Source organism: Arthrobacter sp. ISL-5 (genome assembly GCF_018613835.1).
GTDB lineage: Bacteria > Actinomycetota > Actinomycetes > Actinomycetales > Micrococcaceae > Arthrobacter.
In genome coordinates this window covers 1-55,704 of sequence record NZ_JAGGPM010000024.1, presented here as the reverse complement: position 1 = coordinate 55,704, position 55,704 = coordinate 1, and the positions used below count along the sequence as shown (strand labels likewise).

General features: G+C 66.2%; 56 protein-coding genes and 1 pseudogene (1 of these 57 only partly in view). 19 read left to right on the top strand and 38 right to left on the bottom strand.

The window, feature by feature from the left end; translation table 11 throughout:
* The 4 genes from J7I89_RS12840 to ribA all read left to right on the top strand — a co-directional run.
* On the top strand, positions 1–452 hold the final stretch of the coding sequence (locus tag J7I89_RS12840; protein WP_214971034.1) for an FAD-dependent oxidoreductase. Its footprint begins 805 nt before the window's first position; the window shows 452 of its 1,257 coding nt (coding positions 806–1,257); the start codon falls outside the window, past its left edge; the stop codon is at positions 450–452.
* 285 nt (positions 453–737) lie between these two features.
* Positions 738–1,157, top strand: a complete 420-nt coding sequence (locus tag J7I89_RS12835; RefSeq protein ID WP_214970804.1) for a YciI family protein — start codon at positions 738–740, stop codon at positions 1,155–1,157.
* A 36-nt stretch (positions 1,158–1,193) separates the two neighbouring features.
* Positions 1,194–2,447 (top strand): RNA polymerase sigma factor, encoded by a 1,254-nt coding sequence (locus J7I89_RS12830; protein WP_214970802.1) that lies wholly within the window; start codon positions 1,194–1,196, stop codon positions 2,445–2,447.
* Positions 2,448–2,645: 198 nt separating this feature from the next.
* Positions 2,646–4,520 carry a GTP cyclohydrolase II RibA gene (gene ribA, locus J7I89_RS25615; RefSeq protein WP_214970800.1) on the top strand — a complete coding sequence of 625 codons (1,875 nt, stop codon included), beginning with the start codon at positions 2,646–2,648 and terminating at the stop codon, positions 4,518–4,520.
* A 45-nt stretch (positions 4,521–4,565) separates the two neighbouring features.
* Here the strand turns inward: ribA and J7I89_RS12820 are convergent, their stop codons facing one another.
* The 6 genes from J7I89_RS12820 to bioB form a co-directional block, all read right to left on the bottom strand.
* Positions 4,566–5,039, bottom strand: a complete 474-nt coding sequence (locus tag J7I89_RS12820; RefSeq protein ID WP_214970798.1) for an SgcJ/EcaC family oxidoreductase — start codon at positions 5,037–5,039, stop codon at positions 4,566–4,568.
* Between the two features lie 37 nt (positions 5,040–5,076).
* Positions 5,077–6,276: a cytochrome P450 gene (locus J7I89_RS12815; RefSeq protein ID WP_214970795.1), complete on the bottom strand. Its 1,200-nt coding sequence runs from the start codon at positions 6,274–6,276 to the stop codon at positions 5,077–5,079.
* Between the two features lie 8 nt (positions 6,277–6,284).
* Entirely contained in the window at positions 6,285–6,962 is a 678-nt protein-coding gene (gene bioD / locus J7I89_RS12810) for a dethiobiotin synthase (RefSeq protein WP_214970793.1), read from the bottom strand.
* Positions 6,959–8,116, bottom strand: a complete 1,158-nt coding sequence (locus tag J7I89_RS12805) for an 8-amino-7-oxononanoate synthase (protein ID WP_214971031.1) — start codon at positions 8,114–8,116, stop codon at positions 6,959–6,961. The genes bioD and J7I89_RS12805 overlap by 4 nt, the downstream gene beginning before the upstream one ends.
* An 8-nt stretch (positions 8,117–8,124) precedes the next feature.
* Positions 8,125–9,465 carry an adenosylmethionine--8-amino-7-oxononanoate transaminase gene (locus J7I89_RS12800; RefSeq protein ID WP_251045274.1) on the bottom strand — a complete coding sequence of 447 codons (1,341 nt, stop codon included), beginning with the start codon at positions 9,463–9,465 and terminating at the stop codon, positions 8,125–8,127.
* A gap of 271 nt (positions 9,466–9,736) precedes the next feature.
* Positions 9,737–10,819, bottom strand: a complete 1,083-nt coding sequence (bioB, locus tag J7I89_RS12795; RefSeq protein WP_214970787.1) for a biotin synthase BioB — start codon at positions 10,817–10,819, stop codon at positions 9,737–9,739.
* A 314-nt stretch (positions 10,820–11,133) separates the two neighbouring features.
* Between bioB and J7I89_RS12790 the strand changes: the two genes are divergently transcribed.
* A complete protein-coding gene (locus tag J7I89_RS12790) occupies positions 11,134–12,297 on the top strand; it encodes an acyltransferase (protein ID WP_251045273.1) in 1,164 nt (387 codons plus the stop codon).
* Here the strand turns inward: J7I89_RS12790 and J7I89_RS12785 are convergent.
* From J7I89_RS12785 to J7I89_RS12760, 6 genes are all read right to left on the bottom strand, one after another.
* A complete protein-coding gene (locus J7I89_RS12785; protein ID WP_308159893.1) occupies positions 12,278–13,483 on the bottom strand; it encodes a VWA domain-containing protein in 1,206 nt (401 codons plus the stop codon). The two genes, J7I89_RS12790 and J7I89_RS12785, sit on opposite strands and share 20 nt — an antisense overlap.
* Positions 13,480–15,798, bottom strand: a complete 2,319-nt coding sequence (locus J7I89_RS12780; protein ID WP_214970781.1) for a DUF5682 family protein — start codon at positions 15,796–15,798, stop codon at positions 13,480–13,482. Before J7I89_RS12780 ends, J7I89_RS12785 begins: the two co-directional genes overlap by 4 nt.
* Before the next feature lie 3 nt (positions 15,799–15,801).
* A complete protein-coding gene (locus J7I89_RS12775; RefSeq protein WP_214970778.1) occupies positions 15,802–16,911 on the bottom strand; it encodes an AAA family ATPase in 1,110 nt (369 codons plus the stop codon).
* On the bottom strand, positions 16,908–18,389 hold the full coding sequence (locus J7I89_RS12770; RefSeq protein WP_214970774.1) for a DUF5691 domain-containing protein: 1,482 nt from the start codon (positions 18,387–18,389) through the stop codon (positions 16,908–16,910). The genes J7I89_RS12775 and J7I89_RS12770 overlap by 4 nt, the downstream gene beginning before the upstream one ends.
* Entirely contained in the window at positions 18,386–19,684 is a 1,299-nt protein-coding gene (locus J7I89_RS12765; RefSeq protein WP_214970771.1) for an SWIM zinc finger family protein, read from the bottom strand. Before J7I89_RS12765 ends, J7I89_RS12770 begins: the two co-directional genes overlap by 4 nt.
* Before the next feature lie 104 nt (positions 19,685–19,788).
* On the bottom strand, positions 19,789–20,181 hold the full coding sequence (locus J7I89_RS12760) for a dihydrofolate reductase family protein (protein ID WP_214971027.1): 393 nt from the start codon (positions 20,179–20,181) through the stop codon (positions 19,789–19,791).
* Between the two features lie 144 nt (positions 20,182–20,325).
* Between J7I89_RS12760 and J7I89_RS12755 the strand changes: the two genes are divergently transcribed.
* From J7I89_RS12755 to J7I89_RS12745, 3 genes are all read left to right on the top strand, one after another.
* Positions 20,326–21,087, top strand: coding sequence for a VOC family protein (locus J7I89_RS12755; protein WP_214970766.1), 762 nt, complete (start codon positions 20,326–20,328; stop codon positions 21,085–21,087).
* Between the two features lie 105 nt (positions 21,088–21,192).
* The gene (locus J7I89_RS12750) at positions 21,193–22,467 is read left to right on the top strand and encodes an MFS transporter (protein ID WP_214970764.1); all 1,275 of its coding nucleotides are present in this window, start codon (positions 21,193–21,195) and stop codon (positions 22,465–22,467) included.
* Between the two features lie 17 nt (positions 22,468–22,484).
* Positions 22,485–22,886, top strand: a complete 402-nt coding sequence (locus tag J7I89_RS12745) for a VOC family protein (protein WP_308159892.1) — start codon at positions 22,485–22,487, stop codon at positions 22,884–22,886.
* Positions 22,887–23,212: 326 nt separating this feature from the next.
* On the opposite strand, the gene J7I89_RS12740 is transcribed toward J7I89_RS12745, so the two are convergent.
* The 8 genes from J7I89_RS12740 to J7I89_RS12700 form a co-directional block, all read right to left on the bottom strand.
* Positions 23,213–24,295, bottom strand: a complete 1,083-nt coding sequence (locus J7I89_RS12740; protein ID WP_214970758.1) for an RNA polymerase sigma factor — start codon at positions 24,293–24,295, stop codon at positions 23,213–23,215.
* 30 nt (positions 24,296–24,325) lie between these two features.
* Entirely contained in the window at positions 24,326–25,150 is an 825-nt protein-coding gene (locus tag J7I89_RS12735; RefSeq protein WP_251045271.1) for a phosphatase PAP2 family protein, read from the bottom strand.
* Between the two features lie 237 nt (positions 25,151–25,387).
* On the bottom strand, positions 25,388–25,600 hold the full coding sequence (locus tag J7I89_RS12730; protein WP_214970755.1) for a VOC family protein: 213 nt from the start codon (positions 25,598–25,600) through the stop codon (positions 25,388–25,390).
* A 124-nt stretch (positions 25,601–25,724) separates the two neighbouring features.
* Positions 25,725–26,165 (bottom strand): VOC family protein, encoded by a 441-nt coding sequence (locus tag J7I89_RS12725; RefSeq protein ID WP_214970752.1) that lies wholly within the window; start codon positions 26,163–26,165, stop codon positions 25,725–25,727.
* A 177-nt stretch (positions 26,166–26,342) separates the two neighbouring features.
* Positions 26,343–26,507 (bottom strand): hypothetical protein, encoded by a 165-nt coding sequence (locus tag J7I89_RS12720; RefSeq protein ID WP_214970750.1) that lies wholly within the window; start codon positions 26,505–26,507, stop codon positions 26,343–26,345.
* 143 nt (positions 26,508–26,650) lie between these two features.
* The gene (locus J7I89_RS12710; protein ID WP_214970747.1) at positions 26,651–27,475 is read right to left on the bottom strand and encodes a hypothetical protein; all 825 of its coding nucleotides are present in this window, start codon (positions 27,473–27,475) and stop codon (positions 26,651–26,653) included.
* Positions 27,472–28,041 carry an RNA polymerase sigma factor gene (locus J7I89_RS12705; protein ID WP_251045270.1) on the bottom strand — a complete coding sequence of 190 codons (570 nt, stop codon included), beginning with the start codon at positions 28,039–28,041 and terminating at the stop codon, positions 27,472–27,474. The genes J7I89_RS12710 and J7I89_RS12705 overlap by 4 nt, the downstream gene beginning before the upstream one ends.
* A 145-nt stretch (positions 28,042–28,186) precedes the next feature.
* Positions 28,187–30,280 (bottom strand): Ig-like domain-containing protein, encoded by a 2,094-nt coding sequence (locus tag J7I89_RS12700; protein WP_308159891.1) that lies wholly within the window; start codon positions 30,278–30,280, stop codon positions 28,187–28,189.
* Positions 30,281–30,932: 652 nt separating this feature from the next.
* Between J7I89_RS12700 and J7I89_RS12695 the strand changes: the two genes are divergently transcribed.
* Positions 30,933–31,193: a transposase gene (locus J7I89_RS12695; protein WP_308159890.1), complete on the top strand. Its 261-nt coding sequence runs from the start codon at positions 30,933–30,935 to the stop codon at positions 31,191–31,193.
* The gene (locus J7I89_RS25610) at positions 31,183–31,317 is read left to right on the top strand and encodes a hypothetical protein (RefSeq protein WP_285290209.1); all 135 of its coding nucleotides are present in this window, start codon (positions 31,183–31,185) and stop codon (positions 31,315–31,317) included. Before J7I89_RS12695 ends, J7I89_RS25610 begins: the two co-directional genes overlap by 11 nt.
* 107 nt (positions 31,318–31,424) lie before the next feature.
* Here the strand turns inward: J7I89_RS25610 and J7I89_RS12690 are convergent, their stop codons facing one another.
* Positions 31,425–31,991, bottom strand: coding sequence for a hypothetical protein (locus J7I89_RS12690; RefSeq protein ID WP_214970741.1), 567 nt, complete (start codon positions 31,989–31,991; stop codon positions 31,425–31,427).
* A 398-nt stretch (positions 31,992–32,389) separates the two neighbouring features.
* Here J7I89_RS12690 and J7I89_RS12685 point away from each other — a divergent pair, with 398 nt between their 5' ends.
* A complete protein-coding gene (locus J7I89_RS12685) occupies positions 32,390–33,016 on the top strand; it encodes a hypothetical protein (protein ID WP_251045269.1) in 627 nt (208 codons plus the stop codon).
* A gap of 37 nt (positions 33,017–33,053) precedes the next feature.
* Here the strand turns inward: J7I89_RS12685 and J7I89_RS12680 are convergent, their stop codons facing one another.
* Positions 33,054–33,377, bottom strand: a complete 324-nt coding sequence (locus J7I89_RS12680; RefSeq protein WP_214970737.1) for a hypothetical protein — start codon at positions 33,375–33,377, stop codon at positions 33,054–33,056.
* A gap of 76 nt (positions 33,378–33,453) precedes the next feature.
* On the bottom strand, positions 33,454–34,122 hold the full coding sequence (locus tag J7I89_RS12675) for a class I SAM-dependent methyltransferase (protein ID WP_214970734.1): 669 nt from the start codon (positions 34,120–34,122) through the stop codon (positions 33,454–33,456).
* 141 nt (positions 34,123–34,263) lie between these two features.
* On the opposite strand from J7I89_RS12675, the gene J7I89_RS12670 reads away from it, so the two are divergent.
* Positions 34,264–34,860, top strand: a complete 597-nt coding sequence (locus J7I89_RS12670) for a DM13 domain-containing protein (RefSeq protein ID WP_251045268.1) — start codon at positions 34,264–34,266, stop codon at positions 34,858–34,860.
* A 150-nt stretch (positions 34,861–35,010) separates the two neighbouring features.
* Here J7I89_RS12670 and J7I89_RS12665 read toward each other — a convergent pair whose 3' ends face one another.
* The 4 genes from J7I89_RS12665 to J7I89_RS12650 all read right to left on the bottom strand — a co-directional run bounded on the left by J7I89_RS12665 (position 35,011) and on the right by J7I89_RS12650 (position 38,040).
* Complete coding sequence (locus J7I89_RS12665; protein WP_214970731.1) at positions 35,011–35,829, bottom strand: alpha/beta fold hydrolase; 819 nt, start codon at positions 35,827–35,829, stop codon at positions 35,011–35,013.
* 22 nt (positions 35,830–35,851) lie between these two features.
* The gene (locus tag J7I89_RS12660; protein ID WP_214970728.1) at positions 35,852–36,460 is read right to left on the bottom strand and encodes a hypothetical protein; all 609 of its coding nucleotides are present in this window, start codon (positions 36,458–36,460) and stop codon (positions 35,852–35,854) included.
* A gap of 52 nt (positions 36,461–36,512) precedes the next feature.
* Entirely contained in the window at positions 36,513–37,412 is a 900-nt protein-coding gene (locus tag J7I89_RS12655) for a diacylglycerol kinase family protein (RefSeq protein ID WP_214970725.1), read from the bottom strand.
* Positions 37,413–37,590: 178 nt separating this feature from the next.
* Positions 37,591–38,040, bottom strand: coding sequence for a hypothetical protein (locus tag J7I89_RS12650; RefSeq protein WP_214970721.1), 450 nt, complete (start codon positions 38,038–38,040; stop codon positions 37,591–37,593).
* 98 nt (positions 38,041–38,138) lie between these two features.
* Here J7I89_RS12650 and J7I89_RS12645 point away from each other — a divergent pair, with 98 nt between their 5' ends.
* The 4 genes from J7I89_RS12645 (at position 38,139) to J7I89_RS12630 (ending at position 41,725) form a co-directional block, all read left to right on the top strand.
* Positions 38,139–38,333 (top strand): hypothetical protein, encoded by a 195-nt coding sequence (locus tag J7I89_RS12645; RefSeq protein WP_214971046.1) that lies wholly within the window; start codon positions 38,139–38,141, stop codon positions 38,331–38,333.
* 161 nt (positions 38,334–38,494) lie between these two features.
* Positions 38,495–39,142, top strand: coding sequence for a GntR family transcriptional regulator (locus tag J7I89_RS12640; protein WP_214971017.1), 648 nt, complete (start codon positions 38,495–38,497; stop codon positions 39,140–39,142).
* Positions 39,143–39,566: 424 nt separating this feature from the next.
* A complete protein-coding gene (locus J7I89_RS12635; protein ID WP_214970718.1) occupies positions 39,567–40,928 on the top strand; it encodes an MFS transporter in 1,362 nt (453 codons plus the stop codon).
* Positions 40,925–41,725 carry a putative hydro-lyase gene (locus J7I89_RS12630; RefSeq protein ID WP_214970715.1) on the top strand — a complete coding sequence of 267 codons (801 nt, stop codon included), beginning with the start codon at positions 40,925–40,927 and terminating at the stop codon, positions 41,723–41,725. Before J7I89_RS12635 ends, J7I89_RS12630 begins: the two co-directional genes overlap by 4 nt.
* 331 nt (positions 41,726–42,056) lie before the next feature.
* On the opposite strand, the pseudogene J7I89_RS25605 reads toward J7I89_RS12630, so the two are convergent.
* The 3 genes and pseudogenes from J7I89_RS25605 to J7I89_RS12610 all read right to left on the bottom strand — a co-directional run bounded on the left by J7I89_RS25605 (position 42,057) and on the right by J7I89_RS12610 (position 44,057).
* Positions 42,057–43,178 (bottom strand): annotated as a pseudogene (locus J7I89_RS25605) (FAD-dependent oxidoreductase).
* Between the two features lie 50 nt (positions 43,179–43,228).
* Positions 43,229–43,621, bottom strand: coding sequence for a nitrilase-related carbon-nitrogen hydrolase (locus J7I89_RS12615; protein ID WP_308159904.1), 393 nt, complete (start codon positions 43,619–43,621; stop codon positions 43,229–43,231).
* A gap of 121 nt (positions 43,622–43,742) precedes the next feature.
* Positions 43,743–44,057: a nitrilase-related carbon-nitrogen hydrolase gene (locus tag J7I89_RS12610; RefSeq protein WP_214970709.1), complete on the bottom strand. Its 315-nt coding sequence runs from the start codon at positions 44,055–44,057 to the stop codon at positions 43,743–43,745.
* Between the two features lie 164 nt (positions 44,058–44,221).
* On the opposite strand from J7I89_RS12610, the gene J7I89_RS12605 reads away from it, so the two are divergent.
* On the top strand, positions 44,222–45,115 hold the full coding sequence (locus J7I89_RS12605) for a helix-turn-helix domain-containing protein (protein WP_214970706.1): 894 nt from the start codon (positions 44,222–44,224) through the stop codon (positions 45,113–45,115).
* 195 nt (positions 45,116–45,310) lie between these two features.
* Positions 45,311–46,039 (top strand): polysaccharide lyase, encoded by a 729-nt coding sequence (locus J7I89_RS12600; RefSeq protein WP_214970703.1) that lies wholly within the window; start codon positions 45,311–45,313, stop codon positions 46,037–46,039.
* 10 nt (positions 46,040–46,049) lie between these two features.
* Here J7I89_RS12600 and J7I89_RS12595 read toward each other — a convergent pair whose 3' ends face one another.
* The 8 genes from J7I89_RS12595 to J7I89_RS12560 form a co-directional block, all read right to left on the bottom strand.
* Positions 46,050–47,000 carry a sugar kinase gene (locus tag J7I89_RS12595; RefSeq protein ID WP_214970701.1) on the bottom strand — a complete coding sequence of 317 codons (951 nt, stop codon included), beginning with the start codon at positions 46,998–47,000 and terminating at the stop codon, positions 46,050–46,052.
* On the bottom strand, positions 46,997–47,680 hold the full coding sequence (locus J7I89_RS12590; protein WP_214970698.1) for a bifunctional 4-hydroxy-2-oxoglutarate aldolase/2-dehydro-3-deoxy-phosphogluconate aldolase: 684 nt from the start codon (positions 47,678–47,680) through the stop codon (positions 46,997–46,999). Before J7I89_RS12590 ends, J7I89_RS12595 begins: the two co-directional genes overlap by 4 nt.
* Positions 47,681–47,760: 80 nt before the next feature.
* The gene (locus J7I89_RS12585; RefSeq protein ID WP_251045264.1) at positions 47,761–49,152 is read right to left on the bottom strand and encodes an MFS transporter; all 1,392 of its coding nucleotides are present in this window, start codon (positions 49,150–49,152) and stop codon (positions 47,761–47,763) included.
* A gap of 118 nt (positions 49,153–49,270) precedes the next feature.
* Positions 49,271–50,323 carry an NAD(P)-dependent alcohol dehydrogenase gene (locus J7I89_RS12580; RefSeq protein WP_214970695.1) on the bottom strand — a complete coding sequence of 351 codons (1,053 nt, stop codon included), beginning with the start codon at positions 50,321–50,323 and terminating at the stop codon, positions 49,271–49,273.
* Positions 50,320–51,843 (bottom strand): mannitol dehydrogenase family protein, encoded by a 1,524-nt coding sequence (locus tag J7I89_RS12575; RefSeq protein WP_214970692.1) that lies wholly within the window; start codon positions 51,841–51,843, stop codon positions 50,320–50,322. The genes J7I89_RS12580 and J7I89_RS12575 overlap by 4 nt, the downstream gene beginning before the upstream one ends.
* Before the next feature lie 2 nt (positions 51,844–51,845).
* Positions 51,846–53,063, bottom strand: a complete 1,218-nt coding sequence (gene manD / locus J7I89_RS12570; RefSeq protein WP_214970689.1) for a D-mannonate dehydratase ManD — start codon at positions 53,061–53,063, stop codon at positions 51,846–51,848.
* Entirely contained in the window at positions 53,060–54,040 is a 981-nt protein-coding gene (locus tag J7I89_RS12565) for a 2-hydroxyacid dehydrogenase (RefSeq protein ID WP_214970685.1), read from the bottom strand. Before J7I89_RS12565 ends, manD begins: the two co-directional genes overlap by 4 nt.
* Before the next feature lie 2 nt (positions 54,041–54,042).
* A complete protein-coding gene (locus tag J7I89_RS12560; RefSeq protein ID WP_214970682.1) occupies positions 54,043–55,032 on the bottom strand; it encodes a LacI family DNA-binding transcriptional regulator in 990 nt (329 codons plus the stop codon).
* Between the two features lie 197 nt (positions 55,033–55,229).
* On the opposite strand from J7I89_RS12560, the gene J7I89_RS12555 reads away from it, so the two are divergent.
* Positions 55,230–55,562: a cupin domain-containing protein gene (locus tag J7I89_RS12555; RefSeq protein WP_214970679.1), complete on the top strand. Its 333-nt coding sequence runs from the start codon at positions 55,230–55,232 to the stop codon at positions 55,560–55,562.
* Positions 55,563–55,704: the final 142 nt, after the last annotated feature.

Here is a 55,704-nt window from a genome sequence, read left to right as displayed (position 1 = left end):
GCACCAGCATGCGCTGGCCCATGTACGACCGCGACCCGATCGAAAACTGGGTCGCCGGCCGGATGGTGCTGATGGGCGACGCCGCGCACCCAATGCTCCAGTACCTCGCCCAGGGCGCCTGCCAGGCGCTCGAGGACGCAGCCGTGCTGCAGGACGCCAGCAACGGCACCGTGTTCACCCCGGACGGCGTCAACCCGGGAGCCTGGGACGACGCCATCCGGGAATTCAACCACCTCCGCGCCGGCCGCACCGCCCGGGTCCAGCGCACCGCCCGCGTCTGGGGCGAATCCTGGCACGTCTCGGGACTGGCGCGGACGCTGCGCAACCTGCTCTTCAAGAGTCGGAGGGACAACAACTTCCAGTACAACGACTGGCTGTACGGCCAGACCGGCGACGGCGTGCCGGCCGCAAAGGCGGCTCCCTCCAGGCTGGCGGACCGGCTTTCCGCCTGACACGCCGACGGGTCCCCGGCCCGGCTGCCGGATGAACCATCACGTGCTCGGGGCCGGCTCCACCAAGGAGCCGGTCCGCAGCACTTTCCGGCCTGGCGGGTGCTGGTGACCGTCGCAGCCAACCGCGGTTGGATGAGCTGGCGAGCAGTAAACGCACGCGCAGGGTGTCAGTGCCCTGGTGTTGAGGGCAAAGAATTCTCCAGGCCCGTGTCGATTTGCCCTCGCGCTGTTCGACCTGTGGGTGAGAAGGTCGAAGGGCGACCTTCCAAAACCTAGGAGATTGAAATGGCAAAGTACATGTTGATCATGCGCGGAACCGACGAGTCGTACGCCAACCTTGAGAAGGCCGACTTCAACGAAATGCTCGAGACCATGGGCAAGTTCAATGATGAACTGATCCGCGCCGGTGTCCTGCTGGCAGCCGAGGGCCTGGACGATCCGAAGGAGGGCGTCGTAGTGGACTTCACCGGCGAAACCCCGGTGGTCACCGACGGGCCCTACGGCGAAACCAAGGAGCTGTTCGGCGGCTACTACATCCTGGATGTGGCATCGAAGCAGGAAGCAATTGAGTGGGCCAAGCGGGCACCCATGACGGCTGGAACCAAGACGGAAATCCGCCGGGTACCCTCAATCGACGAGTTCCCGCAGGACAACGAATGGATCCAGAAGGAACGCGCGTGGCGCGAGCAGGCCGGCCAGCTCTGAACCACCCAGCTTTGACCCGACAGCCTTGATCCAGCAGTGAGCAGCAACGAGGCAAGGGCCGCCGTCGAAGCGGTGTGGCGCATGGAGTCCGCCCGCATCGTCGGCGCCCTTGCCCGCTATACGGGCGATTTCCCGCTGGCCGAAGACCTCGCACAGGAGGCGCTTGCCGAGGCGCTCGTGTCCTGGTCGGTGAATGGCGTCCCCGCCGAACCGGTGGGCTGGCTGCTGACCACCGGCCGCCGTCGTGCCATCGACACCTTCCGGCGCCGTGCCGCGCGGGACGAAAAGTATGCGCTGCTGGCCCGCGACCTCTCGGAGGAGGAGCCGGGCGCGGACTCCCTGTTCGACCCCGAGGCGATCGACGACGACGTGCTGGCCCTGATGTTCATCTCCTGCCATCCGGTGCTGTCCAAAGAAGCGCGGATCGCGCTGACATTGCGCGTAGTGGGCGGCATGGGCACCGAGGAGATCGCGAAGGCGTTCCTGGTTCCGGTGCCGACCATCCAGGCGCGCATCACCCGGGCCAAGAAGACACTGGCCGCTACCCACGTTCCATTCGCCGTTCCCGAACCCCACGAGGTAGCAGAACGGCTTGGCTCGGTGCTCCAGGTGGTCTACCTGATCTTCACGGAGGGCTCCTTCGCGTCCGGCGGTGACTCCTGGATGCGCACGGACCTGGCCAGCGAAGCACGCCGCCTGGCCCGCGTGCTTGTGCGGCTGGCGCCCGAATCCGAGGTGTTTGGCCTGCTGGCCCTGATGGACCTGACCGCCGCGCGATTCCCGGCGAGGATCGATTCGTCCGGCCGGCCCGTCCTCCTGGAGGACCAGGACCGGCGGCGGTGGGACCAGTCCGCGATTCGGCGCGGTCGCGCGGCGCTTTCGACGGCGGTGGCTGCGGGCCGCGGGCTGGGAGCCTACGGGCTGCAGGCCTCCATCGCCGAATGCCACGCGGTGGCCCGCTCGGTTGCGGAAACGGACTGGCAGCGGATCGTCATCCTCTACGAGGCGCTGGGGCGGTTGTCGCCGTCGCCGATTGTTGAACTGAACCGCGCGGTAGCAGTGGCCATGGCATCGGGCCCGGCAGCCGGGCTGGAACTGGTCGACGCGATCGCGTCCCGTGGCGAACTCAACGGATCACACCTGCTGCCGGCGGTCAGGGGCGAGATGCTGAGCAGGCTCGGCCGACGCGCGGAAGCGCAGGCGGCGCTGCAACGGGCAGCCGGCCTGTGCACGAATGGGGCCGAACGCGCAGCGCTGGAACGCAAGATCGACGAGTTGGGCCGCCAGTAGATCCTAGGACCGCGATGCATAGGGCTCGTCGCGTCCTGAGAAATACATGCCTCATGCTCTTATTGACGTTCCTATTGTTGCAGCATGAGTAATAATCGCTGTGCCGAAGTTACTTGAAACTTTAACTAATCGGGGCTAGGGTTAACTTCAAGCTTCAACTAATTTCACGTCCCATACGTCGAATGCCAGGAACCCCAGATGACCATTGCTTTCGAGACCATCGCCGCGCCTGCCGTGGCACTGCCCCCGGCCACGGTACGCAGCCGGGTCACCGTTCCGTTGCGCTTCCCGGACGGTTACGCGACAGACGCAGAGGTCCTGACGTTCCATGGGCTGGCCGACGGCAAGGAACACCTGCTGCTCGCCCTGGGCGGCTGGGAGCAGTCATCGACGGGTCCGGCACGGGAGGAAGAGGCCCCGCTGGTCCGCCTGCACAGTGAATGCCTGACCGGCGACGTGTTCGGCAGCGAGCGCTGTGACTGCGGACCGCAGTTGCGCGAAGCAGTTGAGGAGATCGCCGCCGTCGGCGGGTTCCTGCTCTACCTCCGCCAGGAAGGACGCGGCATCGGCCTGTACTCCAAGCTGGACGCCTACGAGCTGCAGGACGCCGGCTATGACACCTACGAAGCCAACGTTGCCCTCGGACACAAAGAAGACGAGCGTGACTACACGGCGGGCGCCCAGATGCTTGCCGCCGTCGGGGCCACCACCGTCCGTCTCCTCAGCAACAACCCGGACAAGGCCGCGCAGCTGATCTCCCTCGGTGTCGACGTCACCGCACAGATCCCCACCGGCGTCCATCTGTCCCCGTCGAACTTCCGCTACCTGGCCGCCAAACGCGACCACACCGCACATACGCTCGATCTCCCGCAGAACGGCGCCGGCTCCTCCCTGGTCGCTGCAACCTCCGACGCCGTCCCCAGTCCCGAGGAGTTGCTCGCCCGGGTGGACGCCCTCATTCCCCGCCTCCGGGAACGGGCTGAGGAAACGGAGCGTTTGCGCCGCCTCCCGGAAGACACCATGGCGGAGCTGAGCGCGGCGGGCGTCTTCCGGATACTTGCGCCGAAGGCGGTGGGCGGATTCGGCATGGGCATGGAAACCTACGCCACCGTCATTCGGCGCCTGGCCCAGGGCTGCGCCTCCACGGCTTGGACCGTCGGGCATCTGGCAGAGCACGTCTGGATGCTGGCTCGCTGGCCCCGGCAGGTCCAGCAGGAAGTCTTCGCGGACGGACCGGCGCCGATGGCGGCCGCCACCGGCGCGCCCCTGGGCGCGGCGGAAAAGGTCCCCGGAGGCTACTCCATCTCCGGCACGTGGAGCTTCGCTTCCGGCGTGATGCACTCCGAGTGGGCACTGCTGGCCGCGCACGACGGCGACACGCGCCTGCAGTGCCTCGTCCCCGTCTCCGAGCTGGAGCTGCTGGACGTATGGCACACCGCCGGCCTGCGGGGCACAGGCAGCAACGATCTCCGCGCCCGCTCGTTGTTTGTCCCGGGCTACCGGACACTGGACTGGTCCCTGCTGGCTGCAGCGGACAACCCCGGAAGCAGGATCCACCAGGACCCCATCATCCACGCTCCCGTGGCAATGCTGCTGAACATGGTGGCGCCTGCCGCCGCCTTGGGAGCCGCCGAGTACGCCGTCGAACTGTTTCGCGAACGCATGATGGTGCGGAAGGTGAAGAACACGGCTGAAAACCGCCAGGCGGATTCACCGCTCGCGCAGGCCCGCTTTTCGCAGGCCTACGGGCTGCTTGCCACGGCCCGTTTGCACTGGGAAGAGGCGCTGCGGATGGTTTCTGCGTCGCATGAACGCCGGCTTCCACCACAGACGGACGAGGAACGGGCAGCGTACCGGCTGTCGCTCGCCCTGAGCGGGGCAGCATCGGCCGAGGCAGTTCAACTCGTGGCCTCCGGGTCGGGCGGCAGCATCCACCGTCTTGCCCACCCGCTCCAGCGGATCCAGCGTGACGTGAATGTCCTCCTCAACCATCCCACCCTGTCCATCGATCCGATTCTGGAGCAGGCGGGCCGTGGACTGCTGGGCCTCGGCATCACGATTCCCTCGTTCTGAGGCCTCCAGTCCTGGTCGGCTCCGACAGGGCTCGCCGGTGCGCCCTTAGGGACCCGGTTTGGGGCGGGTCCGGGGCGCGTATGTTTCCGGCGCTAGTCCTTCGCTGGTCGCAACGTGGGTCTGCATCCCCGGGACGGCATCGGTGTTCTGTGCACTTACCGCCAGCCACCGTCCGCTCTGTTGCCGGACCGTCGTGAAGCTGATGACGCCGCGCCTGGTCCCCGCTCTTTCCCCGGTGGGTGTGATCTGGCCGTTCATCGTCCAACTCGCGTGAACCACGGCCACGTCGTCCCCGAGCTCGCGGACCATGACGCGGTCCAGCACCATGACGGTGTCCGGAAACATGTGTCGGAAACCGTAGGCATGGTTGTCCCGGATCTGCTCACGGGTGGTCCACCAAAGGCCGACAACATTGACGAAGTCGGCGTCCTCAACGAACAGGGCCGCCAAGGCAACGGGATCAGCAGCGTTCCATGCGGCGGCGAACCCCTCGGCGACGCCCCGCGGACTTGATGTCATCGGATCCAGCCTATCGCTCCAGGGGCTCCCGCCAGAGTCAGCACGTCCTGTTCGTCACCGTGACTGTCCGAGGTGCCTGGAAGGACAGGAGCCGGATCCAGTCGGGCTCGCGGTCCCGCAGCTGGATTCGGGGCAGCGCCGCAGCGGCTTCCTGGATGGTGACGGCGGCCTCCAGTTCCGCGAGCTTGGCCCCGAGGCAGCGGTGGATGCCGGAGCCGAACACAAGGCCGTAGGAGGTTGATTCTCCTCGCCGGGCTGCCTGTTCAGCCAGGGACTGGCTCTCGGCTTCTGCCGTTGCCGTGACCTGGTTGCCGCTCAGTTCGAGGAGGATTTCGGCGCCGGCAGGGATCAGACCGCCAGCGAGGTTCGTGTCGTGGGCGGCCACGCGGCGCCAGGTGGGGACGGATGATTCGGTGGTGAGCACGTGCCGGACCACGGCCTTGGAGCCTGCCTCGGACGCCGCGTCCTTCCAAGTCTCGGGGGCGAACCCCTCCAGGAGCCGGAACAGGGTGGTGCTGATCAGCTGGGTGGTGGTTTCCTGCCCGGCGATCAGCAGGAAGTAGCCCAGCGAGCAGATTTCGGGCGTGGACAGGCCGTGTTCGGCCAGGGATTTGAACAGGTTGCGTCCGGGGGCGTTCCTGGATTCCGCCACGAGCTTCCGCAGCCAGACGTAGAAATCGGCGGCGCTGTGGGCCAGTTCGAGTTGCCGGTCCTCGTCGGGCCAGCCCCAGAACAGCTCCATGGATTCAAGGCCCCACCGCTTGATGTCCGGCAGATCCCGAACAGGCAGCCCGAGGAGTTCGAGCATGACGACGGCCGGGGGAAACGCCGCCACCGTCTGCACGAGGTCCACGTTTCCGGACGAGCCGAGCCGGTCCGCGGCGTTCCGTGCCGCCTCCCTGGCCAGCTCCCGGATCCGCGGCTCCATGGCGGCGACCGTGGCAGGGGTGAAAAAGCCCGCCACGACCTTGCGGATCCCGGCGTGCGTGTCAGTGTCGTTGCTGGCCAGGACGGGAGGCAACGCAAAGCGGACGCGCTGCAGCACGCGCAGGGCGGGCCCGTTCAGGGGTGTCACCGCGACCAGGGCATTCACGGGGCTGAAGTCGGCAGGACGGTGCAGCACGTCACGGACCGCGTCCGGGTCGCGCACCACGAGGTACGGGCAGCGTGCCTGCCCGGGGCTGTCAGTCTGTCCCGGACCTCCCACACGGGGCTCCGCGGATCTCGCGCTCGTCATCGCCGGGTTCATGCGGGCAGGCCGTTCAGCCAGGCAGCTGCACCGGCGCGGAAAGCAGCCGGGGAAAGTTCCGAGGCCTGCTCGGGAAGGGCGCCGAGGAAGGGCACCCGCAGCGATCCGAGCACCTGGCGGTTGCTGTGGTGTACGAAGTCGGGGTTGCCCGGCCAGCTGCCGAGCACGACGCCGATGACCTGCAGGTCGCGCGCTTCCAGCGCTTCGAGGGTCAGTGCGGTGTGGTTCAGTGTGCCGAGGGCGGGCCGGGCGACCAGCACGAATGCCGCCGCCAGGAGCGATCCGAGGTCCGCAAGGGTGCCGCCGTCGGAATCCAGCTCCACCAGCAGGCCGCCTGCGCCCTCAACCAGGACGTGGTCGTGGGACGCGGCGAGTTCGCGGACCTTCTTGGCGTGCGCAGCCACCGTGGGGAGCGGCGTTCCGTCGACGGTGGCAGCGGCGACGGGCGCCAGCGGCTCCTGCAGGACCACTCCGGTTTCCGCCGTCACGGCGCCGGCAAGCCGGACAATTTCGGCCGCGTCGGAATCGCCGACGGCTGCTCCTGACTGGCACGGCTTGTAAACCGCGACGCTGCGGCACGTTCCGTGCAGGACGGCGGCGAGGGCCGCCGTCGTGATGGTCTTGCCGACGCCGGTGTCCGTTCCGGTGACCAGGATGATGCCGGGCAGGTTCATGGAAGTTCCTCCAAAATGCCGCGCAGCACTGCGCAGCTGTCTTCGATTTCCTCGGGGGTAAGGGTGGCGCGGGCGGTGAGCCGCAGCCGCGAAATCCCGTCCGGAACGGACGGCGGCCGGAAGCAGCCGATCCGGACACCGGCGGTGCGCGCGGCCCCGGCGGCGGCGAGGGCCGATTCGGCGGACGGCATGGCGAGGGACTGGACGGCCCCGGCTGCCCGGTCGACGGCAGCGCCGCGGGCTGCAAGGGCGGGGGCGAGCCCGGCGGCCAGCGTCGCCGCGTTGCTTCGGACGGATCCGGCCCGCCAGGGTTCATCGCGGATGATCCGCACCGCGGCGAGGGCCGCCGCGGCGGAGGCGGGTGCCAGACCGGTGTCGAAGATGAAGCTCCGGGCCCGGTTGATGAGGTGTTCCCGCAGCAGGGCGGATCCCAGCACCGCTCCGCCCTGGCTGCCCAGGGCCTTGGACAGCGTCGCCGTCACGATCACATTCGGATGCCCGGCAAGGAAAGTCCCGGCCACCGAGCCGCTGCCCTGGAAGTTGCCGGTGCCGGTGACTCCGAGGCTGTGGGCCTCGTCGATGAGCAGCACCGCGTCGTACTGCTCGGCCAGCGCCAGCAGGGCAGCGAGCGGGGCTTCGTCGCCCAGGACGCTGTAGAGGGATTCGACGGCGATGAGCGCCCGCGGTTCCGGCCGGTCGGCCAGCAGCCGGCCGGCTTCCTCCACGCTGTTGTGGGTGAACGATTCGGTGCGGGAGCGGCTGAGCCGGAAGCCGTCGATCATCGAGGCATGGCAGTGTTCATCCGCGACGATCAGGGTCCCGGGCCCGCCCAGCGCCGTGATCACACCGATGTTGGCCAGATAGCCGGAGGAGAACACGAGCGCCGTTTCCATCCCGGCCAGCCCGGCCAGTTCCTGCTCCAGGTCCAGATGCAGCCGGGTTGTTCCGGCCACTAGGCGCGAGGACGTGGCGCCGGTGCCCCACAGCGACGCCGCCGCCGCAGCGGCCTCGGCAACCCGCGGATCCGCCGAAAGTCCCAGATAGTCGTTGCTGGCCAGGTCGATGAAGCGCTCGTCCGCGGCGCGGGGGAGCGGGCGGCGGACCAGGCCCCGGCGGTCCCGGACTGCGGCCTGCCGCTCGAGCCACTGGGTCATCGAATCGCTCATACCGCTCCTCCGGACCGTGCCGGGACGCGCTCGTGGACCTCGGCGACGGCTGCCGTCATGCCCGCGGTGATCTGCTCAACATCCGCCGCGGTGCTGATGTACGGGGGCATGGTGTAGACGAGGTTCCGGAACGGCCTGACCCAGACTCCGTGCCGGATCGCCGCGGCGGTGACCGCAGTGACATCGACGGCGTCATGCAGCTCGATGACCCCGACGGCGCCGATGGTGCGGACATCCCGGACGGCCTCAAGGTCCAGGGCGGGGGCGAGCCCGGAAACCAGGCCCGCGCCGATCCGGGCGACGTCGGCCCGCCAGCCGCCGTCGCCGATGATGCCGAGGCTGGCGTTGGCCACCGCACATGCCAGCGGGTTGCCCATGAAGGTGGGGCCGTGCAGCAGCGCCCCGGCCAGGCCGCTGGAAACCGTCGATGCAATCTCCTCCGTGCAGAGCATCGCGGCCAGGGTAACGTACCCGCCGGTCAGGGCCTTGCCCACGCACATGATGTCCGGCACGACGCCGGCATGACCGGCCGCGAACAGCTTGCCGGTGCGTCCGAAGCCGGTGGCGATCTCATCGAAGATGAGCAGCAGACCGTGCCGGTCCGCCACCTGCCGCATCGTTGTCAGGCATTCGGCCGGGTAGGCGTGCATGCCGCCGGCACCCTGGAGGACCGGTTCGACGATGATGGCGGCCAGCTCCCCGGAATGCGCAGCAGCGATGTCCCCGAGCTCGGAGGCCCACGCCTGCACGGTTTCCCGTGTCGCGGAAGAAGCCGCCGGGGGACGCGGCGCAAATACATTGCCGGCCAGCAGGCCCGGGAAGGCCGAGTGCATTCCGTCCACGGGATCGCAGACCCCCATCGCCGCGAAAGTGTCGCCGTGGTACCCGCCGCGCAGGCTCAGGAACCGCTGCTTCTGCGGGTGCCCGGACGCGGTCTGGAACTGCACCGCCAGCTTCAGCGCAACCTCCACGGCGACCGAACCCGAGTCCGCGAGGAACACCCGATCCAAGGCCGGCCGTCCGGGCGCGGCAGGGGCCATGTCCACCAGCCGCTCGGCCAGTTCCACCGCCGGGGCATGGGTAAGCCCGCCGAACATCACGTGGCTGAAACTCTCCAGCTGCCGCTTTGCAGCGGCGTCCAGCACCGGGTGGCGGTAGCCGTGGATCACCGACCACCACGAGGACATCGCATCCACCACCTCATGGCGGGCGGCGTCCTCGCCCCGAAGCCGCAGGCGCACGCCGTCGGCCGCCTCGACCTCCCACAGCGGGAGGTCCGGCGAAGCCGGTGCGTACGGGTGCCACAGCCGCGCGCGGTCCCGCTGGATCAGGCTCATTGGTGCCGGACCCTTCGTCATGGTGCAAGCACCCCGTGGCGGGAGCATTCCGCCGACCAGCCCAGTGGCGTCACCTGGACTTTCATGCGACGCCGGCAGTCGGCGCAGTAGCGCGGCGGCTCCATTGCGAGGCGTTCGCCACAGCGGCGGTGAACGTCCGACGTCGGGTCGGCGCCGCCGTCGGACGGCTCGCCGCAGTGCCCGCAAAACTGCGCCGTGGCGGCGCTACTGGAAACCCCGGTGGTTGAGCGGTTGGGGAGCGAAACCCGGTTCATAGCGTTTTCTGGAGTTCCTTGATGGGCATGTTCAGTTCGACGAGCAGGTTGAGGTCGGCGGTGGCGGGGCGGCCCAGGGTGGTGAGGTAGTTGCCGACGATGACGGCGTTGATGCCGCCGAGCAGGCCTTCGCGGGTGCCGAGGTCCCCAAGGGTCAGTTCCCGGCCGCCGGCGTAGCGCAGCACGGTGCGGGGCATGGCCAGCCGGAAGGCGGCGATGGCGCGCAGGGCGTCTTTGCCGTCCATGATGCCCTGGTTTTCGAGCGGGGTTCCGGGGCGGGGGTTGAGGAAGTTGAGCGGGACTTCGTGCGGTTCAAGGGCTGCGAGCTGGGCGGCGAGTTCGGCCCGCTGCTCCAGGGTTTCGCCCATCCCGATCAGGGCACCGCAGCACAGTTCCATGCCGGCGGCCTTGACCATGTTGCAGGTGTCCAGGCGTTCTTCGTAGCTGTGGGTGGTGACCACTTCGGGGAAGTAGCTGCGCGCGGTTTCGAGGTTGTGGTTGTACCGGTGCACACCCCACTCGGCGAGCTGGTTCACCTGGCGCTGGGTGAGCATGCCCAGGGAGCACGCGATGTTGATGTCCACGGCTTCGTTGATGCGGTCGATCGCGAACTTGATCTGGTTCATGAGCTTGATGTCGGGGCCGCGGACGGCGGCGACGATGCAGAACTCGGTGGCTCCGGTGGCGGCGGTTTCCTTGGCGGCCTTGACGAGTTCCGGGATGTCGAGCCAGACGCCGCGCACGGGGGAGTCGAACAGGCCGGACTGGCTGCAGAAGTGGCAGTCCTCGGGGCAGCCGCCGGTCTTGATGGAGATGATGCCCTCCACCTCGACGTCCTCGCCGCAATGCTTCAGACGCACTTCGTGGGCGAGCTGCAGGGTTGCGGGGAGGGCTTCGTCCGGCAGGCGGAGTACTTCCTCAAGCTGCGCCTGGGTCAGGCCGATGCCGTCTTCGAGGACCTGCCGGCGGGCGGTTTCCAGGATGCCGTAGCCCGTGCCCGTGCCGGCCGCGGGGACTGCCGCGGGGGTGGTTTCGTCGCTCGTTTTGTCGCTCTCGGCGATGTTTGCCTGAATCGTCATTGATGGGTCCTTTGCGCTTGCTGGCTGCGGATATTCCTCCGAACCGACGCTAGTTCCCCGTCGGAGGCGGGATTTTGTGGGGTCCCCACAACCGGCTGCCCGTGATATTGGATGGACCATCCTGCGGCCGCGACACTGCGCGGGCGGGCCTTCCACCGGCCGGAGGTCAGGTTTCGTCCAGCCAAGCTTGGAATACTGGGAGAAGTCGCGCGGCCTGGCGCCCGCACTCAGATTCCAGGTCAATAGGCAAGTGCCGGCTATTGCCTTGATTCAGCTGACGTTTCGAACCGGCCAGATATAGCTATGGGAGGCATATGACGCTGCTGGTTGATGGAACCGTCGAGACGGCCACCCGGCAAAGCACCGGGAAGAGCGCCGGGAACCCTACAGTGCCCCAGAGGCTGGAGGGCCTCGATGTTATTCGCGGCGCTGCCGTTGGCGCCGTTCTGATGGGACATTCGTGGCCCGGAGTATTTCAAGGCGCCGGCATCGTCGGTGTCATTGTCTTCTTCGTGCTGAGCGGTTACCTGATCACGGGGGTGCTCCTCCGGGACGTCGAACGGCATCGCAGAATCCGTTACGGCCGCTTTTACGCGCACCGGGCCTTCCGCCTGTTGCCGGCACTCATCGCCTTCCTGGGCGTCTACGCCGTCGTGGAACTGACGGCCGATGTGCTCGGGGACCGGTCGAAGGGAATCATCGGTTATACGCTCCTCGCTGGTTTCGGCCACCTCAAAGACCTGCCGCTGCCCTTCGACGTCAGCATGGCCATCGGGCCGCTTTGGACCTTGGCGGTGGAAGAACAGTTCTACCTGATCTGGCCGGCTTTGCTGGTAATTGCCCTGCGGAGGAACCGCCAGGGATGGTTGATTGTCTGGTCTGCCGTCGTCGTCCTTTCACTGATGGCTGCGAGCGTGCTGGCGATGGTGATCCTGGCGCCGAACCTTCATTCCCTGGTCTACGCGCTGCCGACGACGTGGGGTCTCGGGCTGATCATCGGTTCGGCGGTGCGCCTCTACAGGGTCCGGATGTTCAGCTGGTTCTCGGGCCGCCGGACCAGACGGGCGGCCCTGATTGGCTCGATCCTTGTACTCGCCGCGTTGGTGTTCTTCCCCAAGGCCAACGAATCGCCGGCCTTCTTCGTTGGAGGCCCGCTGGTCATGGCTGCCGCCGCCGTCCTGGTAGTACTGGCCGCCTCCCGTACGCGCATCATGCCCAGGTGGACGCGCGCGTTGCAGCTCCTTGGCATGGTTTCCTATGCTGCCTACCTCTGGAACTATGTCGTGATTCTCTGGCTCAATGGCGGATCGACGGCCGACCTGCCGCCGCTCGTGGCCGTGGCCGCAATCCTGCTGACCCTGCTGCTGGCGGTCATCAGCTGGCACACCGTCGAAAAGCTGGGACGGATCGGGCGCGACCGCTTCGACAAGTACTGTCAGGCCAGGGTCGACGCCGGCACTACGATCCGTGGCTCGTAGCGATGTCGTGCGAGGCGGCCCATTCGCTGACGTCCCGGCGTTCGATCGCGGCGGCCATCAGCTCGGGAAACAGATCCGGGGTGCACGCGAAGGCCGGGACGCCGATCCCGGCGAGGGCCGCCGCATGGTTCGAATCGAACGTCGGATGGCCGCTGTCGCTCAGTGCCAGTAGGGCGATCAAGGTGGCTCCCGATCCGACGATGGAGGCGGCCCGCCGCAGCATCTCCTCGGCGATTCCGCCCTCGTAGAGGTCGCTGATCAACACCAGAATGGTCTCGGCCGGCTGGGTGATCTTCTCCTGGCAGTAGGCGAGCGCCCGGTTGATGTCCGTGCCGCCGCCCAGCTGGACGCCAAAGAGCACGTCCACCGGATCATCCATGTCGTCGGTCAGGTCCACCACCTCGGTGTCAAAGACGACCAGCCGGGTGCGGACGGACCTCAGCGAGCTGAGCACTGCCCCGAACACGCTCGAATACACCACCGATTCGGCCATCGAGCCGGACTGGTCGATGCACAGGATGATCTCGCGCTGCACCTCGGTGCTGCGCCGGGCGTAGCCGACCAGCCGCTCGGGCACCACGGTGCGATAGTCGGGCTGGTAGTTCCTGAGGTTCGCGGCGATCGTGCGGTTCCAGTCGATGTCCCGATGCCGGGGCCGCCGGGTGCGTGCCGCCCGGTTCAAGGCCCCGGAGACGGCCTGAACCGTCCTGGCGCGTAAGCGATCCTCCAATTCGCTGGTCACCTGCCGGACCACCGCCCTGGCAGTCTCGCGGGAATGCTCGGGGATGACGCGGCCGAGTCCGACGAGTGTGCTGACCAGGCTGATATCGGGCTGCACCGTGCGGAGCATCTCCGGTTCGAGGAGCAGCTGCCGCAGGCCGAGCCGGTCCATGGCATCGGCCTGCATCACCTGCACCACGGTGGAAGGAAAGTAGCCCCGAATATCGCCGAGCCACCGGGCCACCCGCGGGCTTGAGGCGCCGAGGCCTCCCGGTCCCGTTTTCGGGGCCCCGTACAAGTCCTCCAGGACCTTGTCACGGCGGGCATCAGCGGCCGAGAGCACCACGCTCTGACCGTCGTCCGTGGTGATGCCGTCGGCTTCGTGCCCGCCGAGCACCAGGCGCCAGCGGCTCAGCCGGTCGCGGCCGTCACTTCTGTCACGGCTGTCAGTCTTCGCGTCGGTCACGCGATCGCCTCCCATCCCAGGTAGCCGGCCATTGTGCGGATGGCCGGTCCCGCACCACGCATATCGAGCGTGGTCTCACCCGGGCCCCGCGAGGGCCCGCATCCGCGGCTCACCTGCTCGCCGATTTCCCGCCGTTCCGGACGGCTGAACGCGGAAAAGGTCCTGCGTAGCAGGGGCAGGACGTCGTCGAAGACTTCATCCCGCACGCCGGCGACCCAGTCGTCGACGAGCTGCAGGAGGCGTTGATCGTGAATCAGCAGCACTGCGTCGCCGGACAGAAGACCGTCCAGCCACGCGGCGGCCTCGGGCGCAGGCGTGGCGATCGACAGCCGGCGGCTGAGCCGGGCCGCAACCTCATCCCGCTCCACCAGGCCCGCGTCCATCAGCAGGCGGGTGGCCCGGCCGGCGACGGACCCGTGGATCCGGTCCGAACCGGCAGCGGCAGCCAACGCCCGGTGCCAGTCGTCCAGGGACAGCTCCGGCAACAATGACAAACCGTACTGGGCTGAGTCGATGGCGCGCCGCATGGCCGTTGCAGCGGCATCGTCCAGCCCGGCGCAGGCGGTGGGCAGGCCGACGCAGGCCCGTACCACCGTCGCATCGAGGATCCGCTGCACCCCGGTGACGTCCACCCCGCGCACATTGCCATACCGGCAGGTCCGGGCGAGCGGGGCTATGGTTTCCAGCAGCGGGACCACGTCCTGCTGCACTGCGGTTCGCTCGGCCAGTACCGACACCACGGCCCTGATTCCGTCCGGCAGATCGGCGAGCAGGCAACTGGCGAGCAGCTCGCTGAGGTCGGTCAGGCTGCCGGCAACCTGGGCGCGTTCCGCCACGCACGTCGCCGCTGCCGCTGCGATGGTGGTGCCGTAGCGGCTGGCGTCCACCACTGCGACGGCCAGTTCCGGCTGCCAGCGGAGGGTCCACGCTTCCTTGAAAGTGCCCTTGGTCCGGCCGGTGTCGGCGGGCGTGCCCCAGCTAACACCGAGCAATGCCAGCCGGTGCAGCAGGACCGAGCGGGCCAGCTGGGTCGGCTTGCGGAGGTCGATTGTCAGGAGCTCCTCCAACGCACTGGGTTGCAGGCGCAGTCGGCGCTGGGTTGCGGCGAGGTCGGCGGCAAGTGGGACGGTGGGCGCGGAGTCCGGCACGGTGCCTAGATCGTGTCCAACGGTGAGCTCGCGGTGCACCAGTGCCAGGGGGAGGGATGAGCCGTCACAGAGAACGGCTTGGGCGGCGTCATCCAGTTCCGCCAGGCCGGGGCTGGGCCGGCCGCGGACGGCTGCCAAGGCGTTGGCCATCCGGCTGGCCTCCACCACCGAAGCCGTCGAAGCGTCGAGCCTTTCCCGGCGAAGGGTTTGTGCAACCCGGACCAGCCACGTCGTGGCCACATCATTCGTGGAGTTGGCAGTCCAATGGGCGAAGAGGTGCTGGTACCAGCCAGGCGCCGTGACGCCTGCCCCGTATCCGGTTTGCAGTCTCAGCCGATCCGACGTCCACGGCACCCACGTGACGGCCACCTTGGTCTTGGGCAAACCGGCCAGAACCTTGTTGTCCGCCGCCGCTGGGGGAAAGTCCGCCGGGACCAGTGCAGGGGCGTGATAAGCCCCGCAGACCACTGCGATCCGCGCGTGCCCTTCACGCATGGCGGCGCGCAGCAGCCGACGCATCGCGGCTTCGCGCCGGTTGTTCTCGACGACGTCCGGGGCATCGGCGGGCCGGTCGTCAACGGCGCGGATCTCCGCGATGGCCTCGGTAATGGCCGCGAACCTCTCGAGGGGGTCGGCAATGCGGTGCTCGACGGCGTCCTCCCACCAGCGCTCCGCATCGCTGTACCCGGCAGCCTGGGCCAGCATGCCAATCGCATCCGGCCGGTAGGGCTGTTGCCGCGGAGCAGCGGGTTCGGCGTCCTCCACTGCGGCGTCTTCCTCCGCCGGGTCCGGCAGATCCGGCGCCTCCGGGGATGCCGGCGCCTCCGCAGGCGTAGCGGCTATATGCAGCGCAAAGCTGTTCGCCGCGGGAAGGTCGACCGTCCGCGCCGGGGTTCCCGTCGAAGCAGCCCAGCGGAACGCCACCCACTCAGGGGAAAATTCCGCCAAAGGATAGAAAGAGGCCAGTCTGGGCTGGTCGGCCGCGTAGATGAGCGCCGCCACGGGTGGAACCATCGCCGGATCGGAGACCAGCCGGACAACCTGGTCGAGCTCGGGCGGGCCTTCGATCAGCACCAGGTCAGGCCGGAGCGTCGCCAGGGCCTCGGCGACCGAGCGGGCCGAACCGGGCCCATGGTGCCGGATCCCCAGGACGTGGACGTCTGTCATTGATCAGTTCGCGGTTTCGAGGTCGCGGCAGGCCCGGTAGAGGTCCTTCCACTCCGGCCGGTTGCGGACCACGGTTTCCAGGTACTCCTGCCAGATCACCCGGTCCTGAACGGGATCCTTGACCACCGCGCCGACCAGGCTGGCCGCCACGTCCTCGGCGCGGACGCTGCCGTCACCGAAGTGGGCCGCCAGGGACAGGCCATTTGTCATGACCGAGATCGCTTCCGCGGTGGACAGGGTTGCCGACGGCGACTTGAGGGTGGTCCGCTGATCCTGGGTGAGGCCGGCGCGCAGTTCCCGCATCACCGTGACCACGCGGCGGATCTCCGAGAGTGCCGCAAGGTCGGCCGGAAGCTCGAGTGCTGCTCCAAGGCTCCGCACGCGGGTGGTGACGATCTCGACCTCCTGGTCGAGGCTGTCAGGCAGCGGCAACACCACGGTGTTGAAACGGCGGCGCAGCGCCGACGACAGGTCGTTGACGCCCTTGTCACGGTTGTTCGCTGTGGCAATGACGTTAAATCCCTTGATCGCCTGCACCTCCGCGTTGAGTTCGGGGATGGGCAGGGTCTTCTCGCTCATGATCGTGATGAGGGAGTCCTGCACGTCCGACGGGATCCGGGTGAGTTCTTCCACCCGCACCAGGCTGCCGGACTCCATGGCCCGCATCACCGGCCCGGCCACCAGAGCCGCCCGGGAAGGGCCGTCAGCAAGTAGCCTCGCGTAGTTCCAGCCGTACCTCAACGCCTCTTCCGGCGTTCCTGCGGTGCCCTGCACCACCAACTTGGAGGTGCCCGAGATCGCTGCCGCCAGATGCTCGCCGAGCCAGGTCTTCGCCGTCCCCGGCACCCCGAGCAGCAGCAGGCCCCGGTCCGTGGCAAGTGACGCCACGGCGATTTCCACCAGCCGGGCCGATCCCAGGTATTTGGGGCTGACCTGCGTGCCGTCGGGCAGGCCCCCGCCTAGGATGTAGGTGGCCACTGCCCAGGGGGACAGCTGCCAGCTGGGCGGCCGCGGACGATCGTCGACGGCGGCCAGGGCCTGGAGTTCGTCGGCGTAGGCGGTTTCCGCGTGGGCGCGGAGAATCTCCGGGGCGGCGGTCTGGGCATCGGTCATTGGAAAGCCTCCGTCAGCGATTGTCGGAACGATTGGTATTGCACGACGTCACGAAACACGCGGCGCCCGGGGGCGCCGTCGTCGGAACGTTGGAGCAAGCGGCGGCACTGGTCTGCCGTGTCGGGCGGCAGCGCCATCGGCAGGAAGCCGGACAGCATGGTCGCCAGCTGGCCGCCGTTCTTGGCAGTTACCAGCTCCAGGACGGCGGTGGCCAAGGGCGCGCCCCACGGCCTTGGCAGGTCGCGCAGCAAGGGGACCAGCGCCATCGGCTGAGCCGTGCCGCTGCGGATGTGGCGCAGGAGCGCGTGCTCCCGTTCGGCTGCCGGCAGGCAACCCAGCAACCGCGAGTCAGTGCGGATATCGAGCAGCGCGCGCACCCACTCATCGTCGGCGCGGAGGGCCGCGGTGGCGATTATTGTGTCGAGAACGCGGGGTTCGCCGTCAAGCATTGCCACTGTTGCGGCCGTGCTGCGGTCAGCGACCGTCGTCCAAACGTCGAGCGGGGCCCCGCGGATGATCGTGTCCAGCCGCCCCAGCCGGTCGGGTTCGCCAGTGCGAGGGGCAGGGGCGATCCCGTCGCGCAGGGCTATGGCGTCCGGATCGGGTGGCAGGTCGATCTCAAACTGCTTGCGCAGTAGGCCTTTGGTCCGCAGCAGAGGCTTCAGCCGGGCGGCCATGCGGTTGGCGCGGGCGCTCCCGGGGAGCCGGTCAAGCAGGTCGGCGGCGACGTCCCGCACGCTCTTTGCTTTGTCGTCCAGCGCATTCTCCAGCAGGTCTTCGTCGGCGGGTTCGATGTTGATGGCGAAGGCGCCGAGATGGGCGGCACGTTCCCGGGCACTGAGCGTATCCCAGTGCGCGTGCAGCCGGTCGCGGGCGGCCGCCGGGTCTGTGTGCCGGAGCCGTTCCAGTTCCGCTGTAGCGTCTGCCGTGCCCAGCTCTGCCCAGTCGATCGTCGTCGCGGGATGCGGACCGGAACCCTTGGGAGCGGGTCCCTTTGGCCCGGCACCCTTTTGCCTGAGGCCCTGAAGCCAGCGGCCCCGGGTTCCGATGGCCGGATCCACATGCTCTGCTACGGCCGGTCTTGTGTCGGCCAGGTCGAGCAGGCCAGGGAGCAGACGGTGCGGAACCCGCCGTCCGGACGCAGCCGCGAACTGCAGCCAGTCCGTCACCAGCTGCGTGCGCAGCTCCGGACCAACCGGGGGCTGGTTGAGTAGCAGGTCCAACAGCCGCACGGCTTCAGCGGAGGCCGGCGGGGCATCGTCCGGGGGTGCGGCATCAGGAAGTCTGGCGGGGTCCACAATGCCGGGGCGGCGGGCGGCACGGGTGACGACATCGGCCAACGCCGCCTGGTCGAGCAGCAACTCCTCGCGCGACAGGCCGTCGGGCGGGCGTAACTCCAGCTCCGCGGGCGGAGCCGGCACTGCGTGCCGCCCCGTGCCGACGAGCGCTGAGCTGCGAAGGTCTGCCAGCCAGGTCATGGTGTCATCACCGCTCCATCGACGACGACGGACAGCGGCCGCACGCTGCCGTCTTCCAGTTCTCCAAACACGTGGACCGGATGGCTGCCGGTAATCGCCAGTAGGGAGTCCACGGGTGCGCCGACCAGCGGGACGGCGTCGCCGGAACCGTCCCGCAGCCAGCCAGGCCCACCCGGGCAGACGCGGACCCCGGCGAACAGCACGGGGTGGCGCTCACGCCAGGGCGAGAGCGCCACCGCAGCCGATTCCATCTCCAACGCTTGGGCGATGCTGCAACCCTCGCCGAGGCTGGCGGCCAATCCCCGCGGGGCTATCGGACTGGTGAACATTGCCCGCTGCGGCGGGGAACCGGGGTATCGTGCGAGGGTGACGTCCAAGAGGGCGCCCGCGAGCTGGGGTGTCGCGAGTGCTTCACCTTGGGCGGCAAAATCGAGCACGACCACCACCGTTCCGTCGGGTCCGCGAAGCCAGGTACGTTGCTGCTGGAGCCGCCCGTCATCGCTGCGGTGGGCGCCGAGCACCAGCCACGGACCGGGGAGAGCCTCAGTGGACTGGACTTCGGCCGACGCCACTGCCCAGCCTACTGCCACCCGGAGGTCGGCAAACTCAGTGGGGGTCAGTTCGTCCCGTCTGGTCCAGGCTTTGGTCATTGCCCACCAGCGGCCGGTCCGCGAGAGCAGATGGTCGGCCCAATCGGCCCGGGCATGGACGTCTGAGCCCATCGCCCGCACTTGCTCGGCCAGACCCGGGAGCTGGGCGTCGACCAGGCGCCCGGCTACACCGTCCCACCAGGAATACGGCTGGTTGTGGGCAGCGGCCAGGCCGGTCCGTACGAGATCCGTCAGCCAGCGGGCGAAGTCGGCGATCCCCGCATCCATCAGCGTGAGCCTGTCGGCCAACCGCTTGGCCTGTGCTGCCGGATCCGCCTGCGGCTCCGACTGGCGGCGCTCCCGGGCGGCTGCGCGGTCCGCCCGCTGGGCGGCCCATTCCTCTGCGAAGTCGGCAGTCTCCGAGCCGCCGTCGGCCATTTCGCCCCGGGCCCACAGAAGGAGCAGCGCCAGCGCGTGCTTGCACGGGAACTTCCGGCTCGGGCACGAGCATCGATACGCAGGGGCGGCTATGTCCACGCTCACCTGATAGGGAGTCTTTCCGCTGCCCTGGCACTTGCCCCAGACCAGGACATCGTTGCTGCCTGTATCGGACCATGGACCCGGATGCGCCAGCTTTCGGGCGGCTGCCAGGGAAGATGCGTCGGGCGCGGCGCTGATCACCCTCTCCTCGCTCCAACGCCCCATGAAGGACATTCTGCCCGACGTCCTCGGCTCCGCAAGAGGGGCACGGCGGTGTGGCGGCCGGGAGGGCCGTGTCTGACGCACCGACGGCTAGTCGGCCTCGCTCCTCAAACCGATGCCGGTGTCATCCGCAGCGCCAGCATCCCGCCGTCGAGGAGCCGCTGTTCGACGATCCGCAGGGTGTGCCGGGTCCCGTCCTCCGGCAACGTCTTTTTGCCCTGACCGAGCACGATGGGCGAGACCAGCAGAACGTACTCGTCGACCAGGTTCTCCGCCATGAGCATCCTGACGAGCGTCGGGCTTCCCCACACGATCACGTTCTCCCGTTCGCGAAGGGCGCGGACCCGGCCGGGTACGTCGTCAGCGATGATCGTGCTGTTGTTCCAGTCCGCGTGTTGCAGGGTGGTCGACACGACGTACTTGGGCATGGCGTTGAACTTGTCGCGGGTTCGCCGACGTCGTCGTCGGTCACGGTTGTGGCTCTGCCGCGACGGGCTCAGGCATCCCCGCGGCGCGTCTCAAGTCTAGCGAGGGCCTTTGGGCCGCAACAGGGTGCGCGAATACGCTGGCATGGGACACAAGTTCACCGCCCAACTCTTGCCCGGCCTCAGCGTAGAGATTTCCAGGAACGGAAGGACGCCTCAATGACAAAGCGAGACACCCACTCAGTCGGCGCGCCGTGTCGGGTCGACACTTTCCAGCCCGATCCCCGGGCCGCCATGGACTTCTACGGACCGCTCTTCGGCTGGAGTTTCGACGATCCCACCCCGATGCCGACAGGGCTCGACGGCGAATACTTTGCTGCGCGCCTCCGCGGGCGGCTGGTGGCAGGGATCGGCCAGGCGCCGGCGCTATCCCGGCCGACGTGGAACACCCATGTGCGCGTCGATGACGTCGCGCAGACCCTCGCTCGTGCTGAGCAAGCGGGAGGTACACGCCTGGCAGGACCGTTTGGTGTCGGCCCAGATGGCGGCCTTGCCGTGGTCGCTGACGCTACCGGCGTCCCGTTTTGCCTGTGGCAGGCTGGCGAGACCGACGGGGCCGTGCTGGCCGATGAGCCGAATTCCTGGGCGATGAGCTCGCTGCACACGACAGATGTTGGCCGGGCACAGGCGTTCTACGGCGCATTGTTTGACTGGGAACTTGAGCCGGTGCCTGACGCTGCGTTTTCGCTGTGGCGGCGCTCAGGGCGAGTCGTGGCCGTCGTGACGGCGACGGACGGCGTGGCAGTCCCGCCGCATTGGAGCGTTAATTTCGCCGTCCGCGATGCGGACTCCATCGCCGGGCACGCCGTAGCCCTCGGCGGCACCATCTTGATGGCGCCGATGACTACGCCGGGATTTCGCAACGCGGTGATCGGCGACCCCCAAGGCGGCGTCATCGCGGTCAGCGCGCCCGCCAGCTGACACACCCACTCGACGGCCGTTTTCTGTGTGTTCGCTCTGGCACGCACAGACGCGGGAGACGACAATGGGAACGTGCTGCACCTTCGGCGAGGCGGGGACGGCACGATGAACGCCGCCGCCCGAAAGACCCAGCGGATCTATCTCACGTTGACGCTGGGCAATACCCTTGCAGCCTCGTTCATTTGGGGGATCAACACCCTCTTCCTGCTGGATGCCGGACTCAGCAACCTCGAGGCCTTTGCCGCGAATGCGTTCTTCACGGCCGGCATGGTGCTGTTCGAGGTGCCCACCGGAGTGGTAGCCGATGGTTGGGGGCGCCGCGTTTCGTTCCTGCTCGGCACCGTGACCCTGGCCGCATCGACGTACCTCTACTACCTGCTCTGGCAGCTTTCCGCGCCGTTCTGGTCGTGGGCGGTGGTGTCGGTCTTGCTCGGCCTGGGCTTCACCTTCTTCTCGGGTGCGGTTGAGGCCTGGCTCGTCGACGCGTTACGCTTCGCGGGGTACGAGGGCGGGTTGGAAACGGTGCTTGGGCGGGGTCAGATGGTGTCGGGCGTCGCGATGCTCGTCGGCTCGGTGGCCGGCGGTGTGATCGCGCAGGTCACCGATCTCGGCGTGCCGTTCCTGTTGCGCGTGGGCGTGCTGGTGGCCATGTTCGCCGTCGCCTTTTGGCTCATGCATGATGTCGGTTTCACCCCCGAACGCTCAACCCATCCTCTTCGGGCGACCCGTGCCGTCCTCTCCGCCTCGATCGAGAGCGGACTGAAGAATCCACCCGTGCGCTACGTGATGCTGGCCGCGCCGTTCAACGCCGGCGTCGGGATCTATGTCTTCTACGCCCTGCAGCCATACCTGCTTGAGCTCTTCGGCGACCCGCGGGCGTACTCCGTGGCGGGCCTGGCCGCGGCGATCGTGGCGGGGGCGGAGGTGCTCGGCGGCTGGCTGGCGCCGCGCGTTCGGCGCCTCGTTCGCAAACGCACGACGGTGCTGATTCTGAGCGGCATTGCCAGCGCACTAATACTGATCGTGCTCGGGTTCATCCGGGAGTTCTCGGTGGCTTTGGCGCTGCTGACGCTCTGGGCCGTGGTAGCCGAGGTGGGCATGCCAGTGCGGCAGGCCTACCTGAACGACATGATCGCTTCGAAGCAGCGGGCAACAGTCCTTAGCTTCGACTCACTCATTGGATCAAGCGGCGGTGTGGTGGTGCAGCCGCTGCTTGGCCGGTCGGCCGATGTGTACGGATACCCGGCCTCGCTGGCGATCGGCGGCGTGATTGAGTTGATCGCGGTGCCATTCCTTCTGGCGAGTCGCCGTCAGCACGCCCAGGCTGACGTGGCCAACGCCTCGACCAGCACGCCGAACGCGGAGTCCCAGCCGTCGTAGACGCCGTCGACCAGCGGGTGCACGCAGTGGCGCGGACACGCATGATAGAGACTTTGCGCCGGAGCCTGGCTAACTTTGCCCTCGATCCCGGCGTGCCGCTGGCAGCGCAGCGCGATACGCCGCACGGCCTGTTGAAGTGGCGCATCACTGTGCGCGACGACGGCCGCATCGAATGCGCTGGCGCGTTGCCTACTTTGATCGAATGGCAAGGAGCGCATCCCAGTGAACACCTCCCTCCTACTCCCTTGGCGCTGGAGGAGCTGATATTTCGCGGCGTTCCGCCGCAGGCTCTCGACGTGTTGAAGCTGCCCGAAGTGCTGGCCGTCCCTCTAGACCCTGCGCAGGAAGCGCCGCTCAGCGCCGCGCTGAATTCGCCGCGTGGCCGCGTGGTGCTCGACGCCTGGCACGCCGAAGGCTGAACCGCCCGAGCGATCCTGGCCGGGAATTCCGGGCTGAGGGAAGGTGGGCGAGCGGCTATAGGGTCCAACGGGAATTCCTAAGGTGCCCTTGGCAGGCTGTGGACACCTGGTCGAAACGGTGCCCCCATCAGCGGTTCGATCAGTCCGCCGGCCCGGCACTGCACCCCCTTCGTTACTGCCTGGCCGGCGGCCTTCTGGGGAAATCCGAGCTGCTTCCAAGACCTCGCCCAGGGTCAACCCCACACCGCTAGACGAAACGGTGAGCCAAACGCCGTCATCGGCTAACAGTCACAAGGATCGGCCGGACGATATCTGAAGGCCCGGTTTCAATTCGCCGGCGCTGCCGGCGCGTCCGCGGATGGCAGGGCGGGGGACATTGACGGATATGACGGTATGCCGCCGCCGGAGCCGGCTGCTTCGAAGACTCCGACCGTGGTTTCTCCGTCGCTGAGGTACACCGGGATTTCCCTCGGCGGCCGCGGGGTGCTGAAGTTCGTCACGGCGTCTGCCCGGCTGGTGGGCATGGGCCCGCCATAGAGGTCCTTGGCGTAGACGTAGCCGGATCCGCCGTTTGTTGCCACGACGGCGATCAAGTCCGGCGTTCCGTTCCCCTGGCTTTCGACGCCGTAGGTTTCGCCTTTGGCGTTGACCCCCAGCTCCGTTCTCACCTGCTTCACATACTTGGCGGTGAGCTGCCAACGGCTTTCAGGGCCGGTCTTGATCGTCACGCTGCGCTGCCCTGGGGCGAGAGGGACCGTGTACCCCGACGTGTTAGGACGCGTATCCGCATGGCGTTCGTGGAAAGTGGCGGTGGCGCCATCCGGGAACTCGAACGAACCGGTGGTGAGGGCGGTCAGTGTCATTTCGATGCCAGTGGCACCCTCCGGGGGCACGCCGAGCTCGACCGTGGCTGTTCCCGTGTAGGTTTCAGTCACGGGGGATGCCAAGGGGGTCACTTGTTCGGTTCCGGGGATCACGAACAGCCCGGCTGCCGCCGCGCCGATGCCGCCTAACAGGCCTGTACCGGCCAGGGCACCGGCGGCAAGCCATCGCCGTGTGCGTTGGCGGGTCCGGGCCGGAGAAGATTTCTGGACCTGCGACACAAGTTCTGCCCTAAGCGCGCTGCTGAACCAGTCATCGACGCGAAGCTGCTTCATGACCGTTCTCCTTCCAAAACCGGGGTTGCGTTGCTGCGGGGAGCAGGAGCGTCCGGGTCTTGGCCGCCGCCGCCACAGCTCAAGGAAGGCTGCGGCCATGATGTCTTCGGCGTCGTGATGATTCCCGGAGAGCCGGTACGCGTGGCGAAAGACCCGGTCGCGGTGTCTGTCGTACAGCGCCCCGAATGCCTCGCCGTCGCCGCTGAGGCTGCGGGACCACAGCCTGTCCTCATCCTTCTCAACGTTCCCCATGCCCTGTATTGTCCGGAACGGCCCAAAAGGTTACTCAGTCACAGGCCGTTGCTTCCGCACTGTCAGGTAGAGGCTATGCGCGGTGATGACCAACGCCAGCCACGCCGCCCCGAGGGTCCAGGCCGCCAGGACATCAGTGAGCCAGTGATGTCCCAGGTAAACGCCGCTCAGGCCAATGGTCACGGCAAACGCGGCCGCAACGGACACGGTGAGGCAGCGGCTCAGTGCGGTCTTGAGCCGGAGAACTATCAGGTAGGCGATGATGCCTACGATGACAATTGAGTTCAGGGAATGCCCGCTTGGAAACGAGGCGGAATAGTCGAACGGTGGCACGGCATCCTGAAAGTCGGGGCGCGTACGGCCGAGGAGCCGCTTGCCGGCGATGGTCATGAGCAGTGAACCGGTCCCGGCGACGACGATGAGGATGGCGGGGGTCCAAGTCCGGCGCTTGATCGTCAGGGATATCGTGGCGGTAAGGGCAAGAATCAGAATGCCAACGGTGTCGCCTATGTAGGCGTAGGCGGTGACAATGAGGTCAAGGGCGGGGGAGCGGAGGTTCTTTCCCGCCGCAAGCGCCGGGTGGTCCAGCCCTGCGACTCCGTCGGCTTGAATCACGGATTCATACACGCGGGCGAAGGCGGCGGTCATTGCGGCGACGATGGCAGCGCCCGGCAGAAGGGTCAGGATCAGCGCCCCGTGCGGCCCGAGGAAATCGCTGCTTCCTCGGACAGCCCTGGACAGGAGTCCATAGGACCGGTCGTCCCCCCGGGTGAGGTCACGGCCGCCGACGAAGCGGTCCTGATTCACTTCATCGCCGACACCTTCGTCGGTCTGGCTGCGTCGTTCCTTACTCAACGTTGGTTCCCATCTCGAATATCGACCATCGTCAGGCTATGCCGTAAGCAAATCCTAATGGCTCGTCCAGCGTTCTAGGCGCACCGCTACTGATAGTGATTCAGCACGGACTCCAAGCCGATCCCTCGGGCGCCGGCCTTTAGCGACGGGAGCCATCATAAACACCGGACTTTGACGCGGGGTGGTGGTGCCTGTGGTCCCTGGACATGCAGCGCTCATTTCCGGGATGTTGGGAAATCAGACGTGCTGATCTACGAGAACCGGGTTGCCGTCCGGATCCAGCACAATAAAGCTCGCTGGTCCCGTCGTGTCCTCGTCTGCTTCCGAAAGGAATTGCGTGCCCTGGGCTTTCAATTGCCGCTGGAGATCGCGCAAGTCGGTGAATGAGTCAAGCGCCTCCGCTTCCTGAGTCCAGCCCGGGTTGAAGGTCAGCATGTTCTTGTCAAACATCCCTTGGAAGAGGCCTATGACAGCATGTTTTGCTCCACTCTTCAGAATGATGAATTCATCCGATGATAGTCGCGGCGGGCCCCGGCGGAGCGTACGGGGCGAGGGCCGCTACGAGGTGGCGGCGTCAGCTGATCCGCTCAGCCAGGGCCACGATGATTCCCTCTGGACCGCGCACGTAGGCCATTCGCCAGGCAGCCTCATACTGGCCGATGCCACCGACCAGCCCGTATCCCTCCGCGGCCAGCCGATCGACGTGCCCCTGAAGATCGTCGACTTCGAAGGATAAACTGCGTAGCCCGAGTTCGTTGGCCATGGCGGCGGGCGATCCCGGTTGGGGGTCTGGCCGGACGAAGCTGGAAAGCTCCACCCCTGTTCCTCCGTCAGGTGTTCGCAACATAACGATCTCTGTTCGGGAATCAGGGATCGCTATGACCGTGTCGATGAACTCGCCCTCCACGAACGTTCGGCCCTCGATCTCGAGCCCGAGTCCAACGAAGAACGCCGTCACTTGGGCGAGGTCCTGAACGGTGACACCGACGTGGTCGAACCGCATGATGCGCGACATGAGAAAAGTCTCCAAGTTTTCGTTTACACGGCCCAAGACGGAACCTACAGCGGACTTTACGGCGGATTCCCGACGGGAGAAAGACTCATCCCGCGCGCGGCAGACTCTGTGTACGGGTAGGGATCGCTTATCCGGACGCCTCGAAGAGAATGAGCTCAGACCGACCGTCGTCCGCGGTCACTCCGCGAATCGGGCGACCGGCCGGAAGTTGAGAGTCTCGTGCATCCTGATGGATGCCGTGTTGTGTTCGATCATCTCGCTGGTCCAGCGTGTTCGGTCGCTGGAATCACAGATCGCATCCACATGTTCCAGGTCATCCAGGGTGTATTCACGAATCTGCATGGACACAGCGTACTGGGCGAGCCGAACCGCTCCTTCGTTCCTGCCCGCAAGCCGGTCGGTGAACGACCGGAGGTAGGACCGTTGGCAGCCGCCCGTGCCCGTCCAAGTGGCGGACGGGCACGAAATTGATAGTGCCAGCTCCCTCAGAAGTTGAGTAGCTGGGTTTCTGTTGAACCATCGCGGTAGGTCACGTTGACGGCTACACCTTGTTCAGAGGCGTTTTCCAGTTCGTTACCGGGCAGCCAGAAGGCGAACTGACCTTTTGCGACGGTTGCGATCACGCTTTCGCCGGCAGCGTTGGTGTAAGTGATTGCTTCGATATCGCTTCCCGCGCGGCCTGACGCGATTGAAAGGGGCGCATTTGAAATAACGCCGGTTCCGAGTTGTGTGGCAGCGAGTCCCCGAGCTCCGGGGGCGGTTTCATTACCGAGTTTGCCAATGGAGCCAAACATGCCCTTGTTGAACCATGGTGCTGTGGAGTCCGTGGTGCACGTTGCTTCGAAACCGTCAGGGCCGGTGAGGACGACAGTCGCCCACGACCCCCGTCGCTCGGCAATCGCTACTTCCGCGGTTGTGAGATCGGCCGAGTACATGCCGCCACCCACGTCTCCTTTTGAGTTGCGGCAGTCTGAGACGGCGTTATCGAGTTCGGAACCGCGCAGTGCCGCAGGTTCTGCGGTCCACGTGGCGAAGGCCGGGTCCCCTCCTGATAATGCGGGCATGATGAGTAGTCCGGCTGTGGCTGCCGCTGCCAGTCCGCCCAGAATGACGGTACGTCGGCGGCGGTTGGTCTCGCGTGCTGTTGGTTTGTTCGCAGCAGTTCCTTGCTCATAGGTAGCAGCCGGTGCTGGGTGGGACCTCAGAATATGCTTGAGGTCCGCTTGTGCCCGGGTAGGGTCCGGTCGGAGGGTTTGTTCTGCTGCATCCATGGACCGCAGAAGCACGTCGAGGTTCTGGTCGTTTTTCATGGTGTTGATGCCTTTTCAGGTGATGCTGCGGGTATGCCGGAAGCATTGCGGGGGAGGTGATGGAGAAGGAGCCGTAGTGCCCGTCTGGCACGGGTCAATCTCAGCCGGAAAGCCACGGGCGAGATTCCCAGGACTTTGGCTGCCTGCGGCGCTGCAAGATCCTCAAAGACAGCGAGTCCGAGGGCTTCCTGATGGACTTCGGAGAGAAGCGCCCAGGCGCGGCTCAAATCGATGCGGCTACTGACTAGGTCATCGTGAGAATCGATGTAGAAATTCGGTGTTGTCTCGGCGAGGCGGACACCGAGAGCCTGATGGCGTTGTTCCCCACGCCTGGCATTGAGCATAAGATTCCGCGCAATCCCGAAAACCCAGGCCCGGGCGTCTTTCTCATCCGCTGGCGCTTCGGAGAAGCGTCTCCAGACGACCAGAAACGCTTCAGCGACCACGTCCTCAGCGTTTGCCGTTTGGGTGCGACGCTGAACGAACTTCAGTAGATCGGCATATGAGAATTCGTATAGCGACCGGAAGGCGTCCGCCCAGTCAGGGGCCCTCGATAGATGACTCATACCTATACCTGTCCGCCACATGCCTATGTGTGTTGCAAATGGTCGAACAATTCTTACAGGCAGTTAGTCCGAACGCCGCTGGAGATAATTCTGTGCCAACTGGGAATGCCGCCGGGTTCGGTTTGTGTCCCCACCCTGGCCGGTTCTAGCGGAAGATGTTGTAGGGGCTCCAGCCCGTGCCGACGATGGTCCGGGCACCCCAGGTGCCCTTGCTGAAGGGGTAGTGGGCCAGTCGGCCGTCGCTGAGCCGGCTCATGAGCCCGGAGCTTCCCGTGGTGAATCCGGCCACGCGTGTGATGCTGTTGATGCTGTTCCACCCGGTGCCCACCGTGCGCCTGGATTCGGAGACGAAGCCGCCGGCTCCCGTGGAGCGGTACAGCACCATGCTGCCGTCGGTGCGTTTGGCCAGGATGTCCTGTGCCCCGTCCTGGTCGAAGTCGGTCATGGTGAGGTAGAGGCCTCCCCATCCGACACCGGTCTTGATGCGGGGTGACAGCGATGATCCGGCGCTGTTGCCGTAGTACCAGAGCGTCCCGGCGCCGTCGTAGGCAAGGATTCCCGGGTACTTGTCCGTCTTGCGCCAGCGGCCCACCGTCACGTGGTAGCTGCCCCAGCCGGTGCCGATGGCCCGGGCGGCGGCGAATCCGCCACGGGAGTTTCCGGCGTAGTAGCTCAGGCGGCCGTCCTGCCACTGGGCGATGAGGTCGAAGACGCCGTCGCTGTTCCAGTCCGTCACGAACCCCTTGGCCAGGGTGGACCAGCCGGTGCCGATCTTTTCCCGGGGCTGGAACCCGCCGTGGCCGTTTGCCGGGTAGTTCCACAGCACACCGTCGGATGCGGCAGCGACGACGTCCGCAGCGCTGTGGATGGACGGCCTGGAGATGGGCGGACTGGTAGCGGTGAAGGTCCAGGTCTTGTCCGACGCCAACGCGTTACCGGCAACATCCTTCACCCCACCGGAGCCGCCCGTGATCGTCGCCGTGTACGTTGTATCCGCCGCCAGATCCGCACCCGGGTTCAACGTCGCCACCTTGTCTGTGCTGTTGTACGTCACAGCGGCCGGCACCGTCGTCGTCCCCGCCTTCAACGTGAACGTGTCCGATGTGACCGTCGAGGCATCCATCGCCGCCGAGAACGACCCCGTCACATTCGCCGTCCCCGCCACACCAGTCGCGCCAGGAGCCGGAGACGTACCCGTCACCATCGGAGCCGTCGTATCACCACCACCACCGCCCCCGCTGGGGTCGTAAAAGTGCCAGTACCGGCTTGTGGCGTTCACATCGGCGAGCACCAGCAGACCGCTGTTGGCCGTGCCCCGCGCCGCACTGTTGAGGTTCTGCTTCGTCGACGTCACGTTGTGGACATACTGGTCGGCGTCGACGATACGAGCCGTCTTCGCGGTGGTGAAGCTGATGTTGTCCAGCGGCGAGGACTTCTCGTAGATCGCACCCCCCGAGCTAGTGCAGGCACCAGCGTTCGTCGTGCCACTGGGCTTCGGATAGGTAGCGAAGGTACGCAGCCTCTGCGTGCTCTCATCAATCAGGACGATCACCCGGTTCGGGCACTCCGAGACAGTGGCGATCGTGTGCGCCGACCAGGTCGTGCCAGTCAATGCCAACAGCTGGATCAGCGGCTGAGACGCCGAGGTGAACGACGTCTTAATAGCGGCGAAAACCTGACCACCCGAGGAGTCCAGCCACTTCAAGTTCATGTGGTCATCACCGCTGCGCTGCCCCGACACCGCCGCCACAGGAGCGGTCCAGTCGGTGTTCGAATCGCCGTCGTCGTGGTAGCTCCAGTACATGCCGTCGGTGGAGCTACCGAGCTGCCGGCTCCACAACACACCGATCTTGCCTGGTCCGAACGCGATCACAGCGGCCGTGTCGTCCACTGACACGTTGCTCAACGACGCAGGATGCGCGAACGGCGTCCCCCACGTCTCGCCATCCGTGCCCGTGACGTTCAGATAGATCTGGTTCCCCTGCTGCCACGCGGCCCACACCCGGCCAGTGGAGTCCTTATCGATGGTCAGGGTCTCAACGCGGAAGTTGTTGATGTTTGTAGAACTCTCCAGCGAGTACGTCTTTGTACTCGAGTCGTAGCTGAAACGCCGCATCGTCGACGGGAAGTTCGGCTCAGCCGGCAGACCGTCGTTGACGAACCGATAGCTCGCCACATACAACGTCGTCCCGTCCCACAACACGTCATGATGGGTGTTCGCGCGCGTGTCGGTTCTCACACCCGTATCGACCCACGAGCTCGTCGCGGCATTGAACCGGAAGATATGAAAATCCGAGCTGGCAGTGTCCCACAGGTTCCCCCACCAGACCCCGTCGTTGAACCACAAATCACTCGTCGCCCGCTTCGTGCCCGTCGGCGTCCCCGTCCCCGAATGCGACGGACCCTCAATCCCAACATCACCCACAGCAGCCGACGCAGCAGCCGGCACCACCAGACCACCCACCGCAAGCAGCAGCGCTGTCAGCAGTCGAAGACCAGCCAGGCGACCACCTCCCCGCTTTACGCCAAGCCAGGAAGTCCTGCGACCTCTACCAGGCCCGCCCATGTAGGCAAATGCATCCAGCAACGTTGCTCTCCGGAGTTGAACGTCGACCTGCGTAGGGATGGTCACTAGCCTCACCGCTCACTGAAGTTGTTTGCCTATGTCAGTCCCGAGCAACCTTCCCGGCGTGATACGAAAAACCGAATCCCCAGCTGCTGCGGTCCTGGCAACTTGTGTGCACTCCCTTCGGAACATGTTCGACTGAACAACTTGGAAAAAGCCTAGGATTTCGTGAACCGGCCCCAGTTTAGGGGTTTAGAATCCTTGGAAACGGGCCGTTGAGATCGATGTTCCTCGGGACCGCGAGGGCAGCTTCGATCCGCAGATCGTGAAGAAGCGCCAGCGCCGCCTGGACGGGATCGACGAGGTGGTGTTGTCCCTGACTGCCGTGGCCGGACGACCGGAGAGATCGCGGCCACTTCGTGACGTCTACCGCGCAACCGTCTCCAAGGACATCATCAGCCGGATCACCGAGAAGGTCTCGGAGGAGATGCCCGGATGGACCAACAGGCCAGTGGTCCAGACCTGCATTGTCCATCTGATCCGTAACACCTTCCGCTTCGCCGCCCGGCAGCGAAGTGGCACGTGACCTGCGCCCGGTCTACACGGCACCGTCCGAGGCCGCAGCCAAGGAACGTTTCGTGGAGTTCTCCGCCAAATGGGGCCGGCAGTACCCGGCCATCACCCGGCTGGGGGGAGAACGCGTGGAGTGAATTCGTGCCGTTCCTGGACTATGACGTCGATTTTGCGTTGCCTTGCGGAGCAACTCCGGGAGTCTTGAGTCAACGGGTCATGGGGGAACCCCCGCGTCCAGCGGTGGTCACTCCTTGGTCAGCTCGACGTCGGTAAACTCAACGGTCGTGCCCTTAGCCAGGGCGGGTGTTTCGGACTCCTCGCCGTGGCGGTTGAATGCCGGGACACCGAGGGTGGCACGCAGTGTGTAGGTCCCGTCCTCGGGCACGGTGAAGTTGTTGGCGTAGTGGTAGAAGGTCGAGTAGTAGAAGTTTAGCTTCAGCTCTTGCACGACCTTGTCCTGGGCATCGACCACTTCCAGGGTGATCGGCACGTTGGGGACGATCCGGCCGGTCGAGGTTTCGGTCGGAATGATCTCGATGTGATGGGTCTCGCCAGCCTTTGGCGCACGGAAATGCGCACCGTGTGCGTCGAACCATGGTTCGGCAGCCTCGGTGATCAGGTTGACAGTCCATTCCCCGGACTCGACTGTTTTGCCCTTTTCGGCAACCTCATTGGCGAGCACCTCGTACTGCTTCTGAACGCCAGCCGGGACGGCGAACCCATCGTCCTTTACGGCGGCTTGGGCGCCACATCCGGTGAGTGCAGCGAGGGCAAGCGGGGCGGTCAGGGCGGCCAGGGTGGCACGAAGCATCGTAAGTCCTTTGGTTAGGGGAGCCTTATTTATGTGAACCTTACTCAGTTTTTATCCATCACTGCAATGTGATCTCAGCCACGGTAAGGTGCGGGTTCCGGGCAGGTGGGAATCCCACAGCGCAGGGACCGCCGGCGGCACCGCCCACAGGAACCGTCCCTGATGCTGCTCTGATCCGGCTCGAAAAACAACTGGAGAAATACGTCATGCTTTGTTTTCGTAATTTAACAATTCTGGCTGTACTGTTCCGGGTTAGGCATACCTAATCCCCTGGAAGTCCCTCTTTGAACTCAGCTTGACCTTACGGAGTGCCCCCGCCCCAAAGACCTGCGCTGCCCGGCACCTAATCGGGCAGCAGCCACCGCTCCCACCGGGAGCTGCCACGAAAGGCCGGCATCATGACAGCCGACACCCCGATCGCACAGATCAGGCCCGAGGGGGCCACCGGAACCGCACCCGTCGCCGCCGTCGGGAACTCCGGCAAGCAGACGGCCCGGCTGATCCTGCTCGGCGTGCTGTGCGCGGCAGGCTGGCTGGCCTCCGTCCTGGTCGGGCACAGCGTGGAGTGCGGCCCCGAGCTGCACCGCATCGGCCTCGCCGTGCACATCCTCGCTCTGGTGCTCTCGTTCGGGACAATTCTCGTCGTTGACTGGCTGGGCCTGCTCTGGCTTCTGGGCAGGGTGCACATGCACGAATCAGGGAAGCTCGAAGCCGCGGCGAAACCGCTGATCTGGGGAGGCCTGGCCCTGCTCCTGGCCTCGGGCGCCCTCATCGACCCTGACCTGACCAACCCCGTCACGGCCGTCAAGCTCGGCGCAGTGCTGATCCTGATGCTCAATGGACTCAGCATTGCCCCGGCCATGCACCAGCTGCTGGCCCTGCCCCCGGAAACCCGCTTCGGCGAACTCGGCCGCAAGCTCAGGCTCCGGTTGATGATCGCCCTGAGCGTGTCACAGGCATGCTGGTGGACAGCCGTGCTGATCGGCCTGATCAACAGCACCCTTAGGCGGTGGTCGGGGATGTAGCCGAACAAAACCGCCGGAAGGCGGCTCGGCCCCGGAACTACTGGGCGGAACGCCGGTTGCGCGCCTGCTCCGCCAGCCGTGTGAAGGCAAAGACGAAGATGGCCTCGATCAACACCATCAATCCGAGTAGCAACCACTGGCCGTTGCCGATGAAGGCGACGGCACCGACGAGGACGAGCACGGTTCCGAGGACCAGCGCAGACACGGCGAACCCGAAAGCCACCCTGGCGCTGCGAACACCGGTCCGGAAGCCAAAACCCAATGGCTCTCCTCCGGGGTACCCCTCAACGCGGTCGGGGCCTGCGGGCTTGAGCCTGTCGAACTCCTCCCAAGGGTCCCGGTCCTGATCCTGATCGGTCATAGTCCCATTATCCCGCGATTCCAGCGGACCTACGATCCGCCGTCCCGGCGTAGGCGCACCTCTCGATTGGGAACGTCTACCCCTCCGAGGGCTGCTCGTTGGATGGTCGCTGAGCGATGAGTACTGCTTGGGGCGACTTCTCACGGGGGCCGGGTCCGCGTGACATCTGAGCAACCATGTTGAAGCCAGCGTTCGCCAGGTGTTCAATGACGGTTGCTGGCGTGAATAGTTGGGCCTCCATCGAAACGTCGTGACCGTACGCGCGGGATATCTGACGAGAGCCTTCACCCGCCTGGAAGCTGATCAATGCATATCCCCCGGGCGCAAGGACGCGGAAGAACTCTGCAAATACGCCGGGGAGATCGACGGGGGCCGAATGGATTATGGAATACCAGGCGAAGACTCCGCCCAACTGCATGTCTGCATGGGGAAGGTTCCCCAGCTCGGCGACATCGAAGCCGAGCCCGGGATAAGTCCGCCGGGCCACCTCAATCATTCCAGCGGACACGTCGATGCCTGAAGTGTCGACCCCCAGGGACGACAGCAGCCGGGTCATCCGGCCGGCGCCGCAGCCCGCGTCGACCACCGAGCGGACGTTTCCTTCCATCACGTAGCTGGCGAATGCTTCGATCATGCCGCGGTCGGCCGGCGCCTCGAAACTGGCATCGGGCAGCAGTGTCGCGTAGCTCTCTGCGACCACGTCATAGGCCGACCGGACGAGGGCAAGACGACCATCACGATGCATCTGGAAAGGCTATCGCGGCCTGCCTCGCCTGAAGGGCGCGTCGTAGCGTTCTTTATTGCCGTCAGCCGGTAGGTGAGGGGACGATAGTTGCAGGGGCGGGAATATGAGGAGGCCTCCTTTCGGAAGGTTGCGGGGTGCTAAATGTTCGCCATGAAGACCGGTGGTCGCAGGCGGGTGTGGCCCATCGTGGTGGCGGGGGTGGCCGTTGTCCTGCTCGCCATAGGGTTCTCGGTGTTCAAACCGTGGCTTCTCTTTGTCGACGTGCGCGTGGATGAACAAATCCCGACCGTGGCCGCATCCCCCGAAACCGCACAACCATCGCCGTCCGCTTCATTGAACGCCCCGTCACCGCCCGCGGCCGCCCCCACACGGCAGGCGCCTGCCGGACCAGTTCAAGTTGCTGTAGGTTCCTTGATCAGCCACGAACACACGACGACGGGGACAGTTCGGATCCTGAGGCAGCCAAACGGCGACCGCGTGCTGACCCTGGAGAATCTCGACACGTCAAACGGGCCGGATGTGCACGTGTGGCTGAGTGCTGCGGACGTCGTGGAGGGAACGGGCGGTTGGTTTGTCGCCGGTGGAGCCGAGTATTTTGACCTCGGCCTCATCAAGGGGAACCAGGGCAACCAGGTCTACGCAATCCCCGCCGGGGTTGATCTGAAAAAGTACAAGTCGGTCGATCTGTGGTGCGTTCAATTCAGCGTGTCATTCGGAGCGGCTCAGTTGACGTTCTGAGCAACTGGCGGACCAAACCCGGAACCGTTTCCTGCTATTTCAACGCGGTGACTTGATGGTCTTCATCGTGAAGCGCGAGACGACCTTCTGGATGCCGGGCAGTGTCAGGACCCTTCGTGCCCCCGCAGTGGACACCGCAATTTGAGCGGACTAGGCCCACGCGTCCTGACTTGCAGCGATGCGGTCGACGAAGTCCAGTACCGCCGGATGGGCGGGGTTGATGAGGTGTCCGCCGGTGACCAGCACTGTCCGGGTGAAGGGCAATGCGCCTGACAGCCGGGCGTTCACCAGCCTGCACGCCTCTGGCGACTCCTCCGCGGACACGATGAGGGTGGGCCGGCGGATCCCCGCCAGCTTGTCCTCGTCCAGCTCCAGGGCGTCCTCGCTGAGGTCCATGCCGTGGCCGCTGATCTCGGCGAGGACGGCGTGCCCCGTCCCGGCAAGCATCTCCCGGAGGTCCTCGGGCAGCGACTCCCACGTCGCGTCGCCAAGAGCCTGCCGGATCACAGTTTCCGCAGCCAGCCGCGGCTGACCGGCCGAGCGCTCCAGCACCCGGAGGCGGAGGCTGCGTGCCCATGCGTCGGCCTCCGGGTCGATGGTGAAGAGAGCCGGCTCCAGGAGAACCAGCCCCTTTACCTTGTCCGGGAACCGGCGGGCAAGCTCGATGGCAATGAGGCCGCCGGTGCTGCGGCCGATCACCACTGCCGGCCCCGCATGCAAAGCGGCCAGGACGCCCGCGGCGTCGTCCACGTGGTCCACCAGGTCCAGGGTGTCGAACGGCGCCGGGGGAGCGCTGCGGTGGAAGCCCCTGCGGTCATAGATGATGCACCGGCCATGCAGGGCCAGGTCCTTGGCGGCATCCGCCCACATCACGGCTGAACTGGGCGTCCCGTGCACGCCCAGAATTGGGATCCCCGCGCCGTATTCCTCGTAGTAGAGATCCACGCCGTTGACGCTGAGCCGGGACATACCACCAGCGTAGGTCGCGCCCTCATTCAGCGGAAGGGAGGCCATCCTCGGCGTCGATGGCCGGCAGGAGCTGGCGGTTCCTGATGCGCGATTCACCGAAATCGATCGTCACCGGTTGGATCTCCCAGGAGCCGCTCCGCCTGGTCAGTGGAATCCCCACGGCAACGTGGGGTGTCCAGCGTGGGTACCTGAAGCCAAGAGCGCGCGAGCTGAGAATGAAGTCATCGGCGTTGTCCACGAGGAGCTCGGCCAGCAGCCCGTGCAGCGCCTGCACGAGGGAGACCTGAAAGTCCCGCACGCTCTGGGGCACCTCCACTTCCAGTCCGCAGACGCTGCCGCCGCCCAGTACGATCAGCCTTTCGGCATGCCCCGAGAAGCCTCCCATCACCGGCAGCCGCTTCAGCCACGCGGACGTTATGAGGGCGGCTGTGGCGGGACTCGTGGTACCTTTGGTCCACTCGGAGACGTCCTGGGAGAAGTCGTCCAGCACGCCGATGTGCAGCAGTGTCATGTGCAGGCCATGCTGCCTGCGCAGCGAACGCACGTAGCTGCCCAGCTTCTCGTAGTCTGCGGTCCCGGACCCAACACTGAGCACCGGCACTTCCACCGTGATGCGCGGAACCGTATGCATCCGGACTCTCCTTCATGCGCTGGTCGGTCGTTTATCCGCGCTGGTCGGTCGTTTATCCGAGGGTGGCGAGGGCGCGGTGTGCGGATTCCACAACCACCGGCGTGCGCGCCGTCAGCGTCTTCACTTCGCCGTCGATCTGCAGCGGAACGGATTCCGTCGTCTGGAAGCTGTAGCGGCTGACGCCGGGTTGGACGCCGAGCCCAATCGTCACGGCGCGAAGGGTCATGAGCGCCATACGCCATCTGCTGGCGTGGGGCAGCATGATGACCTCGAACAGCCCGTCGTCGGGATCGCCGGTCTCGCTGATTCTGCCGTACTTGGCCATGGCCGGGACATTGGCCAGGATGAGGCTGTCGAACACGGCACGGGCCCCGTCGTCGCGGATGATTTCGAAGGGCTGCAACCGGGCCAGGGTGCGTACGACAGAGACCAGCTCCGTCAGCGCTCCCTTGTTGCCCTCCTCAATTCCGATGGCCATGGCAGGTGTCAGTCCGAGGCCGATGTACGAGTGGGCGTAGTGCGTCCAAGCGGCCTTTCCCACGCCCTGGGTCAGGCGCAGCAGATCGATTCGATGGACCTCGCCCCGGACGATTGCTTCGATCAGCGGAATCCGAGGGGTGCTGCGGTGGTGGTCGTTGGCATTTCCGCTGGCCAGCACCGCGCAGGCCGCGCGGCTTTCCGCGACGTCCATTACCCCGTTAATCACCTCGTTGTATCCTCCATCGCCGCTGGCGGACACGATCAGGGGCCGTCCGGAAGCTGCCGCCGTCCGGGCGAGTTCCCGTGCATGGCCCGGGAACTGGCTTGGCTCCAGGCGGACGGGCATCTCAGGCAGACGGAGGGTCACTTGGCCGCGCAGCTGCTCGGCCAGTTGGGCAGGGTTCCGGCTGCTGACAGGGTTGTAAATCACGATGATGCGGTCAAACGGTGACGAGGACGAGGAAACGTCCATGGGGTATTCCTTCGACTAGCCAGCCCACATTGAATGACAGATTCTAGAGTGAGTTTAACGCGTCTGCCCGCAGCCCGCCCTGTTGACGGTCGTCCCCCTACCTTCCATAAAGGTGTGGGTATCCGAAGGTCCGGCAAGGGCAAGGGCAAGGGCGGGAGCGCCGGGGCTGGCGGTCACTCTAATCGAAGGAAATTTCGTGGGCCAAGGCGTCAATGGTCTTACGGCGGGCTTCGTCCGCCTGGCTTTTTAGCAGAGCATCTTCGTTTCGTTGCTCCCGCTCGTGACGTGACTGTTCACTTATCTCCCTGACCAGCGAGCCGATCAGCGTGGACAATCCGGATTTCAGTTCCTCCAGGCTGGTATTCCGGATTTCCAGGCGCCGGTCATCAACGTAGAGGCTGACGTCGCCATAGCCCTGTTCCGCGAGGCGCTCCCGGACGGCCGGTCCCGGAATCAACTTGGACTCGACCGGATTGACACTTCGGGAGAAGCGGGCCGAGACGGTGTACCGGGCAGGCGCAGTGCCCGCATAGAGTTCGCGCGGAACCGAAACGACGGATGACACCCGGAGCGTTGACTCCGGCGATGTGTCCTCAACTGGTTCCCTAGGTGAGACATTTGCGTTCACAAGTACTATTCTTTCACCCTTTCCGACACCCGGAACTCGGGGCCGCGCTTCAAACCGGTGCACTATTCCCCGCCCAGCCCGGGTGGGAGGATTTGTGTATGAGCGAGAATGCAGGTTCCGGCCCCGAGCCGCGTGCTCCCGCGATCGCGGAAAAGCAGGCGCAAGGCGAAGCCAAAGATGAACAATCGGCTCCGTCCACCGGCCAGATGCGGACAGTGGGGCAGCGTCGCAGGGATTCGGAAGAAAAGCTTGAGAAGCATCAGCAAGAAGCGCGGAACAAACCTACGGACTGAGCGTCCAGCCGACTTGGGAAACGTTCAACGATTCAGCAATCGGATTGTGGTGCAGCTCGTGTAAATTCGGACGTATGGCACCTGCGAACCCGAACGCCGAGAATTCCCGCTTCCACGAACCTGCGGCTGCCCCCCAGGGCGGACCGGCATCGCCGGGCGGAATGTCCAGGCTGCGCGTGGCGGTTCCTTCAGTGGCAACCCGCGTCGCCACCGAACTGCGCCTCCAGATCGCGGAAGGCGCCCTGCTGCCGGGAACAAAGCTCAAGGAGGAGGCCCTTTCCGAAGAGCTCGGCGTCTCACGCAATACCGTGCGCGAAGCGTTTGCCGAACTTGCCAGCGAGCGCCTGGTTGTCCGCCAGCCCAACCGCGGTGTCTTCGTCGCCAGCCTGGGCGTCAACGACATACATGACGTCTACACCGTGCGGCGGGCCATCGAGGTCAGCGCCGTCCGCGGCGGCGGCAGCCCGGAAAGCATCGCGTCCGTGCGGGCGGCCGTCGAGGAAGGCAAACGCGCAGCCGCAGCGGGGGACAGCGAAGGCCTGGGCAGTGCCAACCAGCACTTCCACGGCGCCCTCGTAGCAATGGCGTCCAGCGAGCGCCTCAACACCATCATGTCGCAGGTGCTCGCCGAGATGAGGCTGTTCTTCCACAAGGCCTCTGTCGACGGCGGGTTCTACCAGGACTATCTGGAAGAGAACGAAAAGATCTGCAAAGCCCTCGAAGCCGGCGACACCGAACTGGCGGCCGAACGCCTACTGTCCTATCTCGACAGGTCAGAAGAGCACCAGACCGCGGTTCACACCTCCTAACAGGAACTGCGCCGCAGCCCGGCGCTGCTACCTCGTTACGACTTTGACGGTCCGAGGGCCTGGCGGTCCAAGCGCCGCCCGTCGGGATCGCCTAACGGGACGTCCCTCCATGCGCGCAACCCGGACCAGCTCCTGATCCCGCCTGACCTCGATTCTCCGAGCCCGATTCCTCCCTGCCCGCGGCTAAGATTCGCCGACCCTTGACGGGTGTGACCTGCGTCGCGTAAATTGTTCAACAAGAATGAATTGTTCAACGATCTGACAATTCAACACAACGCTAGGTTTTCCCCAGCCACACTGGCGGCAAGCCTCACACCAACTGCCCCCGTTGCCCCGCCCGTCAACGTCGCAGGCGCGGACAAACAGGCGGCATGCAGCATCCGTCGCACCAGCCGATGAATTCCACACTCTTCATGGAGGAAAAATGGCCAACCAACCCGCAGTGGCCTCCGGGACCCAAGCACCCTTTGTAGGGCGCAAGGGCATGTACAAGGCATTCGCCGCCAGCCTGACAGGCACGGCCCTTGAGTTCTATGACTTCGCCGTCTACTCCGCAGCCGCGGCGATCGTTTTCCCGCTCATCTTTTTCCCGGCCTCGGACCCGGTGACGGGCACCCTGCTCGCCTTCTCGACGTACGCCGTGGGATACATTTCCCGCCCGGTCGGCGGCATCATCTTCGGCCGCCTCGGGGATGAGATCGGCCGCAAGAAGATCCTGGTGTTCACGCTGATGCTGATTGGCGTCGCGACCTTCCTCATCGGTCTGCTGCCCACGTATGACAACATCGGCATCATCGCGCCGGCCATCCTCGTGTTCCTGCGTTTCGCACAGGGCGTGGGCGTCGGCGGCGAATGGGGCGGCGCCGTGCTGCTCTCCAGCGAATTCGGTGACCCGAACCGCCGCGGCTTCTGGGCGTCGGCGGCACAGATCGGGCCGCCGGCGGGCAACCTGATGGCCAACGGTGCGCTTGCCGTGCTGACGCTGACCCTCTCGGAGGAAGCATTCCTTGACTACGGCTGGCGGATTGCGTTCCTGATCTCAGCCCTGCTTGTGGCTTTCGGCCTCTGGATCCGCCTCAAGCTCGAAGACACCCCCATCTTCAAGGCCATGGAGGCCAGGGGAGACAAGCCCAAGGCCCCGATCAGGGAAGTCCTCACCACCCAGCGCCGTCCCCTCCTGGCCGCGATGCTCAGCCGGATCGGCCCGGATGTCACCTACGCCCTGTGCACTGTTTTTACACTCACCTACGGCATTCAGGAGCTTGGCTTCGACCGCGGCCAGGTGCTCGTGGCCGTACTCGTCGGTTCGGCACTCCAGCTCTTCACGATGCCGCTCGCCGGCCACATCTCTGACCGCATCAACCGCCGGCTCGTCTACGGTATCGCCGCTGTGGCGGCCGCAGTGTGGGCGTACTTGTTCTTCATCGTTCTCGAAGGCCGTTCGCCGGTAATGCTGATCGTGGGCACGGTCCTGGGCCTGCTCTGCCACTCCTTCATGTACGGGCCGCAGGCAGCCTTCGTTGTCGAGCAGTTCTCGCCGCGGCTCCGGTCCACCGGCAGCTCACTGGCCTACACATTTGCCGGGATCATCGGCGGCGCCATAGCGCCGCTCATGTTCACCCTGCTGCTGAGCACCTTCCACAGCTGGGTCCCGGTCGCCATCTACCTCAGCGTCGCGTGCCTGCTGACCCTGGTCGGACTGGCGCTCGGCCGGGACTCCAATGTCGCCGAGGACGAGGAATATCTGCAGTCGTCAGGTGAACTCGTGGGGAGCGGCACGCGATGAACCAGCCGAACTCCCTTGTGGCACCGTCCGAAGCGCGCCGGCAGTTCCGCAACGGCCTCGTCACACCCACATCCGGCTGGAGCGACGGCTTCACCCAGGCGAACCTCATAGCAGTGCCCGCCGACTACGCCGACGAATTCATCGAGTTCTGCCGGCTCAACCCGAAGGCCTGCCCCGTCATCGACATCATCCCCGCGGGCAGCTACGAAAGCGCCCTGGCAGCCGGGTCGGATATCCGCAGCGACATTCCGGCGTACCGCCTGTGGAAGGACGGCGTCCTCGCCGACGAAGTGCCTGACGTTTCGTCGGCCTGGCGCGACGACATGGTGGCCGTGCTCATTGGCTGCAGCTTCACGTTTGAGGCCGCACTCGCCAGCGAGGGCATCCCGCTTCGTCACACCGAAACCGGCCGCAACGTTCCCATGTACCGGACCAATGTGGAATGCACGCCCGCGGGACGCATTCACGGCCCCATGGTTGTCTCCATGCGACCGATGCCGGCCGAGATGGTCGAGACGGCCATCAGGGTCACCTCACAGGTGCCGAAGGTACACGGCGGACCTGTTCATGTCGGAACACCCGAGGAACTGGGTATTGCTGACATCGACCGCCCCGACTTCGGAGATGCCGTGGAGATCCGGCCGGGGGAAGTGCCGGTGTTCTGGGCCTGCGGCGTGACACCGCAGAGCGCAGTAATGGCATCACGGCCCCCGTTCGCCATCAGCCATGCTCCCGGGCACATGTTCATCACCGACGTTCCCGAAAGCAACTACCGGAAATCAGCGGGAGATGAATAAACAGTGAAAAAGAGGATTCCGGCGGCCGGGCGGATGGCCCAAGGAGGAGTCACTCCAGCGGGGCCACGGCAGCAAGCCACCGGCACGCACTGCGAACTATCAGGGGTCTGGCAAGACCCCGCGGGAGTGCACATAGCGTTGCGCGAGGGCCAGCTCTTCCCGGGTGACTCAGGCCGGCCCCTGCCTGTGGACACGCGTCGGCTTCCTGGAACCCAACGAAATCTGATTCCCTAAATGCACGGCTGGGCAGTGGTTAGCACCGCCCAGCCGTGCATTGTTGTCCCGTCCGGATTTTGGCGCCTGTCCGGTGCCGGACCGGCCGCGGCCCCGGTCAGGGGAGCCGCAAGGGCTTGAGCTCGTCGAACCGGTCGCCCGGTCCGGGATTGTCGGGGCTGGTCTTGCCGCCAAGCTGCGTCATGACGCCCCACACCGCGTTGAGGCCGGTGGTCACCGCGCCGTCGGCCCAGCCGCCGGTCCAGGAGACGCCGTCCCCGGCCAGGTAGATCCCGCGGTGGGCCGCGTCCATTCCATCCTGCATGAAGTGCGTGTAGAGCCGCTCCTGGTAGCGGTAGTGCCCGGGGAGGTTGTTGCTGAAGACACCCATGAAGTTGGGATCGTCCTCCCAGGAGACCCTGATGGGCTCGCCGATGATGTGCGAGGCGATGTCCACCGTGGGGTAGATCTGCTTGAGGGAGTGCAGCATGAGCCGGACGCGTTCGTCTGCATCCAGCGGCAGCCATTTCAGGGCGTCGTCATTCCGTTGTCCAGCAGATACGTTCCGCGAGTGAGACGGTCCGTGAGTGTGGTGCTCATGACCTGGCGCCCGGTAGCCAAGTCGATGTCCTTCCAGAACGGCCTGTCGACGACGACGAACGTCTTGGAGGACTGCAAGTAGTGGCTGCGCTCGATCGCGGTCCAGAGCTTGTGGCTGAACAGGGATTCGTCGACGTCGATGCGGGCCGAGAGCAGCCAGCTCTGGCAGGTCGCAATGACAGCAGGGTACTGCCGCGACTGTCCCCATTTGTCCGTTCCGGTGATGGGTCCTTGGCTGGCTACCTTTGCGCCGTCACCGCCGCGGACACGCCGGATGGAGGCGACGCCGGGCCGCGGGTGGCCCCCGTGCAGGGAGGCGAGGCTGGTGCCTTCCGGCCAGTGCGCCAGACCTGCCGGGGCATGGTTCCAGAGGCGTTCGGGCAGGAGCTGGGCGCCGCCGATGATCCGGTGCTGGTCGGCGTCGGCGTCGACGTAGACCACACGGAGGATCTCCAGGGGATGACTCGTACACAACCGGTTTGAGACCCATCTTCATGAGCTCGTAGGCTGCGACGAGTCCTGACAGCCCGGCCCCGACGACGGCCACTTCCGTACCGTACATGTCCGCGGGCACGGAGCCGATTCCGGCTTCATGGGAGATGTAGTCGTCGTAGGGGAACGGGAAGTCGGGGATGAGCATGCTCAGGTTTGCAGTCGGCGTGCTGGTGGCTGCGATGGTCACGGAAGTCCTTACTGGGGGTGGGCGCTGGCTGCGCTGTGAACGAAGGGGGAAAGATAGTCGGTGTCCAGCCGGGCCTGGGGAAGAGTGGACACCGCAACGTCAGCGAAGATGAGCGCGGCGTCGTCTCCGGCCGCCGCAAGGCGGCGTCCGTACGGATCGGCGACGGTGCTCAGGCCGGCGAAGTGCGGGCCGGCATGGTTGGCGTAGGCAATGAACAGCTGGCTTTCCAGGGCGCGGGTGGGGACCACCATCGCCGGGATGAGCCGAGTGTCCAAGGGGTGGGTATCGGACTGACCAGCCACGCCGGAGGGGACGGCCGCACGCAGCGGGACCGCCGTCGGAATGCAGAGCAGTTCCGCGCCGGCGAGCGCAGCAGCGCGGGCAAACTCGGGAAACTCGATGTCGAAGCAGATGCCGAGGGCAACGTTGAACCGTTGAACCGTACGACGGCGGGTGGCGCCCCGCCGGCGTCGAACGCCTCCGTTTCTGCGCTCCCGAACAGGTGCTGCTTGCGGTAGCGGGTCACCTCCACGCCGTCGCGGCCGAAGAAGGATGCCGAAATGTAGCGCCGGCCCCCATCGTGCTCGACAGTGGAAGCGACGATCGCCAGGCCGGCGGACACGGCAATGTCGGCGAGCAGCTTCCGCTGGCCAGTCCCGTCGTGCTGTGGACCAGGCTGGGGGCGTAGCCGCTGACGAACAGCTCGGGCGTCACGAGGAGGTCTGCGCCCTGTGCCTTCGCTTCCTGGGCGCGGGCGGCAAGCCTGTTCAGGTTCTGCTGCGGTGAGTTGACCAGTCCGGTGGCCTGCAGGACGGCCACCTTGATCCGGCCGGTCACTTGGTGCCCTCCGGCCGGAGTCAGGCCTGACGCTTGAGGACCTGCGCCGCAGCAGCCTCAGTTCCTTTTCGGCCATCCTGTCCGTTCTAGGCGAAAGCGCCCCGGACGTCGACGCCTTGGAGGCCTTCGCTTCGGAGCTAGGTGCCCGCAGGGCGCGCCAGGGGGTGCCTTTGGAGAGCCTGGTCCGGGCGATCCGGCTCGACTTCTCCGTGTTGTGGGATGCCCTGTCCGCCCCCGAACTGGGTGCCGATCCGGCACTGCTGGTAAAGAAGGCCGAAGTCGTCTGGGCCACCGTGGACCGGTTCGCCGCCCGTGTCCAGGAGAAGTACCTGGCGGAGCTGGAGGAGATTGAAGGCGCCGATGCCGACCTGCAGCAGCAGTACCTCACGCAACTGCTGGCTCCGGCCGAACCCTCGGCCGCGGATCTGTCCCGGATTGCCGGCGCCCTGCGCGTTGACGCCCGCTCGGCGTTCCTGGTCGCGGCAATTGACCGGAACGACAGCCTGACGGTCAGGCGGCGCCTGCGCGCACGTCCGCCGAGGGACACACCGGTCTTCACCTATGACCAGGGGCACCACACGCTCGTCATCCGGCCGCGGAATGTCTCCGCCGAGGAGCGGTTGAGCTTTCCCGAGGCCTCCCTGTTCGAGGGCATGGCCGTGGCCGTGGCGCCCCACGCCAGCGGAATCGGGGGAGTGCGCACCGCGTCCAGTGCAGCCCGCGAGATCATGAAGGACCTGCCCATGGGCAGCAAGGGCGTCTTCACGCTCCGGGACCGCTGGCTGTCCATCACCGCCCACCGCCTGGCGCAGGTCGGCTGCGACCCGGAACTGCTCGTCTCCTCCGCGCTGGGCCGGTGCACCGCCGCGGAGCGCGAACGCCTCCTGGAGGCCGCACGCGTCTTCCTCGAGCTTGGCAGTCTGGTGGCGACCGCGGATCGGCTGGCCTGCCACCGGAACACCATTGTCAACCGGCTGTCGGCGTTCGAGAACTACACCGGCCTGGATCTCCAGAAACCTCGCGACGCGGCGTTGGCCCTGATCGCCGTCGGGCGTTGAGAGCTGCGGTCACCCCCCCCAATTGGGCCCCTGCGGAGCGGGGGCACTCGCGGAGACTCCAAGGTTTTTCCAAGGTGGCGGATCGAGCATTAGCGTTACCCCACATCTCCAAAGCCACACGACGTCCCGGGTCTTCAGACACTTCGCTCTGCAACGGTTGCGACTAAGACCGGAACAAGACAGTGAGGATCTGCCATGAGCAAACTAAGGAAACTGGGTGCGATCGGAACCCTCGGGCTGCTGGTTTCCAGCACCCTCGTATTCGGTTCCGCCAACGCGGCTATGGCGGCGACCTGCAGCCCGGGAACGGCCGCCCCTGTCAGCCCGCTGTCGGGCAGGATGCTGACCGCCACGACCTTCGAGGGCAACTCGCTCTCCCCGTTCGTCGCTACGACCTCGGGCAATGGCACGGCGACGGTCGCCAGTCCGACGGCGCACTCCGGGACGTGTTCGGCCAGGCTTCACGCCACGGCGGATGTCGGTTCTGTGGCCAACATGGGATTGGCGCTGCCCGCCGGGACCAAGAGGGCCGGCGCAGACGCGTGGGTTAACATCGCGACTGCCGGGCTGCGAGGGAACAACGTGCCCTACGTACGGTTCTTCTCCGGTACCACCCGGATCGCGGATGTGTTCCGGGACAACGCCACCGGAAAGCCCTGGCTGCGGATCACGAATCCCGACGGTACCTTTACGTACACCAAGCTCTTGGCCACAAGCATCAAGCTGAACACGTGGCACCGGGTCCAGATGCAGGTCAGGGCGAATGGGGCCAGGTCATCCATCGAAGTCTGGTTCGACGGCGCGTCCGTCTTCTCCAAAGATGTGGGTCTCGTGACCACGAGCCTGAGCAAGGTCCAATTTGGCGCCGAGCACCCGCGCCAGATGGGAGACAGCTACGTCGACGACGTCGTAGTCAGGCGATAATCCGCACGCACTAGCGGGAGACGGGTTCCTTGGCATCGAGCAGGTTAAGTTCGCTGCGGCGCGGGAAGCCTTCCCAGTCTCCGGGGACCAGGCAGGCGAAGGCGCCGGTTGCCGCTGCAGTTGCAAGCCTGTCCTCCGGGCTGCGCCCTTCGATGAATTCGGCCAGGTAGCCGGCGACGAACGCGTCGCCGGCTACCACCGTGTCCACCACGTCGACGGCGACCGCCTCCCGACGGAACAACCGGCCGTCTACCAACGCCAGGGCGCCTTCCGCGCCGAGCTTGATAACAGCCTGGCCGGGTCCGAGGGCTGCTATCCGCCGGGCCAGTTCCTCCGGCCCGGCGGCACCCACCGCTATGGCTGCCTCGTCGTCCCCTGCGAACACGATGTTGGCCAACGGAATGATGTCGCGGTAGACACTTCCGGCACCTTCGCGCGACCACAGGTTTGCGCGGTAGTTAAGGTCAAAGGACACGGGCACGCCTGCTGCCCTGGCGGTGTCAATTGCGTACCTCAGGGTGGCTTCCGCCTGCGGGGACAGGGCCGGGGTGATGCCGCTGACGTGCAGCAGGCCGGCGCGGGATATGAGTTCTTGGTCGATGTCCACCGGTGCGATCCGGGATCCGGCGCTGCCGGCTCGGTAGTAGCTGACGCGCTGGCTGGCTGGCGTCCGGCGTTCCTTGATCATCAGGCCGGTGGGGGCGGAAGGATCGACGGCGATGCGCACGTCCACGCCTTCGGCGCGGATTTCGCGTTCCACGAGCCGGCCGAGGCCGTCCGCTCCGACGCGGCCGCACCATACGGCCTCCACGCCGAGGCGCTGAAGCCCGATGGCGACGTTGGATTCGGAGCCTCCGATGCCGAGGCTCATGGTGGACGCATGGGCGAGCGGGCCGACCTGGTCCGCGCGCATCAGCGCCATGGTCTCGCCGAGGGTCAGGGCGTAGGGCGCGGCGTTCACTTGTTTTCACCCAGCTGGCCTGCGGTCCTGTCGATCAGCTCGCGGACACGCCGTGCCCTGGCCGTGAGTTCCTGCAGGTCGCCGCCGCTGAAGGCGTCGCCGAGCAGCGGCCCACCGAGGCTGACGGCCAGGGCGCCGGCCCTGATCCAGCCTGGCACGTCCTCGATGTTGACGCCGCCGGAGGGGATCACCTGGATGTCCGGGAACGGGCCGCGGAGCTGCGAGACGTAACCGGCACCGACCGTGGAGGCGGGGAAGACCTTGACCGCGGTGGCACCCAGTATCCATCCGGCATGCAGCTCGGTAGGGGTTAGTCCGCCGGGGTAGACCGGGACGCCGCGGCCGACGCAGGCGGTGATGACGCCCGGATCCGTCACGGGGGTGACGATGTAGGCGGCACCCAGGTCGAGCGCCGTCTCAGCCTCTGCCGCTTCGGTGACTGTTCCGACGCCGATCTCAAGGGCGTCCCCGAACCGGTCCTTGAGGCGCGGAAGTTTCCCCCAGACGCCGGGCGTGCTCAGCGTGAGTTCGATGCTGAGCACGCCGCCGCGCTGCAGCGCCTCGATCACAGGTGCGTAGTCCTTGGCATGAGTGGCACGGAGCACCGCCACCACACGGGTACCGCTGAGGATGGCGGAAGGGGCGGGTCGGGAGAGGGTGCCTTGATCGAGGCGCTGCATGAAGATTTCCTTTTGGAGTGGTCGGCTGAAGCATGCCTGCCCGACGGCGGAGGGGCCGCCGCCGGGCTCTTGCGGACGTGCTACTTGGCGGTCGGCGTGACGGCTAAGTCAGCCACGACGGCGGTCTCCGGGGCGGCGTGGCCTTCACGGCCGGCGTCGTGGGGGTCGGTCAGGTCGCGGTTAAGCGTCTCGGGAGAGAGCCTGGTGGCAATGAAGCTGACGGCCATGACGAGCGACATGTAGATGGCCACCGGAATCCACGAGTTACTGAAGACTGCAAGAAGGCCGGCGCAGACCATGGGTGCGATGCCGCCGCCGATGATCGATGAGAACTCACGGCCGAGGGTGACTCCGGCGTAGCGGTAGCGGCTGCCGAAGATCTCCGGGAAGTAGCTCATGTGGACCCCCACGACTCCCTGGCAGGCGAGCATGAAGCCGATGATGATGACCAGCATGATGGCGATCGGCGAACCGGTGGTAAGCAGCATGAAGGCGGGGGCAGGGAAGAGGATAAGCGCTCCGGTGATGATGGAAACCACGCGGCGGCGCCCGATCTTGTCGGAAAGCATGCCGAAGGCGACGGCGGCGCAGCCTCCGCAGATTGAACCGATGAGGAGAACCTGCGGGATGAATTTGGGGTCTGTCCCCACCACGGTGATCAGGTAGGACGCCATGAAGACCTGGATGGTGTACGACTGGGTGCTGACGCCGAAGTTCATCAGGATGACGCGCAGCACGTTCGCCTTGCCGTGCTTCATGACTTCCTTGAGCGGAGCGGGCGGCTCGGTGCGCTGCTGCTTGATTTCCTCAAAGACAGGGGATTCGTCCAGTTTGCGGCGGATGACAAGTGCGGCGATAGTCACGAAGATGCTCGACAGGAAGACAAGCCGCCATCCCCACGTCATCATGTCGTTGGGAGCCAGCGCCTGGGCGGCGATCCAGACCAGCGCACCCAGCGCGGTGCCGGCGGCGGCGCCGACCATGATCAGCGAGGCCAGCTTGCCGCGCGTGCCCGGAGCTGCGGACTCAGTTAGCAGGGTGGCTCCGCCGGATTGCTCCGCTCCCGCGCCGAAGCCCTGGGCCGCACGACACACGCACAGCAGGATCGGTGCCAGGACGCCCACCTGCTCGAAAGTGGGCAGCAGGCCGATCACCAGCGTGGCGCCGCCCATCAGCAGCAGGGTGGTGACCATGATCCACTTGCGGCCCAGCCTGTCCCCGAAGTGGGAGAAGAAGATGCCGCCGAGCGGGCGGAAGAGGAATCCGACGGCGAAGGTGCTGAAGCTGGCCAGCAGGGCTGTCGCGGGTGAAATGTTCGGGAAGAAGAGCTTGCTGAAGACCAGGGCTGAGGCCGTGCCGTAGATGACGAAGTCGTAGAGCTCGAGGGTGGTGCCGATCAGGCCTGCCAGGGCGGCCTTTCGCACCTTCTTTTGGTCAACTGCCGCCACTGGGGGGTTTGCTGCTGATGTCATTTCCATACTCCTTTGAATGGATGTGCGTCGGTGATTGAGCCTGGGGCCACGACCGCCGGGTTCCCTGGCCGAGCTTGCGAGGCTAGGGAGCGGTTGGGGAGGGTCTCGTGCTGGTAAATCAGTAGGTGATGAGGACCTTGAGGTTGGTCGGGTCGGTTACGGGTGCTGTGAGGGCGGCCGCGGCCTCTTCGAGCGGGTAGGTGCTGGTGATGATGGACCGGAGGTCCACCGCCCCGGATGAGGCGAGTTCGATCGCCGTCGGGAAGGCATGGGCGTACCGGAAGGCGGTCACGAGGTCGATTTCGTAGCGCTGGAGGAACCCGAGCGGGATGCCGTCCACGGTTGGCCGGGCCTGGCCGACGACTGTGGCGCGGGCCGCCGGCGCCAGCGTCTGGATGCCGTCAGCAAGGGCCTTGGTGTTGCCGGAGCATTCGATCAGCCGGTCCATGTTGGTCAGGTCCAGCGGCGTGGCCGCGGTGTTGACGGTGCGGGTGGCCCCGAACTTCGTGGCGACGGCGAGGCGGTCGTCATTCACGTCCGTCACCACGATCTCCGCGGCGCCCCTGGCGGCCGCGACCTGGGAGACCAGCAGGCCGATGGGTCCGGCGCCGGTGATGAGCACGCGGTGTCCGGGCTGCACCTGGGCGCGTTCGACGGCCCAGACGGCGACGGCGAGCGGTTCGATCGCGGCCCCGATTTCTGCCGGGATGCTGTCCGGCAGTTGGTGCACGGCCCTTTCGGGCACGACGACGTGCCGGGCAAAGAGCCCGTCCGTGGGTGGGGAACCGAAGCAGGTCCCGGCGGGGCAGAGGTTGTAGCGCCCGGAGAGGCAGGTGGGGCAGTCGCGGCAGGGCAGGGCCGGCTCAATCACGACGGCGGTGCCGGCGGCGACGCTGGCCTGCGCACCGGCGGCGATCACTACTCCGGCGCCTTCGTGCCCAAGGACCGTGGGCTGGCGGAGCACGTTGGTGCCGTTGCGTCCGTCGGCGTAGTAGTGCATGTCCGAACCGCAGATCCCGCCCGAGCGCATCTCGACCAGGACGTCGTTCGGGCCCAGGGTGGCCAGTGGCTTGTGCTCGATGCGAAGGTCGCCGGCGCCGTGCAGCACGGCTGCCTGGGTGCCGGAGGGAAGCCCGGCGGTGTCCGCTGCGGGAATGGTTTGGGTGGTCATGGTCTGCCCTGTGTGGTTTGGAGGGATGAAGGGTGTGAGTGGGCGCTCGCTTCTGCGATCGCGGCCAGCGGGCCCGCGGAACGGATGATGTCGATGAAGTCGCCGGTGCGCGCGATGAACTCGCTGCGCTCGGCGAGTTCATCGCCGAGGAGGTGGTGGTCGCCGAGGACCTTGCCGGCCAAGTCCTTGCCTGAGCGGGCGCCTGCGGCCAGGCCGGCCAGCAGGCCGCGGGCCGGATCTTCCATCGCGTCGGCCTGCGGTCCGGGGTCGAACCCTGCGAGCGGGGCGATGCATGACAGATACGACGCCGTGGTGAGCGCCAGCAGCTGCGGCATCCGGCCGTCGTCGAGCATCTCCAGTGCCGGCAGCGGGATCCGCTGGCGGAGTTTCACGGAGCCGTCGGAGCCCACCTGGCTGGTGCCGTGGCCGAGGGCGGTGTTCCGCCAGCGGGAGAAGAGCTGTTCCTCGTAGGCATCGACGTCCACTCCGGCGGGCACCGAGACGCTGGGCAGGTACTCGTTCCTTAGGACCGAGCGCGCGGCCAGTTCAATGTGGGTGTGGGAGACCGATTCGGGGATGGTGTCCGCGCCCGACAGGGCCCCGAGGTAGGCGATGAGGGAGTGGGTGCCGTTGAGCAGGCGGACCTTGAGCTGCTCGTAGCCGGCCACCTCGTCGGAGAACACGGCGCCGCCTGCCTCCCATGCGGGGCGTCCGGCGATGAAGTTGTCCTCGACGATCCACATGGTGAACGGTTCGGCCGGTACCGGGATGCGGTCGGTGTAGCCGCGCCGGGCCGTGACCAGGTTGCGGTAGTGCTCGGTGGTGGCCGGCACTATCCGGTCCACCATGGAGGAGGGAAAGCTGGTGCGGGTGTCGATGAAGGCCAGGGCCGCGGCGGCTTCGGCCGGCGGGAGCAGGGAGGCGAATTCCCTGACCAGCCGCTGGGTGTGGTGGCCGTTGTCCGCCAGGTTGTCGCAGCTGAGGATGGTCACCGGCTCGGCGTGGGTGCGGGACCGGTGCTGCAGGCCGCGGACGATCTGTCCGATCGGTGTCCGAGGCGCCGCGGGGTGCACGAGGTCGTGCCGTATGGCGGGGTCCTTGAGGTTCAGCGAGCCGGTGGCCGGGGTGTAGTGGTAGCCATTCTCCGTGACCGTCAGGGACACAATGCGGGTGGCGGCGTCGCCGATGGCACTGATGACACGGCCTTGGTTCCCGGCTGCCGTAAAGGCGTCTGTGTGGACCTGCGGAACGCTGAACTTGGAGCCCTCGGGCGAGATTTCCACGACCGTGTAGAGCATGTCCTGCGCGTGCATGGCATCAGGGATGGCCGAGGACCGGCTGGAGACTCCGACGATGCCCCAGTCTCCGCCCTGGGCGGTGACGGCGGCGTCCGTGTAGACGGCCTGGTGGGCCCGGTGGAAGTTGCCCAGGCCCAGGTGCACGATGCCGGCGGCCGGGGCTGCCGGACGCCGCAGGATTCCGGGGGTCTTTGTTGACAGCGCGGGGAGGGAGGAGGCCACGGTTACCAGTCCTTCATGGAGCCGTCGAGTTCCCGGGCGATGGGCAGGTACGCCTGCTTGTAGAGGAAGCGGGCGGCGGCTTCTTCATCCACCTGGACGCCGAGGCCGGGTTCGTCGCCGGGGTGGAGGTAGCCGTCCTCGAAGCGGAAGCTGGACCGGAAGACCTCGGACACGAGGGGGTCGTAGCCCATGTATTCCTGGATGGCGAAGTTGCTGGTGGCCAGGCCGAGGTGCAGCGATGCCGAGAGGTTGATCGGCGAGACGTCGGACGGGCCGTGCGGGGCGCCCTTGATCTGGTAGACCTCCGCCAGGGCGAGGATCTTGCGGACGTGGGAGATGCCTCCGGCATGGACGACGGCGGTGCGGATGAAGTCGATGAGCCGTTCGGTGATGAGCTGCTCGCAGTCCCAGACAGTGTTGAAGACCTCGCCGATGGCCAGCGGGATGGTGGTCTGCTGGCGCAGCGCGCGCAGCAGCCGCTGGTTTTCGGCCGGCGTGACGTCCTCAAGCCAGAACAGGTCCACATCCTCGAGGGACCTGGCCAGGCGCGCGGCTTCGGTGGGGTTGAGCCGGTGGTGGACGTCGTGGAGCAGCTTCAGTTCCGGGCCCACGTGCTCGCGCACCGCGGAGAGGATCTTGGGGGCGTGGCGCAGGTAGGCCGAGGTATCCCAGTCTTCTTCGACCGGTCCGGCGCCGCGGCCGGCGGGTTCATAGCTGGCAGCGCCCCTGGTGACGCCGTAGACCTTGTCCAGGCCCGGGACGCCGGACTGGGCGCGGACCGCCCGGAATCCCTGTTCGCGGCGCTGTTCCACGGAGTCGAGGAGTTCGGGGAGATCCCAGCCGGTGGCGTGGGTGTAGGTGAGGATCTTGTCGCGGGCTGCACCGCCGAGGAGCTGGTAGACAGGGACGTCCAGGGCCTTGCCCTTGATATCCCAGAGTGCCAGGTCGATGGCGCCGATGGCTGCCATCGTTACCGGCCCGCGGCGCCAGTAGGCGCCGCGGTAGAAGTACTGCCAGGTGTCTTCGATCCGGTCCGCGTCCCTGCCCAGCAGTGCAGGGGCGAGGTGGTCGCGGAGGTAGCTGGCGACGGAGAGTTCGCGGCCGTTCAGGGTGGCGTCGCCCCAGCCGACGATGCCGTCGTCGGTCGTTATTTTCAGGGTGACGAAGTTGCGGCTGGGGCTGGTGACGAGGACGTCGACGTCGACGATTTTTCGGGTCATCGGGAAATCACTACATTCTTCAGGGGCTGGTTCGTGGACAGGCGGGTGATGTTTTCGGCGATCTCGCGGGCGCGGCCGCGGAAGGTTTCGGCGGTGACGCCGGAGGAGTGCGGGGTCATGATGATGTTGTCGAGCCGGCCGAAGGGCTTGGTGGCCGGCTCGCCGCGGCCGTCGGTGCCGGGGTACTGGTACCAGACGTCGATGGCGGCGCCGGCAATCCGGCGGTCCTTCAAAGCCTCATAGAGTGCGGTTTCGTCGACGACGGGCCCGCGGGCGACGTTGACGAGCTGTCCGTGGGGGCCGAGTTCGTCCAGTTCGGCGGCGCCGATCAGGGACGTGGTCCCGGCATCCAACGGGATGCTGACCACGAGAACGTCGGACTCGCTGAGGGCTTCGCTGAGGCGGTCGGTGGTGCCGGCCCAGCGCAGGTTGTGTTCCCCGGGGCTGACCGAGCCGCTGCGGGTGATCGCGATGCCCTCGGCGCCGAAGGCCTGAAGGAGTTTCCAGGCGGCGCTGCCGATGTGGCCGAACCCGAGGAAGGTCACCACGGCTCCGCGAAGAGTCTCCGGCTGGGGGATCTCGGGGGAGTAGACCGACGAGGCCCAGACTCCCGTGCGCAGGGCGGCGTCCTGGCCCAGCAGGTTGCGGCGGAGCGCCACGAGGACGGCGGCGATGTGCTCGGCGATGGAGCCCTCGTGGTGGAAGGTGTTGGCGCAGACCGCCCCGGCAGGCAGGGCGGCAGCGTCGATGCCGTCGTAGCCTGCGCCGGCAACATGGACCAGGCGGAGGTTGCGCGCCTCTGCTCCCATGGCCGCGGTGAACTTGGGCCCGACGTAGACGTCGGCGTCCTTGAGGTCCGTCAGCACCGAGTGTTCATTCCAGCTGTCGTGCCAAGAGGTGGCAGCTCCGGTTGGAAGTGCTTCCTCGAAGGCGGCCCGCTGGGGCATCAGGTTGGGGTCTGCGATGACGATTCTCATGGTTACTTTCCCTGGAGGGTATGGTCAGCGGTGCGTGCCGCGAAGGTGGAGCCGCGCACGATGAGCTGTGAATTGAGGTGGACGGCCTCGGTGGCCGTCGGCTTGCCGGCAATCTGTTCGAGGAGGAGTTCAAGGGCGAGGGAACCGCTGCGGCTGATGGGAACCCGGACAGAGGTGAGTCCGGGTTCTGCAGCGGCGGCGATGTCGAGGTCGTCGATGCCCACCACACTGATGTCTTCGGGGCAGTGGTAGCCGAGCGTCCGGGCGCCGGCGAGCATGCCGATTGCCACCAGGTCGTTGTAGGCGATGACGGCGGTGGCGCCGCTGGCGACGACCGATGCAGCGGCGGCCAGGCCGCCGTCGACGGTTGCGTTCTGGTTGCCCACGGTGACCAGCTCGATGCCCCACTCGTCACAGAAGCGCGTGATGGCGGTCAGGCGCTGGCCGTTGGCCCATGACGATGCCGGCCCGGGGATGTAGGCGAGCTTGCGGTGGCCGAGGGCGTAGAGGTGTTCCACGGCCTGGCGGAGGCCTTCGCCGGCTTCCATCAGCACACGCGCTGCATGCTCGGCCTCGCCGTTGATGACCACGAGCGGTGCGTTGCCCGCCAGGTTGTGGATCTGGTCCGAGGGGAGCCGGGGCGAGCACAGGATGATGCCGTCCACTCCGGTGGCGAAGGCTGCGAGGTGGTCGCGCTCGCGGGCGGAGGATTCGGCGGTGTCGGCCAGCACCATCCGGTGGCGGCCGTGCCAGGCCTGGTCCTGGATGGCCTTGATGAGGGCGGCGAACACCGCGTTGGAGATGTCCGGTACGACGACGCCGAAGGTCCGGCTGCCGGTGAGGCCCGGCACTTCGTAGCCGAGCTGAACAGCGGCGTCCATGACCTTCTGGCGGGTCTCTGCCGCCAGCCGGCCGGGGTCTCCGAACGCCCGTGACGCCGTGGCGAGCGAGACGCCCGCCAGCTTTGCGACATCGGTGAGTTTGGCCGCCATTGGTCCTCCAGTTGCCTCGTTGAAACTCTTGCACCTCAAGTATGGAAAGGGTTGTACAAGCTTGTCAAGCTTTTTCCATGACGTGGCTCACAGGCTGATAGCCACGTAAGCGGGTTGAGAAAAGTGCGCGCAACTCCAGTCCCTCGCATACTCTTTGTATACATCACGGCGCCGTCGGTGGGACTGAAGGAGATGCAATGCGCAAACCAGAGTTGGAGTTCCATGAACCCCTCGTTGACTGGCAAAAGACGAACGGCGACGCCGAACACGGGATTTGGGAGCAGATACTCGCTGCGGACCCTGTTAGCGGAGACTCGACCTTGCTCCAACGCTATGATCCCGGTGCCGACACCATAGCTAGCGGCGTGATCGTCCACGACTATTGGGAGGAAGTCATGCTTCTCTCGGGGGAACTCACTGATGTGACCCTCGGGAAGACTTTTACGCCCGGTATGTACGCGTGCCGTCCACCTGGCATGCGTCACGGGCCTTACCTTAGCCTTGATCCACCGATCTGCCTGGTTGGATGATCTGATTCCGGTTTCGGCGGTTTTTCGGGCTGAGGGCGTGCCGGAGCGCCGGGCCTCGCTGCCGTTGGGTGTTCCACTGGTGGTTCCTGGTTGCGCCGTGTGGCTGGGTTGACGGGGGTTCAGGCTGGTTGCGGGGGCGGGT

What these genes read in the sequence shown, in the direction of transcription:
- bioD (WP_214970793.1), bottom strand. Translation starts at nt 6,962, where the DNA reads ATGAACCTGCCCGGCATCATCCTGGTCACCGGAACGGACACCGGCGTC.
- J7I89_RS12635 (WP_214970718.1), top strand. Translation starts at nt 39,567, where the DNA reads ATGGCCAACCAACCCGCAGTGGCCTCCGGGACCCAAGCACCCTTTGTA.
- J7I89_RS12675 (WP_214970734.1), bottom strand. Translation starts at nt 34,122, where the DNA reads ATGCATCGTGATGGTCGTCTTGCCCTCGTCCGGTCGGCCTATGACGTG.
- J7I89_RS12560 (WP_214970682.1), bottom strand. Translation starts at nt 55,032, where the DNA reads ATGGCGGCCAAACTCACCGATGTCGCAAAGCTGGCGGGCGTCTCGCTC.
- ribA (WP_214970800.1), top strand. Translation starts at nt 2,646, where the DNA reads ATGACCATTGCTTTCGAGACCATCGCCGCGCCTGCCGTGGCACTGCCC.
- J7I89_RS12590 (WP_214970698.1), bottom strand. Translation starts at nt 47,680, where the DNA reads ATGCAGCGCCTCGATCAAGGCACCCTCTCCCGACCCGCCCCTTCCGCC.
- J7I89_RS12835 (WP_214970804.1), top strand. Translation starts at nt 738, where the DNA reads ATGGCAAAGTACATGTTGATCATGCGCGGAACCGACGAGTCGTACGCC.
- J7I89_RS12585 (WP_251045264.1), bottom strand. Translation starts at nt 49,152, where the DNA reads ATGACATCAGCAGCAAACCCCCCAGTGGCGGCAGTTGACCAAAAGAAG.
- J7I89_RS12820 (WP_214970798.1), bottom strand. Translation starts at nt 5,039, where the DNA reads ATGACATCAAGTCCGCGGGGCGTCGCCGAGGGGTTCGCCGCCGCATGG.
- J7I89_RS12680 (WP_214970737.1), bottom strand. Translation starts at nt 33,377, where the DNA reads ATGACCGATCAGGATCAGGACCGGGACCCTTGGGAGGAGTTCGACAGG.
- J7I89_RS12730 (WP_214970755.1), bottom strand. Translation starts at nt 25,600, where the DNA reads ATGTTTGACAAGAACATGCTGACCTTCAACCCGGGCTGGACTCAGGAA.
- bioB (WP_214970787.1), bottom strand. Translation starts at nt 10,819, where the DNA reads ATGACGATTCAGGCAAACATCGCCGAGAGCGACAAAACGAGCGACGAA.
- J7I89_RS12770 (WP_214970774.1), bottom strand. Translation starts at nt 18,389, where the DNA reads ATGACCTGGCTGGCAGACCTTCGCAGCTCAGCGCTCGTCGGCACGGGG.
- J7I89_RS12805 (WP_214971031.1), bottom strand. Translation starts at nt 8,116, where the DNA reads ATGACCCAGTGGCTCGAGCGGCAGGCCGCAGTCCGGGACCGCCGGGGC.
- J7I89_RS12765 (WP_214970771.1), bottom strand. Translation starts at nt 19,684, where the DNA reads ATGGGGCGTTGGAGCGAGGAGAGGGTGATCAGCGCCGCGCCCGACGCA.
- J7I89_RS12725 (WP_214970752.1), bottom strand. Translation starts at nt 26,165, where the DNA reads ATGTCGCGCATCATGCGGTTCGACCACGTCGGTGTCACCGTTCAGGAC.
- J7I89_RS12705 (WP_251045270.1), bottom strand. Translation starts at nt 28,041, where the DNA reads ATGAGTCATCTATCGAGGGCCCCTGACTGGGCGGACGCCTTCCGGTCG.
- J7I89_RS12655 (WP_214970725.1), bottom strand. Translation starts at nt 37,412, where the DNA reads ATGGACGTTTCCTCGTCCTCGTCACCGTTTGACCGCATCATCGTGATT.
- J7I89_RS12750 (WP_214970764.1), top strand. Translation starts at nt 21,193, where the DNA reads ATGAACGCCGCCGCCCGAAAGACCCAGCGGATCTATCTCACGTTGACG.
- J7I89_RS12790 (WP_251045273.1), top strand. Translation starts at nt 11,134, where the DNA reads ATGACGCTGCTGGTTGATGGAACCGTCGAGACGGCCACCCGGCAAAGC.
- J7I89_RS12710 (WP_214970747.1), bottom strand. Translation starts at nt 27,475, where the DNA reads ATGAAAAACGACCAGAACCTCGACGTGCTTCTGCGGTCCATGGATGCA.
- J7I89_RS12720 (WP_214970750.1), bottom strand. Translation starts at nt 26,507, where the DNA reads ATGCAGATTCGTGAATACACCCTGGATGACCTGGAACATGTGGATGCG.
- manD (WP_214970689.1), bottom strand. Translation starts at nt 53,063, where the DNA reads ATGACCCGAAAAATCGTCGACGTCGACGTCCTCGTCACCAGCCCCAGC.
- J7I89_RS12665 (WP_214970731.1), bottom strand. Translation starts at nt 35,829, where the DNA reads ATGTCCCGGCTCAGCGTCAACGGCGTGGATCTCTACTACGAGGAATAC.
- J7I89_RS12645 (WP_214971046.1), top strand. Translation starts at nt 38,139, where the DNA reads ATGAGCGAGAATGCAGGTTCCGGCCCCGAGCCGCGTGCTCCCGCGATC.
- J7I89_RS12600 (WP_214970703.1), top strand. Translation starts at nt 45,311, where the DNA reads ATGAGCAAACTAAGGAAACTGGGTGCGATCGGAACCCTCGGGCTGCTG.
- J7I89_RS12565 (WP_214970685.1), bottom strand. Translation starts at nt 54,040, where the DNA reads ATGAGAATCGTCATCGCAGACCCCAACCTGATGCCCCAGCGGGCCGCC.
- J7I89_RS12630 (WP_214970715.1), top strand. Translation starts at nt 40,925, where the DNA reads ATGAACCAGCCGAACTCCCTTGTGGCACCGTCCGAAGCGCGCCGGCAG.
- J7I89_RS12755 (WP_214970766.1), top strand. Translation starts at nt 20,326, where the DNA reads ATGACAAAGCGAGACACCCACTCAGTCGGCGCGCCGTGTCGGGTCGAC.
- J7I89_RS12555 (WP_214970679.1), top strand. Translation starts at nt 55,230, where the DNA reads ATGCGCAAACCAGAGTTGGAGTTCCATGAACCCCTCGTTGACTGGCAA.
- J7I89_RS12775 (WP_214970778.1), bottom strand. Translation starts at nt 16,911, where the DNA reads ATGACCGATGCCCAGACCGCCGCCCCGGAGATTCTCCGCGCCCACGCG.
- J7I89_RS12740 (WP_214970758.1), bottom strand. Translation starts at nt 24,295, where the DNA reads ATGGGGAACGTTGAGAAGGATGAGGACAGGCTGTGGTCCCGCAGCCTC.
- J7I89_RS12780 (WP_214970781.1), bottom strand. Translation starts at nt 15,798, where the DNA reads ATGACAGACGTCCACGTCCTGGGGATCCGGCACCATGGGCCCGGTTCG.
- J7I89_RS12660 (WP_214970728.1), bottom strand. Translation starts at nt 36,460, where the DNA reads ATGCATACGGTTCCGCGCATCACGGTGGAAGTGCCGGTGCTCAGTGTT.
- J7I89_RS12800 (WP_251045274.1), bottom strand. Translation starts at nt 9,465, where the DNA reads ATGAGCCTGATCCAGCGGGACCGCGCGCGGCTGTGGCACCCGTACGCA.
- J7I89_RS12670 (WP_251045268.1), top strand. Translation starts at nt 34,264, where the DNA reads ATGTTCGCCATGAAGACCGGTGGTCGCAGGCGGGTGTGGCCCATCGTG.
- J7I89_RS12690 (WP_214970741.1), bottom strand. Translation starts at nt 31,991, where the DNA reads ATGCTTCGTGCCACCCTGGCCGCCCTGACCGCCCCGCTTGCCCTCGCT.
- J7I89_RS12685 (WP_251045269.1), top strand. Translation starts at nt 32,390, where the DNA reads ATGACAGCCGACACCCCGATCGCACAGATCAGGCCCGAGGGGGCCACC.
- J7I89_RS12580 (WP_214970695.1), bottom strand. Translation starts at nt 50,323, where the DNA reads ATGACCACCCAAACCATTCCCGCAGCGGACACCGCCGGGCTTCCCTCC.
- J7I89_RS12640 (WP_214971017.1), top strand. Translation starts at nt 38,495, where the DNA reads ATGTCCAGGCTGCGCGTGGCGGTTCCTTCAGTGGCAACCCGCGTCGCC.
- J7I89_RS12815 (WP_214970795.1), bottom strand. Translation starts at nt 6,276, where the DNA reads ATGACGAGCGCGAGATCCGCGGAGCCCCGTGTGGGAGGTCCGGGACAG.